General features: G+C 68.1%; 65 protein-coding genes (2 of these 65 only partly in view). 32 read left to right on the forward strand and 33 right to left on the reverse strand.

What is annotated here, in order from left to right:
- Positions 1-412, reverse strand: the beginning of a protein-coding gene (gene metC / locus ACFOMD_RS11415; RefSeq protein ID WP_380861427.1) for a cystathionine beta-lyase. It extends 830 nt beyond the left edge of the window; only the first 412 of its 1,242 coding nucleotides appear in the window; the start codon lies at positions 410-412; its stop codon lies off the left edge, out of view.
- Positions 367-1,209, reverse strand: a complete 843-nt coding sequence (sseA, locus tag ACFOMD_RS11420; RefSeq protein ID WP_380861429.1) for a 3-mercaptopyruvate sulfurtransferase — start codon at positions 1,207-1,209, stop codon at positions 367-369. The genes metC and sseA overlap by 46 nt, the downstream gene beginning before the upstream one ends.
- 104 nt (positions 1,210-1,313) lie before the next feature.
- Between sseA and queF the strand changes: the two genes are divergently transcribed.
- The gene (gene queF / locus ACFOMD_RS11425; protein WP_380861431.1) at positions 1,314-1,766 is read left to right on the forward strand and encodes a preQ(1) synthase; all 453 of its coding nucleotides are present in this window, start codon (positions 1,314-1,316) and stop codon (positions 1,764-1,766) included.
- Here queF and queE read toward each other — a convergent pair.
- Positions 1,763-2,395: a 7-carboxy-7-deazaguanine synthase gene (queE, locus tag ACFOMD_RS11430; RefSeq protein ID WP_380861433.1), complete on the reverse strand. Its 633-nt coding sequence runs from the start codon at positions 2,393-2,395 to the stop codon at positions 1,763-1,765. The genes queF and queE overlap by 4 nt on opposite strands.
- On the reverse strand, positions 2,392-3,069 hold the full coding sequence (queC, locus tag ACFOMD_RS11435; protein ID WP_380861435.1) for a 7-cyano-7-deazaguanine synthase QueC: 678 nt from the start codon (positions 3,067-3,069) through the stop codon (positions 2,392-2,394). The genes queE and queC overlap by 4 nt, the downstream gene beginning before the upstream one ends.
- Positions 3,070-3,281: 212 nt before the next feature.
- Here queC and ACFOMD_RS11440 point away from each other — a divergent pair, with 212 nt between their 5' ends.
- Entirely contained in the window at positions 3,282-4,142 is an 861-nt protein-coding gene (locus tag ACFOMD_RS11440; protein ID WP_380861437.1) for a LysR substrate-binding domain-containing protein, read from the forward strand.
- A gap of 63 nt (positions 4,143-4,205) precedes the next feature.
- Here ACFOMD_RS11440 and ACFOMD_RS11445 read toward each other — a convergent pair whose 3' ends face one another.
- From ACFOMD_RS11445 to ACFOMD_RS11460, 4 genes are all read right to left on the reverse strand, one after another.
- Entirely contained in the window at positions 4,206-7,340 is a 3,135-nt protein-coding gene (locus tag ACFOMD_RS11445) for a TonB-dependent receptor domain-containing protein (protein ID WP_380861439.1), read from the reverse strand.
- A gap of 213 nt (positions 7,341-7,553) precedes the next feature.
- Positions 7,554-8,126: a PadR family transcriptional regulator gene (locus tag ACFOMD_RS11450; RefSeq protein WP_380861441.1), complete on the reverse strand. Its 573-nt coding sequence runs from the start codon at positions 8,124-8,126 to the stop codon at positions 7,554-7,556.
- A 203-nt stretch (positions 8,127-8,329) separates the two neighbouring features.
- Complete coding sequence (locus ACFOMD_RS11455) at positions 8,330-8,983, reverse strand: SAM-dependent methyltransferase (protein WP_380861443.1); 654 nt, start codon at positions 8,981-8,983, stop codon at positions 8,330-8,332.
- A gap of 138 nt (positions 8,984-9,121) precedes the next feature.
- On the reverse strand, positions 9,122-10,021 hold the full coding sequence (locus ACFOMD_RS11460) for an MBL fold metallo-hydrolase (RefSeq protein ID WP_380861445.1): 900 nt from the start codon (positions 10,019-10,021) through the stop codon (positions 9,122-9,124).
- 61 nt (positions 10,022-10,082) lie between these two features.
- Between ACFOMD_RS11460 and ACFOMD_RS11465 the strand changes: the two genes are divergently transcribed.
- The 7 genes from ACFOMD_RS11465 to ACFOMD_RS11495 all read left to right on the forward strand — a co-directional run bounded on the left by ACFOMD_RS11465 (position 10,083) and on the right by ACFOMD_RS11495 (position 16,183).
- A complete protein-coding gene (locus tag ACFOMD_RS11465) occupies positions 10,083-11,237 on the forward strand; it encodes a sensor histidine kinase (RefSeq protein WP_380861447.1) in 1,155 nt (384 codons plus the stop codon).
- Positions 11,238-11,322: 85 nt separating this feature from the next.
- Positions 11,323-11,811 carry a 5-(carboxyamino)imidazole ribonucleotide mutase gene (gene purE, locus ACFOMD_RS11470; protein ID WP_380861449.1) on the forward strand — a complete coding sequence of 163 codons (489 nt, stop codon included), beginning with the start codon at positions 11,323-11,325 and terminating at the stop codon, positions 11,809-11,811.
- Complete coding sequence (locus ACFOMD_RS11475) at positions 11,808-12,869, forward strand: 5-(carboxyamino)imidazole ribonucleotide synthase (protein WP_380861451.1); 1,062 nt, start codon at positions 11,808-11,810, stop codon at positions 12,867-12,869. The genes purE and ACFOMD_RS11475 overlap by 4 nt, the downstream gene beginning before the upstream one ends.
- 390 nt (positions 12,870-13,259) lie before the next feature.
- Positions 13,260-15,104, forward strand: coding sequence for a hypothetical protein (locus ACFOMD_RS11480; protein ID WP_380861453.1), 1,845 nt, complete (start codon positions 13,260-13,262; stop codon positions 15,102-15,104).
- A gap of 119 nt (positions 15,105-15,223) precedes the next feature.
- Positions 15,224-15,346: a hypothetical protein gene (locus tag ACFOMD_RS11485; protein WP_380861455.1), complete on the forward strand. Its 123-nt coding sequence runs from the start codon at positions 15,224-15,226 to the stop codon at positions 15,344-15,346.
- Between the two features lie 257 nt (positions 15,347-15,603).
- On the forward strand, positions 15,604-15,753 hold the full coding sequence (locus ACFOMD_RS11490) for a hypothetical protein (protein WP_380861457.1): 150 nt from the start codon (positions 15,604-15,606) through the stop codon (positions 15,751-15,753).
- A gap of 148 nt (positions 15,754-15,901) precedes the next feature.
- Positions 15,902-16,183, forward strand: coding sequence for a UrcA family protein (locus tag ACFOMD_RS11495; RefSeq protein WP_380861459.1), 282 nt, complete (start codon positions 15,902-15,904; stop codon positions 16,181-16,183).
- Between the two features lie 52 nt (positions 16,184-16,235).
- Here ACFOMD_RS11495 and ACFOMD_RS11500 read toward each other — a convergent pair whose 3' ends face one another.
- Both ACFOMD_RS11500 and ACFOMD_RS11505 read right to left on the reverse strand, forming a co-directional pair.
- Complete coding sequence (locus ACFOMD_RS11500; RefSeq protein ID WP_380861461.1) at positions 16,236-16,799, reverse strand: DUF6624 domain-containing protein; 564 nt, start codon at positions 16,797-16,799, stop codon at positions 16,236-16,238.
- Positions 16,789-17,133 (reverse strand): hypothetical protein, encoded by a 345-nt coding sequence (locus ACFOMD_RS11505; protein WP_380861463.1) that lies wholly within the window; start codon positions 17,131-17,133, stop codon positions 16,789-16,791. The genes ACFOMD_RS11500 and ACFOMD_RS11505 overlap by 11 nt, the downstream gene beginning before the upstream one ends.
- Before the next feature lie 83 nt (positions 17,134-17,216).
- On the opposite strand from ACFOMD_RS11505, the gene ACFOMD_RS11510 reads away from it, so the two are divergent.
- Positions 17,217-17,696: a hypothetical protein gene (locus tag ACFOMD_RS11510; RefSeq protein ID WP_380861465.1), complete on the forward strand. Its 480-nt coding sequence runs from the start codon at positions 17,217-17,219 to the stop codon at positions 17,694-17,696.
- Between the two features lie 95 nt (positions 17,697-17,791).
- Here ACFOMD_RS11510 and ACFOMD_RS11515 read toward each other — a convergent pair whose 3' ends face one another.
- The 5 genes from ACFOMD_RS11515 to ACFOMD_RS11535 form a co-directional block, all read right to left on the reverse strand.
- The gene (locus ACFOMD_RS11515) at positions 17,792-17,998 is read right to left on the reverse strand and encodes a ribbon-helix-helix domain-containing protein (RefSeq protein ID WP_380861467.1); all 207 of its coding nucleotides are present in this window, start codon (positions 17,996-17,998) and stop codon (positions 17,792-17,794) included.
- A 23-nt stretch (positions 17,999-18,021) separates the two neighbouring features.
- Complete coding sequence (gene phbB, locus ACFOMD_RS11520; protein WP_380861469.1) at positions 18,022-18,744, reverse strand: acetoacetyl-CoA reductase; 723 nt, start codon at positions 18,742-18,744, stop codon at positions 18,022-18,024.
- A gap of 35 nt (positions 18,745-18,779) precedes the next feature.
- On the reverse strand, positions 18,780-19,796 hold the full coding sequence (hemH, locus tag ACFOMD_RS11525; RefSeq protein WP_380861471.1) for a ferrochelatase: 1,017 nt from the start codon (positions 19,794-19,796) through the stop codon (positions 18,780-18,782).
- 175 nt (positions 19,797-19,971) lie between these two features.
- On the reverse strand, positions 19,972-22,203 hold the full coding sequence (locus ACFOMD_RS11530; RefSeq protein ID WP_380861473.1) for a xanthine dehydrogenase family protein molybdopterin-binding subunit: 2,232 nt from the start codon (positions 22,201-22,203) through the stop codon (positions 19,972-19,974).
- Positions 22,204-22,272: 69 nt separating this feature from the next.
- On the reverse strand, positions 22,273-22,644 hold the full coding sequence (locus tag ACFOMD_RS11535; protein ID WP_380861475.1) for a hypothetical protein: 372 nt from the start codon (positions 22,642-22,644) through the stop codon (positions 22,273-22,275).
- 83 nt (positions 22,645-22,727) lie between these two features.
- On the opposite strand from ACFOMD_RS11535, the gene ACFOMD_RS11540 reads away from it, so the two are divergent.
- From ACFOMD_RS11540 to ACFOMD_RS11560, 5 genes are read left to right on the forward strand one after another with little or no spacing between them, the layout of a single operon-like run.
- Positions 22,728-24,578 carry a DUF262 domain-containing protein gene (locus ACFOMD_RS11540; RefSeq protein WP_380861477.1) on the forward strand — a complete coding sequence of 617 codons (1,851 nt, stop codon included), beginning with the start codon at positions 22,728-22,730 and terminating at the stop codon, positions 24,576-24,578.
- Between the two features lie 58 nt (positions 24,579-24,636).
- The gene (locus ACFOMD_RS11545; RefSeq protein WP_380861479.1) at positions 24,637-25,665 is read left to right on the forward strand and encodes a type 1 glutamine amidotransferase domain-containing protein; all 1,029 of its coding nucleotides are present in this window, start codon (positions 24,637-24,639) and stop codon (positions 25,663-25,665) included.
- Positions 25,658-26,368 carry a response regulator transcription factor gene (locus tag ACFOMD_RS11550; RefSeq protein WP_449329078.1) on the forward strand — a complete coding sequence of 237 codons (711 nt, stop codon included), beginning with the start codon at positions 25,658-25,660 and terminating at the stop codon, positions 26,366-26,368. Before ACFOMD_RS11545 ends, ACFOMD_RS11550 begins: the two co-directional genes overlap by 8 nt.
- A complete protein-coding gene (locus tag ACFOMD_RS11555) occupies positions 26,365-27,564 on the forward strand; it encodes a sensor histidine kinase (RefSeq protein WP_380861481.1) in 1,200 nt (399 codons plus the stop codon). Before ACFOMD_RS11550 ends, ACFOMD_RS11555 begins: the two co-directional genes overlap by 4 nt.
- A 53-nt stretch (positions 27,565-27,617) precedes the next feature.
- Entirely contained in the window at positions 27,618-28,352 is a 735-nt protein-coding gene (locus tag ACFOMD_RS11560; protein WP_380861483.1) for a metallophosphoesterase family protein, read from the forward strand.
- On the opposite strand, the gene ACFOMD_RS11565 is transcribed toward ACFOMD_RS11560, so the two are convergent.
- Complete coding sequence (locus tag ACFOMD_RS11565; protein WP_380861485.1) at positions 28,268-29,209, reverse strand: GGDEF domain-containing protein; 942 nt, start codon at positions 29,207-29,209, stop codon at positions 28,268-28,270. The genes ACFOMD_RS11560 and ACFOMD_RS11565 overlap by 85 nt on opposite strands.
- 188 nt (positions 29,210-29,397) lie before the next feature.
- Here ACFOMD_RS11565 and ACFOMD_RS11570 point away from each other — a divergent pair, with 188 nt between their 5' ends.
- The 3 genes from ACFOMD_RS11570 (at position 29,398) to ACFOMD_RS11580 (ending at position 32,138) form a co-directional block, all read left to right on the forward strand.
- Entirely contained in the window at positions 29,398-31,227 is a 1,830-nt protein-coding gene (locus ACFOMD_RS11570) for a DUF885 domain-containing protein (RefSeq protein WP_380861487.1), read from the forward strand.
- Positions 31,224-31,679, forward strand: coding sequence for a GNAT family N-acetyltransferase (locus ACFOMD_RS11575; RefSeq protein WP_380861489.1), 456 nt, complete (start codon positions 31,224-31,226; stop codon positions 31,677-31,679). The genes ACFOMD_RS11570 and ACFOMD_RS11575 overlap by 4 nt, the downstream gene beginning before the upstream one ends.
- A gap of 84 nt (positions 31,680-31,763) precedes the next feature.
- On the forward strand, positions 31,764-32,138 hold the full coding sequence (locus tag ACFOMD_RS11580; protein ID WP_380861491.1) for a VOC family protein: 375 nt from the start codon (positions 31,764-31,766) through the stop codon (positions 32,136-32,138).
- On the opposite strand, the gene ACFOMD_RS11585 is transcribed toward ACFOMD_RS11580, so the two are convergent.
- A complete protein-coding gene (locus ACFOMD_RS11585; protein ID WP_380861493.1) occupies positions 32,135-32,395 on the reverse strand; it encodes a hypothetical protein in 261 nt (86 codons plus the stop codon). The two genes, ACFOMD_RS11580 and ACFOMD_RS11585, sit on opposite strands and share 4 nt — an antisense overlap.
- Positions 32,392-32,739, reverse strand: a complete 348-nt coding sequence (locus ACFOMD_RS11590) for a gamma-glutamylcyclotransferase family protein (protein ID WP_380861495.1) — start codon at positions 32,737-32,739, stop codon at positions 32,392-32,394. Before ACFOMD_RS11590 ends, ACFOMD_RS11585 begins: the two co-directional genes overlap by 4 nt.
- 164 nt (positions 32,740-32,903) lie before the next feature.
- On the opposite strand from ACFOMD_RS11590, the gene ACFOMD_RS11595 reads away from it, so the two are divergent.
- Together ACFOMD_RS11595 and ACFOMD_RS11600 are read left to right on the forward strand one after the other, a co-directional pair.
- Positions 32,904-33,890: a helix-turn-helix domain-containing protein gene (locus tag ACFOMD_RS11595; RefSeq protein WP_380861497.1), complete on the forward strand. Its 987-nt coding sequence runs from the start codon at positions 32,904-32,906 to the stop codon at positions 33,888-33,890.
- Between the two features lie 78 nt (positions 33,891-33,968).
- Positions 33,969-34,244, forward strand: a complete 276-nt coding sequence (locus tag ACFOMD_RS11600; RefSeq protein ID WP_380861499.1) for a hypothetical protein — start codon at positions 33,969-33,971, stop codon at positions 34,242-34,244.
- On the opposite strand, the gene ACFOMD_RS11605 is transcribed toward ACFOMD_RS11600, so the two are convergent.
- The gene (locus tag ACFOMD_RS11605) at positions 34,230-35,054 is read right to left on the reverse strand and encodes a bifunctional transcriptional activator/DNA repair enzyme AdaA (RefSeq protein ID WP_380861501.1); all 825 of its coding nucleotides are present in this window, start codon (positions 35,052-35,054) and stop codon (positions 34,230-34,232) included. The two genes, ACFOMD_RS11600 and ACFOMD_RS11605, sit on opposite strands and share 15 nt — an antisense overlap.
- Before the next feature lie 144 nt (positions 35,055-35,198).
- Here ACFOMD_RS11605 and ACFOMD_RS11610 point away from each other — a divergent pair, with 144 nt between their 5' ends.
- Complete coding sequence (locus ACFOMD_RS11610) at positions 35,199-35,633, forward strand: nuclear transport factor 2 family protein (protein ID WP_380861503.1); 435 nt, start codon at positions 35,199-35,201, stop codon at positions 35,631-35,633.
- Positions 35,611-36,216, forward strand: a complete 606-nt coding sequence (locus ACFOMD_RS11615) for a methylated-DNA--[protein]-cysteine S-methyltransferase (protein WP_380861706.1) — start codon at positions 35,611-35,613, stop codon at positions 36,214-36,216. Before ACFOMD_RS11610 ends, ACFOMD_RS11615 begins: the two co-directional genes overlap by 23 nt.
- Here the strand turns inward: ACFOMD_RS11615 and ACFOMD_RS11620 are convergent.
- Entirely contained in the window at positions 36,213-36,935 is a 723-nt protein-coding gene (locus ACFOMD_RS11620; protein ID WP_380861505.1) for an HPP family protein, read from the reverse strand. The two genes, ACFOMD_RS11615 and ACFOMD_RS11620, sit on opposite strands and share 4 nt — an antisense overlap.
- 172 nt (positions 36,936-37,107) lie before the next feature.
- On the opposite strand from ACFOMD_RS11620, the gene ACFOMD_RS11625 reads away from it, so the two are divergent.
- A complete protein-coding gene (locus ACFOMD_RS11625) occupies positions 37,108-37,743 on the forward strand; it encodes a hypothetical protein (protein ID WP_380861507.1) in 636 nt (211 codons plus the stop codon).
- Between the two features lie 3 nt (positions 37,744-37,746).
- On the opposite strand, the gene bioB is transcribed toward ACFOMD_RS11625, so the two are convergent.
- Entirely contained in the window at positions 37,747-38,736 is a 990-nt protein-coding gene (bioB, locus tag ACFOMD_RS11630; RefSeq protein WP_380861508.1) for a biotin synthase BioB, read from the reverse strand.
- 106 nt (positions 38,737-38,842) lie between these two features.
- On the opposite strand from bioB, the gene ACFOMD_RS11635 reads away from it, so the two are divergent.
- Both ACFOMD_RS11635 and ACFOMD_RS11640 read left to right on the forward strand, forming a co-directional pair.
- Positions 38,843-39,661 (forward strand): SDR family NAD(P)-dependent oxidoreductase, encoded by an 819-nt coding sequence (locus tag ACFOMD_RS11635; RefSeq protein ID WP_380861510.1) that lies wholly within the window; start codon positions 38,843-38,845, stop codon positions 39,659-39,661.
- A 76-nt stretch (positions 39,662-39,737) separates the two neighbouring features.
- Complete coding sequence (locus tag ACFOMD_RS11640) at positions 39,738-39,983, forward strand: DUF2312 domain-containing protein (protein ID WP_380861512.1); 246 nt, start codon at positions 39,738-39,740, stop codon at positions 39,981-39,983.
- 3 nt (positions 39,984-39,986) lie between these two features.
- Here ACFOMD_RS11640 and ACFOMD_RS11645 read toward each other — a convergent pair whose 3' ends face one another.
- Complete coding sequence (locus ACFOMD_RS11645; RefSeq protein ID WP_380861514.1) at positions 39,987-40,946, reverse strand: hypothetical protein; 960 nt, start codon at positions 40,944-40,946, stop codon at positions 39,987-39,989.
- On the opposite strand from ACFOMD_RS11645, the gene ACFOMD_RS11650 reads away from it, so the two are divergent.
- The 4 genes from ACFOMD_RS11650 (at position 40,912) to ACFOMD_RS11665 (ending at position 43,738) form a co-directional block, all read left to right on the forward strand.
- Positions 40,912-42,000: a branched-chain amino acid aminotransferase gene (locus ACFOMD_RS11650; protein ID WP_380861516.1), complete on the forward strand. Its 1,089-nt coding sequence runs from the start codon at positions 40,912-40,914 to the stop codon at positions 41,998-42,000. The genes ACFOMD_RS11645 and ACFOMD_RS11650 overlap by 35 nt on opposite strands.
- Before the next feature lie 131 nt (positions 42,001-42,131).
- A complete protein-coding gene (locus ACFOMD_RS11655) occupies positions 42,132-42,602 on the forward strand; it encodes a (2Fe-2S)-binding protein (protein WP_380861518.1) in 471 nt (156 codons plus the stop codon).
- Positions 42,595-43,380, forward strand: a complete 786-nt coding sequence (locus tag ACFOMD_RS11660) for an FAD binding domain-containing protein (protein ID WP_380861520.1) — start codon at positions 42,595-42,597, stop codon at positions 43,378-43,380. The genes ACFOMD_RS11655 and ACFOMD_RS11660 overlap by 8 nt, the downstream gene beginning before the upstream one ends.
- A gap of 4 nt (positions 43,381-43,384) precedes the next feature.
- On the forward strand, positions 43,385-43,738 hold the full coding sequence (locus ACFOMD_RS11665; RefSeq protein WP_380861522.1) for a heavy metal-binding domain-containing protein: 354 nt from the start codon (positions 43,385-43,387) through the stop codon (positions 43,736-43,738).
- A gap of 306 nt (positions 43,739-44,044) precedes the next feature.
- On the opposite strand, the gene ACFOMD_RS11670 is transcribed toward ACFOMD_RS11665, so the two are convergent.
- The 6 genes from ACFOMD_RS11670 to ACFOMD_RS11695 form a co-directional block, all read right to left on the reverse strand.
- On the reverse strand, positions 44,045-44,590 hold the full coding sequence (locus ACFOMD_RS11670; RefSeq protein WP_380861524.1) for a DUF4199 domain-containing protein: 546 nt from the start codon (positions 44,588-44,590) through the stop codon (positions 44,045-44,047).
- Positions 44,591-44,733: 143 nt separating this feature from the next.
- A complete protein-coding gene (locus ACFOMD_RS11675) occupies positions 44,734-45,162 on the reverse strand; it encodes a response regulator transcription factor (RefSeq protein ID WP_380861526.1) in 429 nt (142 codons plus the stop codon).
- On the reverse strand, positions 45,159-45,530 hold the full coding sequence (locus ACFOMD_RS11680) for a hypothetical protein (RefSeq protein ID WP_380861528.1): 372 nt from the start codon (positions 45,528-45,530) through the stop codon (positions 45,159-45,161). Before ACFOMD_RS11680 ends, ACFOMD_RS11675 begins: the two co-directional genes overlap by 4 nt.
- Positions 45,531-45,549: 19 nt before the next feature.
- Positions 45,550-46,032, reverse strand: a complete 483-nt coding sequence (locus tag ACFOMD_RS11685) for a hypothetical protein (RefSeq protein WP_380861530.1) — start codon at positions 46,030-46,032, stop codon at positions 45,550-45,552.
- Positions 46,033-46,034: 2 nt separating this feature from the next.
- Complete coding sequence (locus tag ACFOMD_RS11690) at positions 46,035-46,727, reverse strand: hypothetical protein (RefSeq protein WP_380861532.1); 693 nt, start codon at positions 46,725-46,727, stop codon at positions 46,035-46,037.
- Complete coding sequence (locus ACFOMD_RS11695) at positions 46,724-47,740, reverse strand: L,D-transpeptidase (RefSeq protein ID WP_380861533.1); 1,017 nt, start codon at positions 47,738-47,740, stop codon at positions 46,724-46,726. Before ACFOMD_RS11695 ends, ACFOMD_RS11690 begins: the two co-directional genes overlap by 4 nt.
- A 93-nt stretch (positions 47,741-47,833) precedes the next feature.
- On the opposite strand from ACFOMD_RS11695, the gene ACFOMD_RS11700 reads away from it, so the two are divergent.
- From ACFOMD_RS11700 to ACFOMD_RS11710, 3 genes are all read left to right on the forward strand, one after another.
- Positions 47,834-48,235, forward strand: coding sequence for a hypothetical protein (locus ACFOMD_RS11700; RefSeq protein ID WP_380861535.1), 402 nt, complete (start codon positions 47,834-47,836; stop codon positions 48,233-48,235).
- A gap of 67 nt (positions 48,236-48,302) precedes the next feature.
- A complete protein-coding gene (locus tag ACFOMD_RS11705) occupies positions 48,303-48,758 on the forward strand; it encodes a copper chaperone PCu(A)C (RefSeq protein WP_380861537.1) in 456 nt (151 codons plus the stop codon).
- Positions 48,745-49,356: an SCO family protein gene (locus tag ACFOMD_RS11710; protein ID WP_380861539.1), complete on the forward strand. Its 612-nt coding sequence runs from the start codon at positions 48,745-48,747 to the stop codon at positions 49,354-49,356. Before ACFOMD_RS11705 ends, ACFOMD_RS11710 begins: the two co-directional genes overlap by 14 nt.
- On the opposite strand, the gene ACFOMD_RS11715 is transcribed toward ACFOMD_RS11710, so the two are convergent.
- The 5 genes from ACFOMD_RS11715 to lgt form a co-directional block, all read right to left on the reverse strand.
- A complete protein-coding gene (locus tag ACFOMD_RS11715) occupies positions 49,343-49,885 on the reverse strand; it encodes an acyloxyacyl hydrolase (RefSeq protein WP_380861541.1) in 543 nt (180 codons plus the stop codon). The two genes, ACFOMD_RS11710 and ACFOMD_RS11715, sit on opposite strands and share 14 nt — an antisense overlap.
- A 71-nt stretch (positions 49,886-49,956) precedes the next feature.
- A complete protein-coding gene (pgeF, locus tag ACFOMD_RS11720) occupies positions 49,957-50,718 on the reverse strand; it encodes a peptidoglycan editing factor PgeF (RefSeq protein ID WP_380861543.1) in 762 nt (253 codons plus the stop codon).
- On the reverse strand, positions 50,715-51,257 hold the full coding sequence (locus ACFOMD_RS11725; protein ID WP_380861545.1) for a GNAT family N-acetyltransferase: 543 nt from the start codon (positions 51,255-51,257) through the stop codon (positions 50,715-50,717). Before ACFOMD_RS11725 ends, pgeF begins: the two co-directional genes overlap by 4 nt.
- Positions 51,254-52,303, reverse strand: a complete 1,050-nt coding sequence (locus ACFOMD_RS11730) for a class I SAM-dependent methyltransferase (RefSeq protein WP_380861547.1) — start codon at positions 52,301-52,303, stop codon at positions 51,254-51,256. Before ACFOMD_RS11730 ends, ACFOMD_RS11725 begins: the two co-directional genes overlap by 4 nt.
- Before the next feature lie 159 nt (positions 52,304-52,462).
- Positions 52,463-52,546, reverse strand: partial view of a prolipoprotein diacylglyceryl transferase gene (gene lgt, locus ACFOMD_RS11735; RefSeq protein WP_380861549.1) — the end only. The gene runs 783 nt beyond the window's last position; 84 of the gene's 867 nt are visible here — the last part of the coding sequence; its start codon lies off the right edge, out of view; it ends in the stop codon at positions 52,463-52,465.

A 52,546-nucleotide genomic window follows, 5' to 3' on the forward strand; every position in this document is an offset into this window, starting at 1 on the left:
AGAACAGCCGGGTCGGCTCATAGACGCTGTCGACCATCAGCAGATGGTCGCCGGTCTTCAGCACCGACAGCAGCGCTGCCGAGATGGCGGCGACGCCCGAGGGGTAGAGCTTGGTGCCGGCGGCGCCGGGCTCGAGCTCGGTCAGCGCGGCTTCGAGCGCCCATTGCGTCGGGGTGCCGCGCCGGCCGTAATAGAGGCCGGCATCGGGGTCGGCGATGGCGCGGTCGAGGTCGGCGAGCGTCTCGAACAGGCAGGTGGAGGCGCGATAGACCGGCGGATTGACGATGCCGTGCGTCCATTCGGGCCGGCGGCCGGCCTGCGCGACGACCGTCGCCGGCCGCCGCTCGCTATCGCCTCCGCCAGCGCTCACGCCGCGCCGGTCACCACCGGCGTATTGGCATCGGCGCCCCATTCGGACCAGCTGCCGTCGTAGAGGCCGACGTCCTTCTTGCCGAGCAGGTGCATGCCGAAGGCGAGCACCGCGGCGGTGACGCCCGAGCCGCAGGTGGTGACCACCGGCTTGTCGAGATCGACGCCGGCGGCGGTGAAGGCAGCGCGCAATTCGTCGCCTTGCTTCCAGGTGCCGTCCTCGTTGAACAGCTCGCCATGCGGCAGGTTGCGCGCGCCCGGCATGTGGCCGCCGCGCAGGCCGGCGCGGGGCTCGGCCTCGGCGCCGGTGAAGCGGCCGGCGGGGCGGGCGTCGAGCACCTGCTCGGCCTTGGTCTTCAGATTGTCGACCATCTGGTCGAGCGTGCGGACCAGCGCGCTATCCTTCCACACGGTGAAGTGGCGGTGGCGGACGACGGGCTTGCCGGATTCGATCTGGCGCCCTTCGGCCTGCCATTTGGCGAAACCGCCGTCGAGGATGGCGACTTCATGCGCGCCATAGAGGTTGAGCATCCACCAGGCGCGCGCCGCGCTCTTCAGCGGCGAGTTGTCGTAGACGACGATGCGGCTGCCGTCGCCGAGGCCCAGCGCCTGCATGCGGCTGGCGAACTTTTCGGCGGGCGGCAGCATGTGCGGCAGCGCCGAGGAGGTATCGACGATCTCGTCGAGGTCCATGAACACCGCGCCGGGGATGTGCGCCGCTTCGAACTCGGCACGGGCGTTGCGGCCGTGGGCGGGCAGAAACAGCGAGGCGTCGATGACACGGATGTCATTCTTGCCCAGCTCCGCCGCCAGCCATTCGGTGCTCACCAACGCGTCCATGCAGTCGCTCCTAAGTTCGATTCAGTTCTGGAATAGTCATGCTTCCCCCGTAACGCCAGAGGCCGGGATTTGACGCATGGCGAAGGCGATATTAGCTGCGCGGCATGACCAGTGATCTGACGCAGCTCGGCCAGCATGCCGTCGCCGCCGCCTCGCCCGACGAGGCGCGCCTCGAATATGTGCCGAACCCGCGGCCCGGCGCCGACTATCTGATCCGCTTCACCGCGCCCGAGTTCACCTCGCTGTGCCCGGTGACCGGCCAGCCCGACTTCGCGCATATCGTCATCGACTATATGCCCGGCGAGACGATCGTCGAGAGCAAGTCGCTGAAGCTGTTCCTGCAATCCTTTCGCAACCACGGCGCCTTCCACGAGGATTGCACCGTCGGCATCGCGCAGCGGCTGGTCGCGGAGATGGCGCCCAAGTGGCTGCGCATCGGCGGCTATTGGTATCCGCGCGGCGGCATCCCGATCGACGTGTTCTGGCAGACCGGCGTCGCGCCGGCGGGCGTGTGGGTGCCCGATCAGGGCGTGCCCGGCTACCGCGGGCGGGGTTAGGGAATTCCGATCAGCTTGTGCGTCTGCAGTGACAGGCGCCAGCGCGGGTTCGCGAGGCAATAGGCGGTCGCGGCGGCGATATTCTCGGCCTGCGTGGGGCCATCCATCGGCTGCAGGAAAAAATGGTCGAAGGCGAGACCCTCGAAGCGCTCGGGCATGGCGAGCGGCTGCGGATAGACCAGCTTCAGCTCATTGCCCTGCCGGAGCGCCAATTCGGCATCGGCCTTGGGGCTGACGCAGATCCAGTCGAGGCCCGGCACCGCCGCCTGCGTGCCGTTGGTCTCGACGCCGACCTCGAAGCCGCGCGCGTGCAACGCCTCGATCAGCGCCGTGTCGAGCTGGAGCAGCGGCTCGCCGCCGGTGCAGACGACGTAGCGATGATCGCGCGTGTGTCCCCACTCGCGCTCGACCGCCGCGGCCAAGCCTTCCGCATCGGCGAAGCGCCCGCCGCCGGGGCCATCCATCCCGACGAAATCAGTGTCGCAGAAGGTGCAAACCGCCTCCGTCCGGTCCTGCTCGCGGCCGGTCCAGAGGTTGCAGCCCGCAAAGCGCAGGAATACCGCGCGACGCCCGGTATGCGCGCCTTCGCCCTGCAACGTCGTGTAGAGTTCCTTGACCGCGTAGCTCATGCGTAGACGGTCGGATCGGGTAGCCCGGCCTCCTCGAAGCCCTTGTGGCGCAGGCGGCAACTGTCGCATTCGCCGCAGTGGCGGTTATCGGGCGTCGGGTCGTAGCAGCTCCACGTCGTGCCGAGGTCGACGCCGAGGCGGGCCGCCTCCTGCACGATCTCCGCCTTGCTCATGTCGATCAGGGGGGTGTGGACGGTAAAGCGGCTGCCCTCGACACCGGCCTTGGTCGCCTGCGCGGCCATGTCCTCGAAGGCGCGGATGAAGTCGGGGCGGCAGTCGGGGTAGCCCGAATAGTCGAGCGCGTTGACGCCGATGAACAGGTCGGTGGCGCCGGCCGCCTCCGCCCAGGCGAGCGCGAGGCTCAGGAACACGGTGTTGCGCGCCGGCACGTAGGTGACCGGGATGCCCGGCTGCACGCCGTCCTTCGGCACGTCGATGTCGTCGGTCAGCGCCGAGCCGCCGAAGGCGCGCAGGTCGAGCGGCAGGGTGACATGGCGCTCGGCGCCCATGTCGGCGGCGACGCGCGCGGCATGCGCCAGCTCGATGCGGTGGCGCTGGTTATAGTCGACGGTCAGCGCGAGCAGCCGATAGCCCCGGTCGCGCGCGATGGCAGCGACGGTGGTCGAATCGAGGCCGCCGGACAGCAGCACGACCGCAAGGGGAGAGGTGGTCATCGCGGCGCGATAGTCGCCGGAGGGCGAGGGCGCAAGTTGCCCGCAAAAGGAGGCCGCCCAGATGAGCGGCCTCAAGGAGTCAGGATCTGGGCTCCTCCCAAAGGGAAAAGGGGAGCGCAGGCTGCTTCCCTGCAACAGTCGAGGTGAAGCGAGGGTGAACCGGCCCCCCTCGCATTGCGCCGGGGGCGAGCGGCGGTTAAGCCTTCGCCGCGATGAAGCGCACGCATCTCCCCCTGAACGCGCTCCGGGTGTTCGACGCCGCGGCGCGGCACCTGTCGTTCACCAAGGCGGCGGACGAGCTGGCGGTGACTCCGGCGGCGGTCGGCCAGCAGATCCGTGCGCTGGAGGATGTGCTCGGCGTCGTGCTGTTCAAGCGCATGACCCGCAATCTCGAACTCACGCCCGAGGCGGAACGCGGCCTGCCCGCGCTGCGCGCCGGCTTCCTGCAGTTCGAGGAAGCGGTGCGGCTGATGCAGGAGGGACAGGGGTCGAACACCCTGACCGTGGCGGCGCCGCGCGACTTCACCGCGAAATGGCTGGCGGCGCGACTGGCGGGGTATGGCGCCGACAAGCCCGACCTGCGCTTCGTGCTGGTGTCGGCGGACGGCGCGGTCGATTTCACGCAGGCCAATCTTGATCTCGCGGTGATCTTCGGCGCGATGCCCGCCGAGGAGGAACTGAGCGGCACCCGCCTCACCACCGAGGCAATGGTGGTGGTCGCCGCGCCGGCGCTCGCCGAACGGTTGAAGAGTGCGTCGGACCTCGCCGCAGCGGCGCTGGTGCATCATCCGGGCAGCGACTGGGCCGGCTGGTTCGCCGAACGGCAGGCCAGCCATCCACAGGCCGATGCGGGATTGAGCGTCGGCGACGCCGGCTTGGCGATCGACGCGGCAGCGGCCGGATACGGCGTGGCGCGCGTGCCGATGACCTTGGCGGCGTCGGATATGGCCTCGGGCCGGGTGGCGCGGGTGTTCGACATCGAGCCTGCTGATGAGGCCTATTGGCTCGTCGCCCCGCCGCCGCAATGGCGGCAGAAGAAGGTGCGGGCGCTGGTCGAGTTTTTGACCGCCTGATCTGCCCACATGAAAAAGGCGGACCCGAAGGCCCGCCTTTCCCAGTTGCGTTGACCGACCGCTCTAGAAGCGGATGCGGGCGCTCGCGGCGAACTTGCGGCCCAGCGCGTCGTAGGTCGACGGGTAGGTGTTGCCGCTGTTGCCCGCCGAGGTGCCGACCAGCGCGCCGACGAGCGGCGGCTTCTTGTCGAACAAATTCTCGACCGAGAAGGTCAGGCTGATGTTCTCGGTGATCCCCCAGCGCGTCGACAGATCGAAGTAGTGGTAGGCATCGATCTCGCGGAACTCGGGGTTGACGACGCAGCCGCCGGTGTCGGCGCCCGCCGGATCCGGGCAACCCGTCGGGTTGGCGCGGGCCGCCGCGAGGTCGTCGGCATGCTGGCGCGGCTCGTACTTCACCGCGTCGAGGAAGCGCCAGAGCAGCGACACGTCGACGTCCCCGAACCCGAGCGTGGTGCGCTGCGAGAACTGGTACTTCGGCTGGATCTGGCCGCTCGAGACGCCGCAGTTCGGCGAATAATAGCCGACGCATTCGCGGTTGAGCGACGTCGGGATCGCCTGGAACTGCGAGTCCTTGGTGTAGGTCCCGACGAAGCCGAGCGCGAGGCGTGCGAAGCTCAGGTCACGCGTGTAGTTCGCCGACAGGTCGATGCCGCGGCTGACGAAGGTGCCGAGGTTCGACCGGGCCAGGAACAGGCCCGGGGTGTTCGCCGGGTTACCGTTCAAATTGCCGGTGTTCGGATCGCGGCCGATGCTGGTGCAGGCGGCGCTGGTCGAGGCGCCGGCCGGCGGCGAGGCCGGGTTGGTGCCGAAGCAGGCGGCGATCGCGTCGCCCGGCGTCGGCACCGAGACGGCCTCGTTCACCTTGATGTCGAACCAGTCGATGGCGAGATTGAGGCCCGGCACGAACTCCGGCTGGTAGACCATGCCGATCGTATAGGTGTCGGCCTTTTCCGGCTTCAGGTTCAAATTGCCGCCGGTGGTGCGGTTGGCCTGGCTGGAGGTCGGCGGCGTGATCGAGCCGATGGTGAACGCCGGCGCACCCTGCGCCAGACAGATCGCACGAAGCTCGGCATTGGTCGTCGGCGCCGAGCCGGCGCACGGATCGGTGGTGAGCGCCGTGAGGCCCGTCGACACCGGCGTGAACAGCTCGCCGATGTTCGGGGCACGAACCGCGCGCGAATACTGGCCACGGAACTTAACGCCCGCGCCCGGCTCCCACTGCACGCCCGCCTTGTAGGTTGTCGCGTCGTAGGACGGGTTACCCGCCGCCTGCACTTCATACTTCGAGTGGCGGATGCCGGCCTCGAGGCTGAGGCTCTCGAAGAAGGGCTTGCCCTCGACCAGTGGCGCGATCAGCTCGCCGAATACTTCCTTGACGTTGTAGCCGCCGTCGATGTTCGGCGCGGCGCCACCGGCGCCGCCGAGCTCGCCCGGCGTCTGCGATAGCGTATCGGCCTTCTGCTGCGCGGTGTAGTTGCGGTACTCGGCGCCGACCGCGAAGCCGACATTCTCATCCGCCCACGGCAGCGAGACGCCGAAGTCGCCCGACACGGTGCCGCGGACCTGCGCCAGCGAGGTGCGGTTGAGCGTGGTGGCCTCGGCGTTGAGGAAGCCGATCGCCGCCGGCGACAGCGAGCCTTCGGGGCCGAAGAAGTTGGCCGGAACGCAGCCGTTCGCCGTATTGAGGCAGGCGGTGGTGCTGGTCGCCAGCAGCGCCTGCCGCGTGCGCGAGGTCATGATGTAGCCCTGCAAGGTCTGCAGGTTCTCGCTCTCGCCATAGGCGCCCGAAACTTCGAAGCCCATGCTCTCGCTGAGGTCACCGCGAACGCCGACCTGATAGTCGAACACCGTGGTGCGATAGTCGGAGACGCGCGGACCCGCCTCGGTGGTGCGGCGGCTGAGGTTCGTCGTGAAGGTCCGGTAGTTCGGATCGGTCGGCGAAGTGGCGAGGGCCGCCGCGGCGCACTCGGCCGGGGTCAGCGTCTGGACGCCCGCTGTGGCGAGGTTGCCGACCGTACCCGCGAACGAGCCCGAGCCGTTGGCGCCGCCATGCTGGAAATCGTTGCTGGCGCAGAACTGCGCGCGCAGCGCCGGCGACAGGAACGGGTTCGAAACCGGGATCGTCACCGAGCTGTTGAACACGCCCGACGCGGCGATGATGGTGTTGACGGTGTTCTTCGAGAACAGGCCGCGGGTGAAGATCTCGATGCCGTCGGCGATCTCATAGTTCGCCTGGCCGAACATGTTGAACCGCTCGAACGGCGTCTGAAAGATGTTCGCCGGGTTGAAGTTGAACGGCGCATAGACGCTGTTGGCGCCGTCGGTGCGCACCGCGCCGCCAAGGGCCGGGTCGACCTGACGCGTGCCGCCGAGGACGCCGGCCGGGGCCGCGGTGCCGGCAGCGATACCCGCGCGGGCGAAGGAAAAGGCCGACGGTACGGCGGTCGTCGAGCCGCCGCCGACCTGGCCGTTCTTCGAATCGACGTTGAGGAACGAGATCGAGCGCTGGCCCTGATAGACCGGGTCGGTCTCCTGGTAGCCGACCGAGAACACCGCGTTGCCGCGACCGTCGTCGAAGTTGGCGCCCAGGGTGAGGTCGGCGCGGAAGCGGTTGCCGTCACCTTCCTCGGTGATCTGCTCCGACACGTTGAGTTCGGCGCCCGCGAAGTCCTTGCGGGTGATGAAGTTGACGACACCCGAGATGGCGTCGGCGCCGTAGGTGGTCGAGGCACCACCGGTCAGAACCTCGGTGCGCTGGATGAGGGCGAGCGGGATGTTGTTCAGGTCGACGCGGCCGACGAAGTTCGACGGCGCGATGCGCTGACCGTCGAGCAGCACGACGTTGCGGTTGGTGCCGAGGCCGCGAAGGTCGACGTAGGAGGCGCCGTTGTTGCCGTTGTTGACGGCCGAACCGATCGACGGAACCGCACCCGGCAGTTCGCGCAGCAGCTCTTCGGCGACGTTCGCCTGCTGCAGTTCGATCTCGTCCTGGCCGATCACCGACACCGGGCTCGACGCTTCGAGGTTCGGGTTGCGGATCAGCGAACCGGTGACGACGATTTCTTCTTCGGCAGCCGTCGTGTCGGCCTCGGCGGTGGCGGTCTGCGCCAGCGCCTGGCCGGCGAAGCTGAAGGCGAGAGCGGCGGTGGCGGTGGTCGTCGCCAGCGCGCGCTTCAATCCTGGATTGCTCGACATATGTCCTCCCTGTCTGAGCGGTTGACGGGGCGGCCGGGCGGAATGCCGGGCCGATCCGATAGGGAGGGTTTCGTAGTTCTTCAAGAACTATAATCAAAGCCTTTCGACGAGCTTCGTTACAGGCGCGTGACCGGTCGTTGCATCCGTGCAACAGCCAATTTTCAGCGTGATGCGATCATCACACTGTATTTCTTCAAGAACTAAGAAAAGACGCTAGCCAGCGCGATTTTTGACCGCGTGGAGCAGCAGCTTGTCGAGCCACTGCAGCCGGGCGCGCAACTGAGCGACGGCATGCTCGCGGACCAGCCTGGCGACCGCGCCGTCGCCGTCCGACTCATCGGCTTCGATCGCTTCCAGCCGCGCCGTCACCTGCGCCTTGGTGTCGACCACCCAGTCGAGCTGCGCGTCGGGCGGCAGCAGCTCGAACGACAGCGCCTTGGTGCGCAACGGGTCGAACTGCAGGATGTGGCTGTCGCGAAGGTCCTGCACCCAGCGCCGGATCGCGGCCTCACCATCGGACGTGCAGCGCCATTGCTCATGCCCGCGCCGCCCGCCGGGAATCGGCTCGGCGATAATGAAGCCCCAATCGCGCAGCCGCCCGATCGCCGGATAGATGCTGCCCTTGCTGGTGTTGAAGCCGCCCATCGGCGATTGCTCGTAGTGGCGAACCACCTGATAGCCGGTCACCGGCTGTTGCCGCAGGATCAGCGCGAGCAGGCTGCCCTCATGCTCGGTCAGCTCCGAAGGGTCGGGCGAAAGCGAGGTACGGGTCGACCGCGGCGGCATCCGCCCGATAGTAGCGGTCCTTGTCGCACTAACATAGGGTCTGAACTCACCAAGAATGGCGTTCGCGCGAAGCGTGGCAGCGAGAGGCTGACTGGCGTCGTCGACGCCGCTTGCCGGGGGCCTTTAGGCCCGCCTGCGCGACCTCTCCTCGCCAGTCAGCCTCTCGCTGCCATCCCGAATGCCATGCTTGGTGAGTTCAGACCCTAATAGGCGCGCTCGGCTGTCAGCAGCAGGCGTTGTGCACCGGGGGCGAACGGGGTGCTGTTGGCATCGGCGAACAGGCCGGTCGCGCGCAGCCCCGCCGACCACAGCATTCGCACCAGCTCGCCGCTCGTCGTCACGCGCCGCGTTTCGATGCGCGAGTGGGTGGCGATCTTCAGCATCGAGCTGCGCGGGTCGTAGAGCGCGCCCGCCGGCAGCGGGAACAGCGATTCTGCGCAATGCCGGCTGTCGATCACCAGCCGCCCGCCGGGCTTCAGCGCGGCGGCGACGAGGTTGAGGAACAGCTGCGCCTCGCGCGGCTCCATCGCCGACAGCGTATCGCCGAGGCAGAGCAGCGCGTCATAGGGCCGGGTGGTCGCGAGATCGCGCAGTTCGCCGACCGCAAAGCGCGCGGCCACGCCCAGGCGGCGCGCGGTGAGCCGGGCGGCGTCCACCGCTTCGCGCACAGGGTCGATGCCGTTGACGTCATGGCCGCGCCACGCCAGCTCGACGGCGTGCAGCCCGCCGCCACACGGGATGGCGAGCAGCCGCGATCCCGGCGCCAGCGCCAGCTTGCGCTCGACGAAATCGACCTCGCGGCTGACCTCCTGCGGTGTCACCGGCGCCCGGTCGTCGATCTTGAAGGCCGTGGCCATGAAACAGCTCCCGCGGAATGAGTCGCGCGAACAAGCGCCGCGCCGGCAAATGGGGGCAACGCGCTCGCGACGGGCGGGCGTGGCGGAAAAGCGAAGGGGTTCATGGTGCGACGAAGCGGCGATTGAGCCGACGAAGCGTCAGCGGGCGCGCATGTCCTTCGGCGGCACCAGGCTGTCGTAGACGAATCCGACAAAGGCGTCGGCGTCGCCCTCCAGCCGGTAGGCGGCGGTGGGCTTCGCCGCGCGGATGTCGGCGAACGACTTCCCGGCGCGAACGCCCGCCTGCACCTTCGCCGTCACGTCGCGCAGCATGTCGCGATAGCGGATGAGCCCGGCGCGGTCGGAGACGGCGCCATGCGCGGGCACGATGCGCGTGCCGTCGTCGGCCAGCGCGATCACCCGCTCGACCGCGGCGATCATCCCCTGCACGCGACCGCCCGCCGCGATGTCGATGAACGGGAACATGCCCTCGAAGAAGATGTCGCCCATGTGGATGACGTTCGCGGTGCGGAAGCGCACGACCGTGTCGCCGTCGGTGTGCGCGTTGGCGAGGTGGATCGCCTCGATCGTCTCGCCGTTGAGGTTGAAGGTCAACCGGTCGCTGAAGGTCAGCGTCGGGCGATAGTGCGGCGGCGCGGGCGGGACGACGCTGTCGTAGCCGCGCATATACTGCTCGGCCGAAAGGCGTTTCGCGACATTGTCATGCGCGACGATCGCGGCCCCGGCGCGCGACAGCCGGCCGTTCCCGCCGATATGATCGCCGTGCCAATGCGTGTCGATCACGAAGCGGATCGGCTTGTCGGAGAGCTTCGCGACGATCGCCTGAAGCTCCGGCCCGGTTGGCGGAATCTGCCCATCGACCAGCAGCACGCCCTCCGGCCCGTGCGCCACCGCGACATTGCCGATGTCGCCGACGATCAGCGACAGCCCCGGCGCCAGCTCGCGCATGGTCCCCGCGCTCGGCGGCGGCGTCGGTTGCGCGGCGAGCGGGGCGGACAGGAAAGCGGCCAGGCCGAGGGTTCGAGAGAAGGCGTGCATGCCCGAGTCGCTAGGGCTGGCAGGGCGCTTTTCTCAATCGCGATCCGACCAATGGGCCATAATGGCGATCAACCGCCTGGATTTGGCGGCGGCGACCGGGCCGCCCTATGATCGCGCGATGGGGCGACCGAACGTGATCGAAACGCGGCAGGATCGCGACGCGGCGTGGAGCCGCGTCGATCATCGCACCGCCGTCATCCTGATGCTGGCGACCTGGGCGGTGCTGCACGTCGCACTGAACGCGCACGGATGGCTGAGCGGCTTCGGCCCGCGCGTCGAGGACACGCTTGCAGAAGTGCTGGTCTACATCGCCGGCGCGATCGTCGGGTATGGCCAATTGCTGTGGCTGCGCCGCACGCGCAACCGTTCGCTGCGCTACCGGATCGGCGCGATGCTGTGGACCACGCTGGCCTGCTCGGCGGTGTTCACCGTCGTCGCCCGCGTCATCTGGGAGGCGCTTCCCCCTGAGTTTCCCATGAGCCCGGTCAATCCCGCGTGGGTCGGCCGCAGCCTGCTGTTCTGGTCGACGGTGTTCGCCGCCTGCGGCGCGGTGATCGTCGCGCACAGCTACAGCGTTGACATGCGCGATCGCGAGCGGCGGCTGTCCGAAGTCGAGGCGCTGGCCCGCGACGCCGAGATGCGGGCGCTGCGCTATCAGGTGAACCCGCATTTTCTCTACAACACGCTCAGCTCGATCTCGACCCTGATCCTCGACGACCGGCCGCAGCAGGCCGACGCGATGGTGATGCGCCTGTCGTATTTCCTGCGCGCCAGCCTCGCCACCAGCGCGCATGACGACATCCCGCTCGAAGAGGAGATGGCGCTGCAGATGCTCTATCTCGATATCGAACGGCTGCGCTTCGAGGAACGGCTGGAGATTGCCGTCGACGTACCCGAGGAACTGGGCCGTGCACTGGTGCCGAGCCTGATCCTGCAGCCGCTGGTCGAAAACGTCATCAAGCACGGGCTCGGCCCGGTGGGCACCGTCACCCGCCTAACGATCCGTGCGGCAAAGCTCGCCGGGCGGCTGGTGATCGAGGTGGCGAACGAAGGCGAGGGGACGATCCGCGGTACCGCCGGCACCAGTGTCGGCCTCTCCAATGTGCGCAACCGCCTCGCCGCGCGCTTCGGCGATGCGCAATCCTTCGACATCCGCCCCGCGCCGCACAGCTTCACCGTCCGCCTGAGCCTGCCGCTGCGCCTCGCTGCCGCCTGATGCAGACGCGCACTTTCGCCCTGTACGCGGCCCCCTCGCATCAATAAGTTGCGCGCTTTCTTTTTGGGGGCATCGGACGGGGACAATGGCAGGCGAGGCACCGACGGTCGGCGTGATCATGGGCAGCCGCTCCGACTGGGAGACGATGCAGCATACCGCCGAGACGCTGACCAAGCTCGGCGTCCCGCACGAGGTGAAAGTGGTGTCGGCGCACCGCACGCCGCAGCGCATGTATGATTATGCGCAAGCCGCGGCGGGGCGGGGCCTCAAGGTCATCATCGCCGCCGCCGGTGGCGCGGCGCATTTGCCGGGCATGACTGCCTCGCTCACCCGCCTGCCGGTACTCGGCGTGCCGATCGAATCCAAGACCTTGAAGGGCGTCGATAGCCTGTTGTCGATCGTCCAGATGCCGGCCGGCATTCCGGTCGGCACGCTCGCGATCGGCCGGCCCGGCGCGGTCAACGCCGCGCTGTTCGCCGCCGCGATGCTGGCGACCAACGATCCGGCGCTCGCCGAGCGGGTCGAGGCGTTCCGCCAGGCGCAGACCGACGCGGTCGACGAAACGCCCGAATGATGACCCCGCCCGGCTCGACCATCGGCATCCTCGGCGGCGGCCAGCTCGGCCGTATGCTGGCGATCGCCGCGGCGAACATGGGCTATCGCGTCCACAGCTATGCGCCCGACGAGGAAATCCCCGGCGGCGACGTGTCGGCGGCGGTGACGCGCGCCGGCTATGACGATCTTGCCGCGCTCGACGCCTTTGCCGCCTCGGTCGATGTCGTCACCTACGAGTTCGAGAATATCGATGTCGCCGCGGTCGAGCATGTCGCGAAGATCGTGCCGGTGCGTCCCGGCGCCGCGGCGCTGCGCGTGTCGCAGGACCGGGTGACCGAGAAGGAGTTCGTCGCGGACCTCGGTGGCCGTCCAGCGCCATTTCGCGCGGTCGACAGCCTGTCCGACCTCGCCGTCGCGCTGTCGGAGCTCGGCGCACCCGCGCTGCTGAAGACGCGCCGCTTCGGCTATGACGGCAAGGGGCAGGCGCGGATCGACAACGCCGACGACGCGGCCGCCGCCTGGGCGGCGATCGGCGAGCGGCCGGCGGTGCTCGAGGGGCTGGTGCGCTTCGACGCCGAATTCTCGGTGCTGCTGGCGCGCGGGGCCGATGGCGCCAGCGTCGTCTATGACTGCCCGAAGAACGAGCATGCGAGCGGTGTGCTGGCACTGTCGACGGTGCCCGGCGGTGCACCGATCGCGGGGCAGGTCGCCGAGGCGACCGCGCTCGCCCGCAAGGTCGCGGACAAGCTCGATTATGTCGGCCTGCTAACGCTCGAATTCTTCGCGACCGACGACGGCCCGGTGTTCAACGAGATGGCGCCGCGCGTCCACAACTCGGGCCACTGGACCATCGAGGGCGCGCGGGTCAGCCAGTTCGAAAACCATATCCGCGCCGTCTGCGGCCTGCCGCTCGGCGATACCTCGCTCACCGCGCCGTCGGTGCGGATGGAGAACCTCCTCGGCGACGCCGTCCACGACTGGCGCTCGATCCTCGCCGACCCGCGCGCCCATCTTCATCTCTACGGCAAGAGCCAGGTGAAGCCCGGCCGCAAGATGGGCCACGTCACCCGCCTGTAAGGTCGTGACGCACGCCGCCGTGCCGCGGCGGGATTAACCACATCGTCGCACAGATCGCCGGTTCGTCGATCGCTCCCTGCCCGCGCAACAGCCTGATCGGTAAGAAGAAGCCGTGGCCTCCATTGATCCATTATGGATGTATTCAGCGCGTCCCCTCGATCCTGCTCCTTAACCATAGAAGACACATAGTTGCGGTATGAATACGGGGGTTGGATCATAAGCAACTCTTAAGGAGTCTCCACGTATCATTATTGCGTCGTGACGATGTTTGGTGCGGCAATTGCGTGGAGTGGCTTCAAGATGTCTGTTTCGGCGTCATTCGGCGGTGCGTCTGCCTGCCTTCGCGGGCGTCAGCTTGTTCTTGCGGGCACGCTGGCGGCGTTGGTCGCGATGGCAGCTTTGGCAATGGACGCCGAGGGCGACGTCCCCGCAGGTGATGCCGTCGCCGAGGCCACGACCGGCCCGGAAGCACCGCCCGCTGCTACCGAAACGGTGGCTGCTGCCCCGCCGGCCACCGCGCAACTGATCGACGAATTCGCGACCCGCTCGGGCCGCTGGCAGCTGTTCGCCTTGCCGGGGCAGGGCGACGCGGCGGTCTACAAGATGACGCTCGACGCCAATCCGGCATTCGTTCGCGAATTCGCCTGCCGCCCGCTCGCGCTGAAGGATACCGGCGCCGCCACCGATCTCGATCTGCAGCCGGTGCGACTGCTCGATATCGACGCCACGGTGGCGCAGGGCGCCTGCCGCGTCGTACAGAACATGTCGCCGGTCGCGCCGAACCTGGTGTGGATACGCGAGGCGGCGGCGGCGCGGATCATCCCGTCTTATCGCCGGGAGCGCGCCTGGGTCGCCGGGCTGAAGCCGCTGGCGCGCGACCCGAAGCGCGGCGCCTACGACCCGAAAAGCCTTGGGCCAGCGATCGACAAGGCGCCGCTCAACGCCGGCAGCAACTTCGTCGGCGTCACCTCGGCGCAGGGTGGCGAGTATGTGTCGTCGCGCGGCTTTCTCCATGATGCCGATGCGCGGGTCGTCGATGCGGCGCTGCACGGCGAGGAATCGGCCGTCGCCGCCTATTGGCCCGAGTTCGAGCAGTACAGCCTCTACAGCCTCGCGCAGCCGCAGGGCGCCGCCTGGTCGACGACACGCCATGTGACGATCGACCCGCAATTCCCGCAGGAGGGCGAGCGCGGCTGGGAGAATGTTTTCTACAACAACCCGCACCCCGATTTCGATACCGCGCAGGCGGTGACGGGCTGGGGCCGCGATGTCGCGCATCTCGAGAATACCGGCTTCATCCATTGGCTGGCGACCGAGGACCCGATCGCCGGGCTGCTGGTGCAGCGGCAGGCGGCCTATGCGCTGGCCGGTCGCTGGGAATATCAGCGCGGCGGCTACAAGACGACGGCGGCACCCGCCGACACCCGATATGAAGGCTATGCCGATCAAGAGCGGGGCGTTTTCAATACGTTGTCGGCGCTGTGGAAATCGCGCGACGTTTCGCGCCGCGTCCAGAGCGCCGAGGGGCGCATGTTCTGGTCGATCGCCCGCACCGAAGCGCAGGCGGAGCAGGTCATCGACTTCTATGACCAGACCGCGGCACGCGTCGCGGCCGCCCCATCCACGTCGGCTGCCGACTTCACGCGCCAGCTCGCGGGCACGCCTTTTTCAACCGGGGCAATCGGATCGTTTATCGAGGCCCATGGCGCACCGATGAAGCTTCATCAGATGTCGGCCTTCGAGGCGGTTCAATATGGGAAGGAGTCTTTATGGCTCTGGACGAGGGACGGCAGCCCCGCCGTGCGCCGCTGGTTCACCGCGTATGCGAATGGCCTGTCTGCGCGAATGGCGATCGTCGGCGGCGCGATGGGTGTCGACGGCCGGACGAGCACCAGCGGCTCCGGCTATCCGATCGGGCCGAGCCAGATGGTTGGCGGCTACCCGGCCGCGGCGCGACCGGCCTTCAACAGCACTGAGGGTTGGGCCGAATGGGTCGCGTCACTACCGCTTCAGCAGGAAGATTCGCGAGATAGCTTCAATGGCGCGTCGGTTCATACCGCGATGCAGATGGAGGGCGCGCTGCTGCTGGCACGCGACGCCGGGCTCGCGATTCCGACGCTCGACGCGGCGCTGACACGGATTCGGGCGGCGCGCGGGGCAACCACAACGATCCGCTACGCATCGTTGCAGATGCACAAACATCTGGCCTCGCCACCGGCGGGTTCAATTGATTGATACGGCGAGGTGAAATCGAATTTACAGTTGTTTACTCGGGCGTTGTGACCGGCCGGGTTACATGACGATCAACGCCGAAGGCACATCACCGCGGCGACGCAGACGACAAGGTTGTTCCCATGGTCGCCGGTACGCTTCCCATCATCATCGGTTGGAACCTGATCGCCATTCCGCTCGCGATCTGGCTGCTCAGCAAGCGCACCCCGGGCCGCAACATCCGCACCTTCCGCCGCTCCTACTGAACGCCTCGGCAGACGGTTCGGCCGCTGGTCGGGCCGAACTGACCGTTGGTCGATTTGGCCCTCGCGGCTTTTGCCTCTCCCCCTAGGTTGACGGGGCAGGCCGGACAGCATCCCGGCCCGCACCCAACCGACTACGTCGCTGCAACCCTGAAGCGACGTGTGGGAGAGGCGGTCGCCCCTCACGCCGTCTCTCCCACATTTTCGTCGGACCCTGCCGCGCGCGGGGGCGTTCTTCCTTCGAGAGAAGGAGGCCCCCGATGAACCGCAAGCGCGACGCCGCCACCCCGGCGATGCAGAGCCACGACAAGCCCGTCGACGACACCGACATGCAGGCGTCGATGACCGAAGCGCCCGAGACGGAGAACATCGTCGAGGAGGGCGATCCGTTGGGCGACAATTTCGCCTGATCCGCCAAATATTGGCGTGTATTACCAAGATAATACGGTAGTGATTTTACGCTTTTCCTTTCGGATCAGCGGCATAGGTGTTTGGCACGGCTAATGCACTGATGATTGTGTGCTCACCCCTCGGGCACCGAACACAGGGAAGATCGCCATGACCAAGACCCTCACCACCTTCGCCGCCGCCGTGCTGAGCCTCGCCGGCGTCACCGCCACCGCCCGTGCCGCGCCGGCGCCGACCCAATCGGTCAGCTATGCCGACCTCGACCTGTCGTCGGCAGCGGGAGTCGACAGTCTCAACCGCCGCGTTCGCGCCGCCGCCAAGGCGGTGTGCGGCGACGCCCCGGCGCGCCGTGGCCTTGCCGAGACGATCAAGATCGAACGCTGCGTCGACGGCGCGGTCGAGAGCCACAAGCGCGGCACCACGACCGCCTGATCCGACGATCTCGAAAGCGGCCCGGCGCTCCCCTCGCCGGGCCGTTGCCATTTCAGCGCCAGCCGACCTTTTTCAGCCACGCCGTATAGTCGCGCTGTCGTTGCGCGAGATCGGGCGGTCGGTGATCGCTCGTCGCGCGGTGGCGCGCGATGGTCTCGCTGAGGGGTGGCAGGCCGACCGCAGCGCGACGGGCATCGACATCGTCCGGCTGCTCAATCGGCTGCGGGCTCATCTGGCCGTCCTCGTCCCAGTCGAAGGCGGTGCCGTAGCGTTGCTCGTGCCCTTCGAGGATGCGGATGCGGTCCTCCAGCATCGCCGCCTGCCACGCCGGCGCGTCCGACGCCGCGATCAACGCGAGGCAGCGGCGCTGGAAATCGGGGAGGCCGATGGCGTGCTGCGCGACCAGCCAGGCGGCATCGGCCGCCTCGGCGCCGACCGCCTCGCGCGACGGCCAGCCGCCTGCGTCGAGGATGGCGGCCAGTTCGGCGGCGTTCGCCTCGTGCACCGCCTGCATCTCGGAATTGTAGCCGTCGAACAGGCTGCCGTCGGCGGCGAGGCGGGTGCGCGTGTCGAGATCGCGCTTCGCCATCGCGATGAGCTGCTCGCTAATCTTCATTGAGCTTCTTCTTGAGCGCGTCGGCCCAGACCTGTCCCTCATCGCCGCCCCACAGCAGCCAGGCGACATAGCCGGCCGACGGGTTCTTCTCGTCGCCCCACACCCGCGAGGTCGCCTTCTTGTCGACGGCGTGGCGCGCGAAATAGCTGGAGATGCGGCGGATATCGTGCGGCGTTACCGGTTCGCGCGCCGAAAGCCCGCGCGCCCGCTCGACGCCGATATGCGTGCCGCCGCGGCCGAACTGCGCGCGCAGCTTCAGGCCCTTGGCGGCATTGCGCGCGACGGCGGCGGGCGGGGTCAGGTCGATCTTGATCGGCTTGCGGTCGGTCGACACAAATGACTCCTTCGTCCAAATCCGCTCGTCAACGCGCCGGCCGTGGATAGGCTCACCTTCATGCCATAGTGGGAAGGGAGCCCATGCCGCAATCATCGCTGCTGAAGCCCATCGTCATCGCCACGCTCATCGCGGGGACGCTCGATATTCTTGCCGCCTTCTTTTTTGCGGGCCGGGCAGGGGTGAGCCCTGTGGGCGTCCTGCACTTCGTCGCCAGCGGGCCGTTCGGCGACCGTCCCGATGCCGGCGCCGGCTTCGCGGCGGCGGGCCTCGCCGTCCACTATGCGATCATGACCTGCATGGTCACTGCTTACATGATTGCGGCCCAACGCCTGCCGCTGCTCAACCGCCACTGGGTTGTCGCCGGTCTCGCTTACGGTCTGCTGCTCTGGCTGATCATGTACGGCGTCGTGCGCCCGGCGCGCTGGCCGCAGATGAGCCTGACCACCGACCCCTGGAAGATCGCCGACCAGTGGTTCTGCCACCTGATCCTCGTCGGCCTGCCGATCGCCTGGGTGGCGCGGCGGTATCTCGGTGCGCGGTTCTGGCCGGTGCGGCCGTAGATCACACCCAAGCCGTCATACCGGCGAAAGCCGGTATCCAGTGGGAGGTCGGTCTGGATACCGGCTTTCGCCGGTATGACGGATAGAGGGTGGGTCTACCCTCGCGCCCGCTCGAACAGCCAGACGCGGATCGCGCTCGACAAATTGGTCGTCCGCGCTTCGTCGATCTCGGCGACGAGGGCATTCAACGCCTTGCCCTCGTCGACCGCCGCCTGCTGCAACGCCTCCCAAAACACCGGCTCAAGGCTGAGCGAGGTCCGGTGCCCCTGAATGGTCACCGACCTTTTGACCAAATCCTGCATCAAAGTACCACTTTGATGCACGCCTAATACATGTGCTGGCCGCCGTTGATCGACAGCGTCGAGCCGGTGACGAAGCCGCCGTCCTCCGAGCAGAGGAAGGCGACGCCGCGCGCGATCTCGTTCGCCTGGCCGAGGCGCCCGACCGGGATTTTGGCGACGATCTTCTGCAGCACGTCGGGCGGCACCGCCGCGACCATGTCGGTGTCGATGTAGCCCGGCGCGATGGCGTTGACGGTGATGCCCGATTTCGCCGCCTCCTGCGCCAATGCCTTGGTGAAGCCGTGGATGCCCGATTTCGCGGCGGCATAGTTCACCTGGCCGTACTGGCCGGCCTGGCCGTTGATCGAGCCGATGTTGACGATGCGGCCCCAGCCGCGGGTGCGCATGCCGGGGAAGGCCGCCTTCGCCATGTTGAAGCAGCCGCCGAGGTTGGTGTCCATCACCTCGCGCCACATCTCATAGGTCATCTTGAGGAGGGTACCGTCGCGGGTGATGCCGGCGTTGTTGACGACGATGTCGACGTCGCCGAGGTCGCCCTCGACCGCCTTCACGCCATCAAGGCAGGCCTGATGGTCGGCGACGTCCCATTTATAGGCGGCGATGCCGGTGCGCGCGCTGAACTCCCGTGCCCGCTCGTCATTTCCGGCGTAATTGGCCGCGACGATGCAGCCCATGTCCTTCAGCGCGACCGAGATCGCCTCGCCGATACCGCGTGTTCCGCCCGTAACGATTGCAACGCGCGCCATGCCGATTCTCCCAAAGATTATTATTGGGAGCGAGCCTAGGCGGGCGCGATCCAGCCTTCAAGCTCGCGGGCGACGAGCGTGCGCAGCATCGCGACGCCGCGTGTCGAGGCGTTGAGGCAGGGGAGGTAGGCGAAGCGCTCGCCCCCGGCGTGCTCGAAGCTCTCGCGGCCCTGGATGGCGATCTCCTCGAGCGTTTCGAGGCAGTCGGCGGCGAAGCCCGGCGCCACCACCGCGACGCGCCTGATGCCCTCGCCGGGCAGCGCGCGCAGGGTGGGGTCGGTATAGGGCTTCAGCCATTCGGCGCGGCCAAAGCGCGACTGGAAGGTGAGGCGTAGCTTCCCCTCCGGCCAGCCCAGCTTTTCGCGCAGCAATCGCGCCGTCTTCTGGCAGTGGCAATGGTAGGGATCGCCAAGCTTCAACGTGCGGGCCGGCATGCCGTGAAAGGATGCCAGCACCACCTCGGGCTCGAAGTCGAGCGTCGCGAGGCCTGCCTCGACAGAGGCAGCCAGTGCATCGATGTAAGCCGCGTCGTCATGATAGGGCGGCAGCGTGCGCAGCGCCGGCTGCCAGCGCCAGCCGTTCAAGGTCGCGAAGACCTTGTCCATCACCGTCGCCGTCGTCGCCGCTGAATATTGCGGATAGAGCGGCGCGATCAGGATGCGCGTGCACCCCGCTTCCTTCAGCGCCGCCAGCCGCGCTGGGATCGACGGGCTGCCGTAGCGCATCGCCCAGTCGACCAGCGCGCCCGGCACGATCGGCTGCAGTGCGGCGGCCTGCGCACGGGTAATGACGCGCAGCGGCGAATCCCCGGCGTCGTGGTCCCAGACCTTGGCGTAGTTGGCCGCCGACTTCTTCGGCCGGGTGTTGAGGATGATGCCGCGCAGGATCGGCTGCCACAGCAGCGCGGGGATTTCGACCACGCGCCGATCCGACAGGAACTCGCGCAGATAGCGCTTCACCGCGGCGGGCGAGGCGTCGTCGGGGGTGCCGAGATTGACGAGCAGCACGCCGACCTGGGGCGCGGGGATCGTCGGATGGTCGGACACCCTCACCCTCCCACCGCTTCGCGGCGGGCCCCTCCCTCTCCCGCAAGCGGGCGAGGGGAGTTGGCCGTAGGGTCGCCAACACGTCTTTCATGGGCAAGGCGACGCGGAGATTTCGACGTGGCCTGCCGACCGCGTCCCTCGCCCGCCTGCGGGAGAGGTAAAGTGAGGGTGTTCTTCTTCCTCACCCCAGCTTCTTCCCCGCAAACGGCAAATCCCGCACCCGCAGCCCCGTCGCCGCGAACACGGCATTGGCCAGCGCCGGCGCCACCGGCGGCACGCCCGGTTCGCCGACGCCGCCCGGCGTTTCGCTCGACGGCACGATATGCACGTCGATCTCTGGGCTCTCCGCCATCGACAGCAGCGGGTAGGCGTCGAAGTTCGATTGCTCGGCCACGCCGTTGGCAAAAGTGATCGCGCCGTGAAGCGCCGCCGAGAGCCCGAAGATGATGCCGCCTTCCATCTGCTGGCGCACGATGTCGGGGTTCACCACCCGGCCGCAATCGACGGCGCAGGTGACGCGGACGACCTGAACCTGGCCTTCCTTCACCGCGACCTCGACGACCTGCGCGACGATCGAGCCGAAGCTTTCGTGGAGCGCGATGCCCTGCGCGCTGCCGTCCTCGCCCGCGCCCATAAACCCCGCTTCGGCGGCGGCGGTGCGCAGCACCTCGGCGTGGCGCGGCGACTTGGCCAACAGGCGCAGGCGGAAGGTCAGCGGGTCGACGCCGGCGGCCTGCGCCAGCTCGTCGATGAAGCTTTCGACGAAGAAGGCGGTGTAGCTGTGGCCGACCGAGCGCCAGAAGCCCAAGGGCACCGGCGTTTCGATCGCCGCATGCTCCACCCGCACCGCGCCGAAGTCGTAGGGCATGTGCAGCGCGCCCTCGAGCGCCATCGCATCCGGCCCGCTGCCGCCCGCCATCGACGGCAGGTTGCGCGCCATGAAGCTGGGGCCGACGTTAGGAACGGCGATGCGCGAGGTCCACGCGGCGACGCGTTTGTCGCCGCCGATCTTGGCGCGCATCCGCGCCTTCGCCGCCGGGCGGAACTTGTCGTGCCGCGTATCCTCCTCGCGCGTCCAGATCAGCTGGACCGGGCGCTCGACCTCTTGCGCGATCAGCGCCGCTTGCACGCAGGCATCGACCTCCGCCTTCCGCCCGAAGCCGCCGCCGAGCAGGGTGGGGAACACCGTCACGTCGCTCTCGGCAAAGCCCGTCGCCTTCGCCACCGCCCAGTTCACGAGCGACGCCGATTGCGTCGGCGCCCAGAGCTCGCAGCGCCCGTCGACGATGCGCGCCGTCGCGGTCATCGGCTCAAGGCAGGCGTGGGCAAGGAAGGGCACCGCGTAGGTGGCCTGCACGATGCCCTGGCCGGTCAGCTTGTCGGCAGCGTCATTCTCGTCGCGGAACGCCTCGGCATCGTCGCCGGCCAGCGCGTCGTCGAGCGCTTTCCCGATCGCGACGCTCGACGCCAGCGTGTCCGGCGTCTCGAAGGTCGCCTTGATCTTGTCGAGCCCGGTGCGCGCGCCCCACCAGGTGTCGGCGACCACTGCGACGAAGTCCGGCCCCTCGACCACGCCGACGATCCCCGGCTGGCCGCGCACCTCGGTACTGTCGACCTCGTTCAGTTCGGGCCCGTCAACATGGCCGGCGCGCACCGCGGCATAGGCCATGTTCGGCAGCCGCACGTCGGTGCCGAAGCGCGCCGAGCCGTCGACCTTCGACGGCACGTCGAGGCGCGGCAGGGATCGGCCGATCAGCCGGGGCGTTTTGCGCAGCGGCGGGTTCGACGGCGCCTCGGCGGGGTCGATCTCGTCGACCAGCTCGGCGAAGCGCAGCTTCTTGCCCTGATGCTCGACGAAGCCGTTGGCGGTGTCGCAGGCGGTCCAGTCCACCCCCCACTGCTTCGCCGCGGCCATGCACAGGAGCACCCGCGCCGACGCGCCGGCGATGCGTAGCGTATCGAAATAGGAGGTGACCGAATTGCTGCCGCCGGTCAGCTGCAGCGAATAGCGCTCGGCGATCTCGGTCAGCGCCCAGCGCCCCATGCCCTGCAGCATCGACGGCAGCCCGGCAGCCATGCCGGTGGCGATATAGGTGTTGGCGTAGATCGGGTGCAGCGGCGCCGGCTCGACGCCGACGGTACGCCAGTCGGCGCCCAGCTCGTCGGCGAGGATCTGCGGCAGCCCGGTATAGACCCCCTGGCCCATTTCCGCCTGCGGCACCGCGATGATGACCCGTCCCGAACTGTCGATCTTCACCCAGCCGTTGACCAGCGTCTCACCCTCGCGCGCGGTCCAGTTGAGCGCGCGATCCCGCGGCCACACCGCATAACCGATGACCAACCCGGCCCCGACGCCCGCCCCGATCAGGAACTTGCGACGGTTGACGGTGGGGAGGTTGAGCTTCGACGCCATGGCGGAGGGTTAGCGTGGGGCGGGGAGGGGCGCTAGGGGGTGCGGCGGTCGATACAGGCAGCAGCGCGGCTAGGCATGAAGAGGAAGCTCGCTTGCCAGCCAGTCGCGTAAGCGACGCGCGTCAGCTTCCGTTTCAATGCGCGCTTTGATCTCACCGCCCCGATTCGTGGTGAGCGAAAGTGACAAATGCTCGATCGAACGCGCGAGATGTGGTGTGGCTTTGAGCGCCGGCTTGCGGACGTAGAACGTCAGGTGAGCTTTTGCCGGTACCCAAGAGAACAGATATCGATTGTGGTCGTCGTGTAACCGGACAGCACTGACGAAGCCGGAATTATGGGATGGGGTGAGCCCTAGCTGCGGCATCGCATTCAGCAAGAAGCGGTGGGCCGCCCGCGTTGCTTCGCTGGCGATCTTCGCTTCGACATCCCGATCCTTGCGCATCACGTTTCTTCTTTCTTGGCAGATAGGCCGCTCGGCTTGCGCCGCTCGCTCGTTTGTCGATTATGGCCCCGTGGGGGGATATTATGCAGCCAAGCTACAGTTCGATCGGTCAAATCTTTAGCGCGCAGACGCGCTACACCGTCCCTCTTTTCCAGCGACCCTATGTGTGGAGCAAGGAAGAACAATGGCAACCGTTGTGGGATGACGTTCGAGAACTGGCTGATCGCGTACTAAGTCCACGGCCACACAAGCCTGTCGCCGGCCATTTTCTCGGTACGGTGGTCTTAGAGCAGATCAACACGAGTTCGATTGCGATGCCACAGCGGCGGGTCATCGACGGTCAACAGCGGTTGACGACACTTCAGCTGTTGTTGAAGGCCGCCGAACATGCGCTTCACGAGGTGTCGTTGACCGCCTCGCCCGATAGCGCGAAGTCGATTGAGTTGGCGGCGGGCCAAACATCTCAGCTCTCACGCAATCATTACGCCCAGCAGCCCGAAGAGGCGTACAAGGTCTGGCCGACAAATGACGATCGCACTGCCTTCAAAGCGGTCATGGACAGCGAACCCGCAGCTGGTGTTGGTAGCGAACAATCGAGGATGGCAGACGCCTACCGGTTTTTCCGGGACGCGATCCTTGGCTGGCTGGGGCAGCAGGACGTAGCCCAGCGCGCGCTGGCCTTCGCAGCAGCTCTCAAGGATCATCTACGGCTAATCGTTCTCGACCTTGACGAGAGTGACGAGCCGCAAGCGATCTTCGAAACACTAAACGCGCATGGCACGCCGCTGCTGCCTGCCGACTTGATCAAAAATTGGCTGCTCTGGCAGGCGGGCAAACAGGAGCTCGACGCCGATCCATTGTATCAGACTTGTTGGTCTCAGTTTGATCGCGAACACCTCTATTGGCGCAAGACGATCGGTACCGGGCATGCCGCGCGTCCGAGGGTGGACACGTTTCTCCAGAACTGGTTGACCGTGATGACCGGCGAGCAGATCCCGGTGAAGCATCTCTATGATCGGTTCTTGGCCTACGCGAATGCACTGGCCGACAAGAATGAGGATCAGCGACTGGATGTGGCAGCGCTGATGGGCAGCGTTCATGAGCATGCCGCCTACTACCGAATCGTTGATGCTCCGGACGGAGATGCGGCGCTCGCCGCCACGCTTCGCCGTCTCAATCGGCTCGACTTCGTGGTGTTCCGTCCGGTGCTTATGGCGCTTTTCGCGCGCGTGGATGACGTGGCGACCGGTGCAAAGGCAATCGAGAGTTTTCTGGTGCGGCGCATGGTTTGTGAACGGCAGACCCGCGGCTACGGTGCGCTGGCGCTCGAACTCGTTCGGGCCGTGAACGATGTGCCGGGTGATGTTTCGGCTGTTCCGCAGTTAATAACAGTGCTGGGTGATGCAGCTGGCGGTTGGCCAGACGATGATGCCTTCCAGCGCGATTGGCGCTCACGCCGCTTTTACGGTTTGTTCAGGCGTGACCGTGTTGCCATGATTCTTCAGGCGCTCGAAGAACATTATCAACAAGATGTCAGTAAGACCGAACCGCTGTTGACGTTCGATTTCGCCAAGCTTCAAATAGAGCATATCATGCCACAAAGCTGGGCGGCTCATTGGCCGCTGGCCGAGGCAGGCGATCCTCTCCTCCGCGACGATCGCGTGCAGAACATCGGCAATCTGACTCTGGTCAGCGAGAAGCTGAATCCAAGTCTTTCGAACGGTCCCTGGCACGTTGAAGGCTCTGTCAATTGCAAGAGCGCGCAGCTCGCAAAGCATAGTGCGCTGCGACTGAACAAGCTGTTGCTCGACGGTCAATCCGGCGGCTGGACTGAGCAGGATATCGAAGGGCGTGCGGACAGCTTGTTCGCTGGCGCGAGAAGCGTGTGGCCTCAAGCGTCAACGCTGAAACCGGCCGCTCTCCCGGAGATTTGACGGTCGTTTGACACTGCCTCCGCTACCGGGTGCGCCTGACATCCCAACGGAGATGAACATGCGCACTCTCTACCTCTTTCTGCTGATCATCTGCACGGCACTCCCGGCGCAACTCGACGCCGCCTCCAACACTGTCCTCCTCGTCGTCTCCGGCTACGGCGTTGCCGGCGATAAAGCCCGCCCAGGCTTCGAGATGGATGAGCTCTCGCAAGCGTGGCTCATCCTTCGCGCCAATGGGCTCGACGTCGAGATTGCCAGCCCGGCGGGCGGGGCGGCGAAGGCGGACAGGTTCGACAAGGCGAAGCCGTACAACGCCTGCTTCCTTGCCGATCCGGCGGCCGTGAAGGCGCTGGCGGCGACGGTGTCGTTCGCGGACGGCGCAAAGCGCGACTATGCCGGCGTCTATGTGATGGGCGGCAAGGGGGCGATGTTTGACCTCCATGACGACAAGCGTCTGCAGGCGCTGATCGCGCGGACCTACGGCGCCGGTGGCGTGATCGGCGCGGTGTGTCATGGGCCGGCGGCGCTGGTGCGGGTGCGGCTGGCGGATGGGTCGCTGCTGCTCGCCGGCAAGGCCGCGACGGGCTTTTCGGGCGAGGAGGAGGACGCGTTCACCAAGGAGAAGGCCAAGGCGTTCGCCTTCCAGCTCGAGGACGAGATGCGGCGGGTCGGCGTGCGCTTCAGCGAGGCGCCGATGATGTTGTCGCATGCCGTCGCCGATGGCCGGCTGGTGACCGGGCAGAACCCCTATTCGACGCCCGACACCACCGAGGCGCTGCTGCGCGCGATGGGCAAGACACCGAAGGCGCGCACCGCTTGGGCCGACGAGCGCAGCATCGCGCTGGTCGCGGTGCTGAAGCCCGGTGGCGAAGCGGCGGCGCGGGCGGCGATCAAGGCCGCGCCCGCCGCCTATGATCCGCCGCTGATCGCCGCCTGGGGTCACTATCGCGCGCTGACCGCGACCGACGCGGCAGGCTTGCGGCACGGGCTGTCGGCGATGGAGGTGGCGAAGCCCTTCTATCCCGAGCCGCAGCTCGACGAGGCGATGACCAAGGCGCGGGCCCGGCTTGCTTCGCTGGGTGGCTGAGCCGCATAGTCGCGCGATGAGCGCCGGCCTCGATATATTGCTCGTCGAGGACAATCAGGCGCTCGCCGCCAACATCATCGACTATCTGGAATCGCGGGGCCATCGGCTGCACTTTGCCGCCGATGGCCCCGCCGGTCTGCGCGCCGCGCTTGAGACGCCGGTTGACGTGGTGGTGCTCGATATCGCGCTGCCGCGGATGGATGGGCTGGCGCTCTGCGAGCAGTTGCGGGCGCAGGCCGACCGGCGGGTGCCGGTGCTGATGCTCACCGCGCGCGACACGCTCGACGACAAGCTCGCCGGCTTTGCCAGCGGCGCCGACGATTATCTGACCAAGCCGTTCGCGCTCGCCGAGCTGGCGGCGCGGGTCGAGGTGCTGTCGGGGCGGGGGAGCCTTGGCGCCGACTACACACTGGCGATCGGCGATCTGGTGATTGACCGCCGCGCCCGCACCGCCACCCGCGCCGGCACGCCGCTGCGCCTCACCCCGATCCCTTGGCAGATGCTGCTGCTGCTCGCCGAGGCCTATCCGGCCGCCTTGCCGCGCAGCGAGCTGTCGCGGCGCATCTGGGGCGAGGAGCCGCCGTCGTCGGACAGCTTGCGCAGCAACATGCACCTGCTCCGCCAGGTGCTCGACAGGCCGTTCGCGGCGCCGATGCTGGAGACGGTGCACGGCGTCGGCTACCGGCTGGTGGTAGCGGCATGAGGGGGCGGCTCGGCACCCGCATCGTCGCGGCGATGGTGGCGACGGCGGTGCTGACCGCCGCGCTGTTCGCCATTGCCAGCTTCGCGGTCGCCTATACCGTCGAGGACCGGATCTTCGCCGACCGGCTGACGGCGGAAGTCGAGCGCCAGCAAGCGGCGCGGCGCCGGGTCGCGCCGCTCAGCGCCGACATGGCCGTCTACGAACCCGGCGACGCCCTGCCGCGCGACCTTGCCGGGCAGTTCGACTGGCGCGCGCAGCAAGTCGAATATTATGGCGCCGAGGGGCGGCATTATCATGTGAAGCGGTTCGCCTATCCCGGCGGGCAGCGCGCCGTGCTCGTGTCCGAAGTCAGCCAACAACTGCTGGTCCGCCCGCGCCGCGAGGGCATCGTCACCTTCCTCGGCCTGCTGACGATCGGCGTGATGGGCGTCGCGGCGCTGATCGGTTGGCAGCTCGGGCGGCGCGCCTCGGCGCCGCTGGTGCGGCTGGCGGGCGAGGTCGAGGCGGCGGGTGGGGCGGTGCCGCGCATCGACCCGGCGTGCTATCCGGCGAACGAGATCGGTGTGCTCGCCGAGGCCCTCGCCGCTTCCTACCGCGAGATCGAGGCGTTCGTGGCGCGCGAGCAGGCCTTCACCCGCGACGCCAGCCATGAACTGCGCACGCCGCTCGCCGTCATCCGCACCGGCGCCGAGCTGGCGGCGGCGGGCGGCGCGACCGCCGGACCCGCTCTCGCGCGCATCGGCGCGGCGGCGCAGGAGATGGAGCAGGCGCTCGATCTGCTGCTGGCGCTGGCGCGTGGCCATGCCGCCGCGACGCCCGCCGACCCGGTCGCGGTGCTGCCCTTGCTCGAAAAGGCGGTGATCGACGCAGCGGCGCGTTATCCCGACCGGCGGATCGAGGTCGTCATCGAGGCTACGCCCGACCAGCGGGCCGCCGCGCCGCCTGCCGTGCTGGCGCTGATCCTCGGCAACCTCATAGGCAATGTCTTCCAGCACGCCGACGGTAGCCGGCTGACGCTGGCCGCCACTGATGGGGAGATCGTTATCGCCGATGACGGTCCCGGCCTTTCTGGCGCCGACGCCGCGACGCGCGGCTCGGGCCTCGGCCTGACCATCGTCCGCCGGCTGTGCGACCAGCATGGCATCGCGTTGGCGGCCGGGGAGGGGCCGGGCGCGCGCTTCGTGCTCCGCTTCTGACGGTGGCGACAGGGGGGTTACGGACAGCGGTCGTCTTTCGTAGAAGCTCGCGGATGAAGATCGCTGTTCTCTCCGACATTCACGGCAACCTCCTCGCGCTCGACGCGGTCATCGCCGATGCCGAGGCGCGCGGTGTCGACCTGATGGTCAACCTCGGCGACATCTGCTCGGGGCCGCTGTTTCCGAGCGAGACGGCCGACCGGCTGATCGCGCTCGACCTGCCGACCATCGCCGGCAACCATGAGCGGCAGGTGCTCACCTTGCCACCCGATCGCATGGGGCCGTCGGATCGATTCACCGCCGAAGCGTTGCGCCTCGATCAGCGCGACTGGCTGGCGAGCCTGCCGGCTACGCTGCGGCTGAACGACGACGTGCTGCTCGTCCACGGCACGCCCGACAGCGACCTTATCTATTTCATGGAGACGGTCACGTCCGACGGCCTGCGCGCCGCGACGCCCGAGGAGATCGAATCGCGCGCGGGCGGCGCCGACGCGGCGGTCATTCTTTGCGGGCATACGCATATCCCGCGCGTCGCGAACCTGGCCGATGGGCGGCTGGTGGTGAACCCCGGCAGTGTCGGGCTGCCGGCCTATGACGATGTGCATCCCTATCCGCATGTCGTCGAGACCGGCTCGCCGCATGCGCGCTACGCGATCGTCAGTGATACCGACGGCGGCTGGGCGGCCGAACTGCTGACCGTCGATTACGACTGGGGCCGCGCGGCCGACGTGGCGACGGCGAACGGACGCGACGACTGGGCCAGGGCGCTGCGAACCGGGTCGGTCTGAGGCGCCGTCGCAGCCTGCCAGAATATTGGGCGGGCCGCCGCTGCGACACGGTTCCGGCCCGCCGCCTTGGCGCGATAGAGCGCCTCGTCGGCGGCGCGCAGCGCGGGCGCATGATGGCTGGTGAGTCCGGTCGACGCGACGCCGATGCTGATCGTCGCGCGCAGGTCATGGCCATCGAACGCCACGACCGCCTGGTCGACCGCCAACCGCAGCCGTTCGGCGGTGGCGAGGGCCACCTCGATCGAGGCGGTGGGCAGGACGATTGCCAGTTCTTCACCGCCGATGCGGCCGACGACGTCTCCCGGCCGAACATGATGCCGGATCAGGGCGCCGATATGACGAAGGACCGCGTCACCCGCCGCGTGGCCGCGGGTGTCGTTGAGCTGTTTGAAATGGTCGATGTCGATGACCAGCACCGCGCTCGCCGGCCCGTCGTAATGAGCGCGGGCAATGGTGCGATCGGCCTGCTCCTCGAACCCGCGCCGGTTGAGCAGCCCGGTCAGCATGTCGCCATAAGCCATCGCGCGCAGCCGCCGCTCGCGCCGCAGCCAGCGCGCGCACGCCGCGAGCGAGCGCCGCAGCGCGGCCAAGTCCGCCGGCCAGTCGACGGTGCCGACGATGTAGGGATTGGCCTCAAGCGCCGCGAGTTCGTCGGCGGTTCCGAACAGGATAAGCTGCGCGTCGGCGGCCGGTCGCGTGCCGATCCACGCCGTATGCGCCAGCAGGGCATCCGGGGTCTCGGTGCCGACGGATGCGATCGCGAAATCAGGGTGATCGATGGTGAGAAGCTGTTGCCGAAGCTCGGGGGGAAGACGGTCTTCGGACAGGGCGAGCACGATCTTGTCGGGCTCAAACATAAGCTACTCCAAACGCAAACTACTGCAGTACACAACGCCGAATCCTCCAAAATGGAAGCATCGGTTCGCCGCTTTCCCACGTGTTTCTAGCGTATGCTGCGCCCAAAATGGGCGGCGTTTCGATCAACGACATTGCCCACGCAGCGCCAGCCGCTAGCATCACGCAAACTTCAAAAGCGGGGATGGGCATGAACAACGGAATCGCGATGCATCGGCGTGAACTGCTGGCCTCGATCGGGGCGGGCGCGGCGATGATCGCCGTACCGGGCTGGGCGCAAGGCGCGGGCGGCACTGCAAAGGACAGCGCGCTCGACAAGCTGCTGATGGCGCAGTTCGAGGAAGGGCTGCGCGAGGAGCCGACCGGCGCCACCTCGCTCGGCCTCGACACCGGCGCGCGCGCCGCGTTGCGCGCCCAATTCCCCGATTGGTCGCCCGCCGGCCGCGCTGAGAGCAAGGCGCGCACCGAGCGCAACCTTGCCGCCCTGCGCAAGCTCGGCCGCGACGGCCTCAGCGACACCGGCCAGATCAGCTATGACAGCGCCGAATTCGGCCTCAATTCGGCGAAGCAGCTCGCCGGCTTCAGCTATCATGTCGGCGGCTTCGGCCATCGCCCCGGCCCGTACGGCGTCACCCAGCTCGGCGGCTTCTACACCGCCGTCGCCAACTTCCTCGACACCCAGCATCCGGTGAAGTCGAAGGCCGATGCCGACGCGTACATGTCGCGCATGGAAGCGATCCCGGCGTTGTTCAACGCCGATACCGACATCGTGCAGGCGAACGCCGCCGCCGGGGTGGTGGCGCCACGCTTCATCCTCGAACAGGCGATCAGGCAGCTCGGCCAGCTCCGCGACGGCGAGGCGAAGTCGAAGACCTTGGTGAAATCGATCGCGACGCGCGCCGGCGCGCTCGGGCTGACCGGCTATGAGGATCGCGCCGCCGCGCTGTTCGACGGCCCGATCCGCGCCTCGCTGACCCGCCAGATCGAGACGCTGACCGCGCTGCTGCCGCGAGCAAAGGATGCGGCGGGCGTCTCCAACCTGCCGCGCGGCGCCGACTATTATGCGGCGACCTTGCACCAGCACACCACCACCAACATGACGGCGGCCGAGATCCACCAGATGGGCCTCGACCAGGTGCGCGATCTCAATTCGCGGATCGACGCGCTGCTGAAAGGGCAGGGCTACACCAAGGGCAGCATCCGCGACCGGCTCAACGAGCTTCAGCATGCGCAGGGGCAGGTGTTCGCCAACACCGACGCCGGCCGCGCCGAGCTGCTCGCCTATCTGAACGAGCGGCTGGTCGCGATCCGCGCGAAGCTGCCCCAGGTGTTCAGCCGCATGCCGAAGGCCCCCTACGAGATCCGCCGCGTGCCGGTGGAAATTCAGGCGGGCGCGCCGGGCGGGTCGGCGCAGCGCGGGTCATTAGACGGCAGCCGGCCGGGTATCTTCTTCATCAATTTGCGCGATACCGAGGAGTGGCCGCGCTTCACTTTACCGACGCTCGCTTATCACGAAGGCGCGCCGGGGCATCTGTTCGAGGGCGCCTTGAGCCTTGAGAACGGCGAGCTGCCGATTTACCGGCAGGTGGCGTCGGCGACGGCGTACGGCGAAGGCTGGGGTCTCTATTCGGAGCAGGTCGCCGACGAGCTCGGCATGTATGACGACGATCCGCTCGGGAAGATCGGCTACCTCGGCTCCTACGCCTTCCGCGCCTCGCGCCTCGTCGTCGACACCGGCCTCCACTCGAAGGGCTGGAACCGCGAGCAGGCGATCGACTTCATGGTGCAGAATTCGTCCGAGCGGCCCTCGTCGGCGCGCACCGAGATCGACCGCTATATCGTCTATCCGGGGCAGGCCTGCGCCTACAAGGTCGGCCAGGTGGCGATCAGCCGCCTGCGCGACGAGGCGTCGAAGCTGCCCGGCTATGACATCAAGCGCTTCCACGACCTCGTGCTCGATGGCGGCCGCATGCCGCTCACCGTACTCGAGCGGCGCGTGAAGGCGGGCTTCAAGGCGTGATCGCCGTTCGCTCGCTTGCCGCCGGCGACTATGACCAGTGGCGCCCGCTGTGGGACGGCTACAACGCCTTCTACGGGCGCGACGGTGCGACGGCGCTGGCCGAGGAGATCACGGCGTCGACGTGGGGCCGTTTCCTCGACGCCGCCGAGCCGGTGCATGCGCTTGTCGCCGAGCGTGACGGGCAGATCATCGGCATCTGCCATTATCTCTTCCACCGCAGCACCACGCGGCTGACGCAGACCTGCTATCTGCAGGATTTGTTCACCGACGCCGAGGCACGCGGCGGCGGGGTGGGGCGGGCGCTCATCGAGGCAGTATCGCAGCGCGCGGCGGACGCGGGCAGCCGCGACGTCTATTGGCTGACGCATGAGACCAACACGCCGGGCCGCACGCTCTATGACAAGGTCGCCGTCCACGCCGGCTTCATCGTCTACAGCCGCCGATCCGGCTGAGCCCGAATGCGCTGTTCGCCCGTTGAACACCTGCCTTCCGGGTAATCGACGCGCCGCCCACGCTCGCTGATAGCCCGACGGGCGATGGGTAGCGGAGAGGTGGCGATGCTGGTGCTTCAGGGATTGTTCGCGGTGGCCTGCGTGTCCGACATGGCGGCAAGCGAGGCTTGGTACGAGAAGCTGCTCGGCCGCCCCGCCGACGATCACCCGATGCCGACGCTCACCCAGTGGCGCTGGGGCCCCGCAGGTATCCAGCTGGTCCATGACGCCGACAGGGCCGGAAAGTCGCTGATGACCATCGTCGTGCCCGAGATGTCGGCGACGCGGCGCGCGCTCGCCTCGCGCGGGATCGCGTTCGGCGACGACATGCAGGGCGATTTCGGCATCATCGCGCAGATCGACGACCCTGACGGCAACCGCATCACCCTCGCCGAACCGCCGCGCGGCTTCGCCAGTTAGAGGAACAACAGCGCGATCCCGAGCGCGAGCAGGATGATGCCCCACAGACGATAAGGCCCGGCATGACCGGGGCCATAGGCTTCGAGCGACCGGCGTTCTTCGAGAAAGCGCTCGGGTGCGCCGCTCGCCAGTTCAGCGAGGCGGGCCTGCCGCTCCGCTTCCACCTCGAGCCGCTTCGGCGGCGGCCAAAAGATCAGGATCAGCCCCATGACGAGGCTGATCGCGGCGGGATATTCGTTGAACAGCGCGCTCATCATGGCAACCGCCCCTCCGCACTGACGTAGATCCACGCATTGACATCGCCGTCCGCCGTCTCGACGCGGGCGATCACCCGGCGGTAGCCGTCGCCCTCGAACGCATCGAGCCGTTGCCAGTGGGCAGGCAGGCCAAGGGATTCGAACAGCCATACATCGACCGGTGCGCCGTCCTCGCCGAGGACCAGCGCCGGATAGCCGAAGGTCGCGCCCCAGCCGTCGGGCACGAGCGTGCCGCGCACCACGCCCTCCCGCCAGGCGCCGGTCAGGCCGTCGAGCTGATGATGGTTCACCCGACCGGGCGCGAGCGTGCCGTAGGACGCGAGGCGGGTGTCGGGGTCAGGCATCTTCGGCAAGGCTAACCTTAGCCTGCGAATCTCACCATAGCGCCCGGCGCCGCAACGAACTTTCATCACCGTCTCAAAATGATGGCGGCATTTGCGGGCGGTCAAAACACGCGGCACAACAGCGGCCGAGGGGTTGGGAGTTACAGGTCGCGCACATGGTGCCGATGGCGAGTTTCGAAGGGTCGACGCTGCCGCCGGTGGAGCGGTTGAAGGCGTTTGCCCAGTTGACGCCCGGCTATGATCCGGTTCTGCCCGAAGGGGCGGCGGTCGAGGAGTTTCAGGTGCGTTGCCGCGCCTGGCTGCTTGAGGATCTAGTGCTCACCGCGAACAACGTCACCGCGGTCGAGCTCCACCGCACCGAGGCGCATGTCCAGAACTACAACCGCGACACCTACACGATCATCCTGCTGCAGCGGGGAAGCTGGTCGGCGGAGCTCGACTACGGCACCATCCGCGTCGGCAGCGGCCAGCTCTGCATCATGGACTTCAACTCGCCGTGGCTGGTAAAGGGCACCGCGCAAGACAATATCATGCTGGTGGTGCCGCGGTCGGTGGTCCACGCCGCCGTTCCCGACGCGCCCCGCCTGCACGGTCGTACCTTGGATGGCGCCGCGGGGCGCCTGTTCGCCGAGCATCTGCTGGCGGTCACCCGCCATCTGCCCGAGATGAGCGAGCGCGACGTCAGCCTGGTGCGCAACGCCACGATGGCGCTGCTGACCAGCGCGATCGCCGCGCTACCGTCCGAACGGCCGCAGGTGGTGACGACCAGCGTGCGCGCCGCGCCGATCACCGCGATCCGCGCCTTCATCGACCAGAATCTCACCCTGCCGACGCTCGACGCCAGCCTCATCTGCGAGCGTTTCGCCGTCACCCGGCCGACACTCTACCGCGCCTTCAAGGAGGCGGGCGGCGTTGGCGCCTATATCCAGAGCCGGCGGCTGGAGGCAGTGCACGCCCAGCTCGCCGACAGCGACGACAAGCGGCCACTCGCCGAGATCGCCGACGAATATTGCTTCAGCAGCCCGGCGCATTTCAGCACCGCCTTCCGCCGCCGCTATGGCTATGCCCCGCGCGACATGCGCACCGGCGGCGTCCACATCGATGCGGGCGCGCTGTTTCACTTCTATCAGAAGACGCTGGGAAGCGATTGATCTGCCGCTGAAAGTCGCCCCCCTGCTTTGATACCGGGGTGGAACCGCTGATCCGGCGGCCGGTGCTACCCAGGCGCCATGTTGATTTTCACCGATCGCCTGCCGCTGCCGCACACCGCAGCGCCTCTCCTTCAGACCGCGCCCCTCAGTCCCCAATCGGGGGTGCGCGGTCTGGAACAGGTGCGTCCGGGTCCGGCGGTGGCGGGTGAACCGGCGATGATGATGCTGGTCGGTATGGCACTGGTCGCCGTGACGATGATGCGCCGCTGGCAGCGGGCATCCCCGCGGCTCGACGCGGTCACCCGCCGGGCGCGAGCCGAGGTCATCCGCAACCGCGCGCTAGTGCAGCGGTAGCCGGCCGATCAGCAGCCGCTTGGCATAGGCGATGGCGCGACCGAGGTCGCGCGTGTCCACCGCGCCGAGATCGAGCGACAGCGAATTGGCGCGGCTGGCCCGCCGCGCCACGATCGGCGCACCGGTCGGCAGATCGAACCGCAAGCTCTCCGCATCGGCGCTGCCGCCGGCCTCGATCACTCGACCGCACAGCCCCGCCCAGTCGAGCGGCGGGCGGTAGGCGAGCGTCACCGACAGCCCCTCGACCGGCCGGGCCTGCCGCCGGCGCAGCGCCGAGGGCGGCTGGCCGAAGCGGGTGGCGAAGGACTCGTTGAACCGGCGGATGCTGCCATAGCCGGCGGCAAAGGCGATCTCGGTCAGCGGCAGTTGCGTCTCGTGGATCAGCTTCTTCGCCAGATGCACCCGCCGCGTTTGTTCGATGGCGATCGGCGACACGCCGAGATGGCGGTCGAACAGGCGCCGCAGATGGCGCGCGGTGACCCCCAGCCGATCGGCAAGCGCATCGATATCGCCCTCGACCAGCGCCCCTTCATCGATCAGCCGCAGCGCGCGATTGATCGTCGCCATCGACCCCAGCCAGGCCGGGCTTTCAGGCGCCGATTCCGGGCGGCAGCGCAGGCACGGACGCAGGCCCGCCTCCTGCGCGGCAGCGGCGGAGGCGAAGAAGCTGATGTTGCGGCGCAAGGGCGTGCGCGCCGGGCAGATCGGGCGGCAGTAGATGCCGGTGGTGTGCACGCCGATGAAGAACAGCCCGTCGGCCGCCGGGTCGCGGCGGCGGATGGCGTCATAATAGGCGGTGTCGTCGAGCATGGCGCCCATTCTCCGTCGCTCGGCCGGGGCTGGCTAGCGATTTTCGGACCTTCATGGCCTGCCGCCAATCGCGTCCGAAAGCGGCGAGCGGGGGTGCTGCCGATCGGGCACTCCAACCGCCGCGGACGTAAATGGAGACCAACGATGAGCGATGCGAAACAAGCAGCAATGGCGGTGTGGGCGGCGTTCGGGTCGCGCGATGCAGATCAGGTGCGGGCGGTGCTGACCGAGGATGCCTGCTGGCTGGCACCGCGTGGCAACGCGACCCAGCTTGCGCTCGGCATGGCGCCCGATGCGCTGGAGACACGCGAGGGGATCATCGACTTTCTGGTGAGCCGCTTCCGCGAGGCGTTTCCGGACGGCGCGTCCTTCGACTTTACAAACGTGATCGCCGACGGATCGACCGTGGTGTTCGAGGAGCGGATGCGCGGCCGCACCTCGACGGGCCGTGACTATGACAATCTCTATTGCTGGGTATTCGAGATGAAGGGCGAGCGGGTACGGCGCATCCGCGAATATATGGACACGCTGGCCGGCTACAGGATGTTCTTCGGTGATGACGCCATCCCCGCCCGCTGAGTCGATGTCCGACGCCGACCTTCGCGCCTTTGTCGCCGGCCTGCTTGGCCAAGCGCCGACAAAGGCGGCAAGTCTGTTCGGCCTGCAAGCGCGCTGGATCGAAACGCCGATCGGGCCGATGTTGGCGGTGGCCGGCGACGATGGCCTGCACCTCCTCGAATTCGCCGAGCGGCGTGGCCTGCCGCGAGAGCTGGAGCGGTTGCAGGCGCGGCGGGGGGCAATCAGCTTCGGCGACAATGACGTGCTGGCGCAGACGGCGCGCGAGATCGACGGCTATTTCGCCGGAACGCTCATGGCGTTCAGCGTGAGTTCTGCCCAGGCGGGCAGCGCGTTCGAACGCTCGGTATGGGCGGCGTTACAGGCGGTCCCGAGCGGCGAAATCCACACCTATAAGTCGCTGGCGCACAGCCTCGGCCGGCCCGAGGCGATCCGCGCGGTGGCGCGGGCGAACGGCACCAACCAGCTGGCGATTATCGTCCCCTGCCACCGCATCATCGGCAGCGACGGCGCGATGGTCGGCTATGGCGGCAAGATCTGGCGCAAGCAGTGGCTGCTCGACCATGAGCGGCGTCACGCCGATTAGGCGGGGCGCTTCAGCGCAGGGCGCGCGGCGCGACGTTCGGCGGCGTGGTGCTCGGCGCGGGCGACCAGCATCGCCAGATCCTCGGTGCCGATATCGAACGTCTCGCCGAGGTCGGCGACGGCGCGCTCAATATCGACGGGCAGGAGGCCTTCCTCGGCCAGCTGACGCTCGGCGACCGCCGCGTTCGGGCGATGCGGATAGGCGTGACGCGACAAGCGGTGGAACAGCCACGCCGCGCCGACCAGCGCGGCCGAGCTGACCGCCACCGGCGCGAAGGCGAAGCCGAAACCGAGCGCGGTAACCGCCGGCCCGCCGAGTGCGGCGAGCAGCGCGACGGCGCCGCCCGGCGGATGCAGGCAGTGCGCCAGCGACATCACGAGGATCGCGGCCGCGACAGCGAGCCCGGCGGCAAGCGGCGGGGCGGGGACGAGCATCGCCACCGCGACGCCGACCAGCGCCGACAGCGTGTTGCCGCCGATGATCGACCAGGGCTGGGCGAGCGGGCTGGCGGGTACCGCGAAGGCGAGCACAGCCGACGCGCCGATCGGTGCAACGAGCAGCGGCAGCCCGGGCGTCGCGAGCCCGGCCAGCATCGTCGCCCCTGCCACCGCGGCGATGCCAACCAGCGCGCCGACGCACGCGAGCAGGCGGTCGCCAAGCGTGGCGCCGGCGAGCAGCGGGGTGAACCAGGGGCGATCGAATGGCAGGGCAGGCTCCACAGGTCAGTCAGGCGCTGCGCCTCTTGCCGCGGATGGCGGAATGGGGCGAGCGAGAGTTTTTAGAGGAGCGGAAAGCGCGGCTTGCCTATTGACTACATTTGTAGCTCAGCATAGCCTGCTACAAGTGTAGCATCACATGCGACAGACGCAGTGACGGAAAGTGGAGTCGGACATGCGCAATCTTCATCAGGCCCTCGACAATTGCCGCCCCTGGCTTGCCCCCGCGGTCGCGGCGGCCCTCGCCATTCTCGGCGCCGCGCCGCAGGCGGTGGTGGCGCCGGTCGCCGCGCACGAACGCGACGGCGATTCCTACATCCTGCTCGGGTCGGAGCGCGGCGCGACGATGATGTCGGGCAACACCGACGATCTGAAGCGCGCGAGGGCACTCCGCCGGGGCGACGAGCCGCTCCTCTACCTCACGCGCGACGGCAAAGCCTATGTCGTGCGCGACGCGGCCACGCTGGCCAAGGCAAGCGCGCTCTTCAAGCCGCAGGCGGAACTCGGCAAGCGTGAGGCGGCGCTCGGCGCCCGTCAGGCCGAACTCGGCAAACGTCAGGCCGAACTGGGCCGGCGGCAGGCGGAGCTGTCGCTGAAGCAGGTGAGCAGCCAGGGCCGCTCGGATGCCTTCAACCGCGAACAGGAAGAGCTCGGCCGCCAACAGGGCGCGCTGGGCGAGCAGCAGGGCAAGCTCGGCGATCAGCAAGGGCGCCTCGGCGACGAGCAGGGGCGGCTCGGGCGCGAGGCGCATACCAAGTTCCGTGCGCTGGTCGATGATGCGGTGCGTCGCGGCCTCGCGACGCCCGTCTAGCGCTTACTCCGCCGCTTCGAGCCGAGGCGCCACGCGCGGCGCCTCGGTGACGAAACCCATCGCGCGCAGCAGTGCGCTGTCCTCGTCCTCGCCGGCGTTGGGCGTGGTCAATAGCTTGCCGCCGACGAAGAAGCTGTTGGCGCCGGCGAGCAGGCACAGCGCCTGCATCTCGCGGCTCATCGCCTCGCGGCCCGCCGACAGGCGGACGTAGGATGACGGCAGCATCAGCCGGGCGACCGCGATCAGGCGCACCGTGTCGATGTCGTCGACCGGCGCGGAGCCGGCGAGCGGGGTGCCGGCGATCGGCACCAGCCGGTTGATCGGCACCGATTCCGGATGCGGCGACAGCGCCGCCAGCTCGACGAACAGCCCGAGCTGATCGTCGAGGCTCTCGCCCATGCCGACGATACCGCCGCAGCAGAGCTTCAGTCCGGCGTCGCGCGCCTTTGCCAGCGTATCGAGCCGGTCCTCATAGGTGCGGGTAGTGACGACCTTGGCGTAATAGTCGCGCCCGGTGTCGAGGTTGTGGTTGTAATAGTCGAGGCCGGCGGCGCGCAGCTTCTCGGCCTGCCCATCCTCAAGCATGCCGGCGGTGACGCAGGTCTCCAGCCCCATCGCCTTCACCTCGGCGACCATGCCGCACAGCCGCTCGACGTCGCGGTCCTTCAGGCTGCGCCAGGCGGCGCCCATGCAGAAGCGCGAGGCGCCATTGGCCTTGGCGTCGCGGGCGGCGGTGATCACTTCGTCCATCGGCGACAGCTTGGTCGCCTTCACGCCGGTGTTGAAATGCGCCGATTGCGAGCAATAGCCGCAATTCTCCGCGCAGCCGCCGGTCTTGATCGACAGGAGTTGCGAGGTCTGGACGGTATGCGGGTCGAAATGCGCGCGCAACGCCGCCTGCGCCTCGAACACCAGATCGTTCAGCGGGCGGGCGAACAGCGCGCGGGCCTCGTCGAGCGTCCAGTCGTGGCGGGGGGCATGGGCGCTCGTCATCGATTTGGACCTCGTCGCTGATAAAGACGGCGGCCCGCCTAGCATGCGTGAATCCGCCTCGCCAAGCCGAACCCGCCGCCCTAGCGTTTATTGCAAGGAGACACAGATGGACGAACTCGCGGGCTATCGCGGACGCTGGGCAGTGGTGACGGGCGCGGGCGAAGGCATCGGCCTGGCGCTCGCCGAAGGCTTGGCGAGGATCGGCATGAACCTCGTCGTGGTCGATATCCGCACCGAGGCGGCGGACGCTGCGGCAGAGGCCCTGAAGGCGTTCGGCGGCGAGACGCTGTCGATCGTATGCGATGTCAGCGACCGCGATTCCGTGGCCGGGCTGGCCGACCGGCTGGTCGGGCAGGACATCCTGCCGTCAATCCTGTGGATCAACGCCGGGGTCGCGGTCGGCGCCAGCGTGCTCGATGTGAGCCCGCGCACCGCCGAATGGGTTTACGGGGTCAACGTGCTCGGCGCGATCTGGACGGCGCAGGCGGTGGTGCCGCTGCTGCTGAAGGCGGAAGGGCCGCGCCATGTCGGCATCACCGCCTCGGTCGCGTCGGTCGTGCCCGTGCGCGGCCCTTTCACCATCTATTCAGCCTCGAAGCAGGCGACCGCCGCTGTGGGCGAGGCGCTGGCCGCCGAGCTGGCGCCGGAGAATGTCGGCGTCACCATCCTCTGCCCCGGTCTCGTCAACACCGGCATCTGGGACGCGGCGCGGGCGCGGCCCGAACGCTTCGGCGGCGCGCGCCGGCTGCCCGATGCGGTCGGCGAGCGCTGGCGCCAGGCCCAGGGGCCGGAGGTCGTCGTGCGCCCGGCGCTGGAGAGCATCGCGCGCGGTGGCGGCTGGTGCGTGGTGCCGACCGAAGCCGACAGCGAGCCCGGCTTCGAGGCACGGCATGCGGCAATCCGCGACGGCTTTCCGAAACCCTGATTCCCGGCCTTGCGCGGTCGCGGTCGCGTCTCTAGCGTCCGCCGCTTTCACGAATCCAGCGTCCAAGGAGACTTCCATGTCGGGGGGTAATGTTTCGGCCGAGCAGCTGCGGCTTTTCATCGAGCGCATCGAGCGGCTGAACGAGGAAAAGCAGGGCATCGCAGACGATATCAAGGACGTCTTCGCCGAGTCCAAGGGCCAGGGCTACGACGTCAAGACGATGCGCTCGATCATCAAGCTCCGGAAGATGGAGCGCGATGCGCGCATGGAGCAGGAAGCACTGCTCGAAACCTACAAGACCGCGCTCGGCCTCGCCGACTGATGCTTACCGCGCGGCGGTCGGATGATATTCCGGCCGCCCGCGGAACCAGTGATGCCGGTTGCCGGCGTCATTGAGGCGCGCGCCCGCGCTCAGCAGCACCAGCAGCGCCGACAGGCCGGTGGCGGCCGCTACCAAACTGCTTTCTTGCCCGCCGGCCGCATAGATCGCCGCCAGCGCCCACAGAAACACCAGCGCGTACCACGGGTTGCCGCGGCCGCGCCAGATCGCGGTGGCGGCGATGATCCCGCCGACCGCGATCACGGCGGCGGCGACCGGCGGCACATTGTTCATTTCGACACCGTAGAACTTCAGCGACGCCGCGATATTCACGATCGCGGCGGCGGACAGCCACGCCGACAGCGCGCTCAGCGGCAGCACCGCGCACCAGCGTTCGCCGGTGGTGAAGCCGGGCGCGGCGGCAAAGGCGCGGTAGATGAACAGGACGCACGCCAATCCGAACAGGATGATCGCGACGGACGCGGCGCCGAGCCCGTAGACCTGCGTATAGGCCACCCAGGCAGCGTTGGCCGCGAACGCGCCCGCACTTGGCCATGCGATCCGGGCGAGAAGCGCATTTGCGCGCTGCGCCGGCAATGCCTGCCAGATCGCATAGACGATCGCGCCAAGGTACAGGGCACCCCAGATCGAGAAGGCCCACCCGGCCGGCGTGATGAGCGTTCGCGTCATGTCGGACTGCTCGCCCACCGGCTGGCCGATGCCGAAGCGTGGCAACAAGGGTGTCGCGATCTGCGCCAGCGCGAAAAGAATGATCGCAAGGCGCTGTGCCAGCGGGCGGTGGGCGGTGTCTGGGGTCATACCGCGCTCAAAGTCCGCGTAGAGGTGAAAGTTCCGCATGGTGCCGCTCCGCCCTTGGACATCGGCGTACAAAGCCGCCATTAAGCCGGCAACGAACCCGATGGAGCGACAGATGACCGACGGCGCGACGTTCGCGATCCAGCCCAACGCCAACCCGATTCCGGCCTCGGAACGGGCGGTACGGCTCGAGAATCCGGGCTTCGGCACCGTCTTCACCGATCATATGGCGATGATCCGCTATCAGGCGGAGAAGGGCTGGCATGACGCGCAGGTCACGGCGCGCGGGCCGCTGTCGCTCGATCCGGCCTCGGCGGTGCTGCATTACGCGCAGGAAATCTTCGAGGGGATGAAGGCCTACCGCACGCCCGCGGGCGACGCGGTGCTGTTCCGCCCCGACGCCAACGCCGCGCGCTTCCGCGAATCCGCGCGCCGCATGGCGATGCCCGAGCTGCCCGACGAGCTGTTCGTCGGCGCGGTCGAGGCGCTGGTCAACATCGACCGCGACTGGATCCCGGCGGTCGAGGGCGGCAGCCTCTACCTCCGCCCCTTCATGTTCGCGAGCGAGGTGTTCCTCGGCGTGAAGCCGTCGTCCGAATATCTGTTCCTCGTCATCGCGTCGTCGGTCGGCGCCTATTTCAAGGGCGGCAAGGACGCCGTCACCGTCTGGGTGTCGAGCGACTATACCCGCGCCGCGCCGGGCGGCACCGGCGCCGCCAAGTGCGGCGGCAACTATGCCGCCGGCCTGATCGCGCAGGCGCAGGCCAGCGAGAATGGCTGCGACCAGGTGGTGTTCCTCGATGCGGTCGAGCGCCGCTATGTCGAGGAGCTGGGCGGCATGAACATATTCTTCGTGTTTGACGACGGCTCGATGCTGACGCCGCCGCTCGGCACCGTGCTGCCGGGCATCACCCGCGCCTCGGTCATGACCATGGCGCGCGACAAGGGCGTCGAGGTGCGCGAGCAGCTCTATTCGATGGAGGACTGGCGCACCGATGCCGCCAGCGGCCGCCTGAAGGAAGTGTTCGCCTGCGGCACCGCCGCCGTCATCACCGCGATCGGCGAGGTGCGCGGCACCGAGCATGGTTTCACCATCGGCAATGGCGGCACCGGCCCGGTCACCCGCGCGCTTCGCGACGAGCTGACCGGCATCCAGCGCGGCACGCGGCCCGATCCCTACGGCTGGGTGAAGAAGGTCGGCTGATCGCCGTTCCCACCGCCGTCATACCGGCGAAAGCCGGTATTCAGACCGACCGTTCGACTGGATACCGGCTTTCGCCGAACTGACGGAAGAGTTTGTTTGCGCGCCGGGCGTCCCCGGCTAGGATCGCCGATATGCGGACACAGCTGACCATCAACGGCACGGGCCACGACCTCGACGTCGAGCCCGCCACCCTGCTCGTCGACCTGCTGCGCGACGACCTCGGGCTCACCGGCACCCACATCGGCTGCGACACCAGCCAGTGCGGCGCGTGCAACATCCTCATCGACGGGCAGGCGGTGAAGTCCTGCACGCTGCTCGCGGTGCAGGCCGACGGCGCGAAGATCACCACCATCGAGGGGCTGGCGACGAACGGTGCGCTTCACCCGATGCAGGCGGCGTTCAAGGAGCATCACGGGCTGCAGTGCGGCTTCTGCACGCCGGGCATGGTGATCGCCGGATTAGACATCGCCCGCCGCCACGGCGGCAGCGTCAGCCGCGAAACCATCGCGCACGAGCTGGAGGGCAATCTCTGCCGTTGCACCGGCTACCAGAATATCGTTAGCGCCATCGAAGCCGGCGCAAAGGCCATGCAGGATGCGTAGCTTCGATTATTCGCGCCCGGCGACGCTCGACGAGGCGTCCGCGCTGCTCGGCAGCGGCGGTGAAGTCGCGCTGATCGCCGGCGGCCACACGCTGCTCCCCGCGATCAAGTCGCGGCTGCGCGCGCCCGACCGGCTGGTCGACCTCGGCGGCATCGCCGGGCTCGATCGCATCGAGCGCGATGGCGATATTCTGTGGATCGGCGCGACCGCGCGGCACGGCGTCGTCGCGGACAGCGATGTGGTAAAGGCGGCGATCCCGTCGCTGGCGAAGCTGGCGCTGCTGATCGGCGACCCGCAGGTGCGCAACCGCGGCACGATCGGCGGCTCGGTCGCCAACAACGATCCCGCCGCCGACTATCCGGCCGCCTGCCTCGCGCTCGACGCGGTGATCGAGACGACCGCCGGCCGCCACGACGCCGGCGACTTCTTCCAGGGCATGTTCGCGACCTCGCTCGCCGAGGATGAGATCGTCACCCGTGTGGGTTTTCGCGTGGCCGAAGCCGGCGCCTACGCCAAGTTCCGCCACCCGGCGTCGCGCTATGCGATGGCCGCCGTCTATGTCGCGCGCTTTGCCGATGGCTGGCGCGTCGCGGTGACCGGCGCCGGGCCGGGCGCGTTCCGCTGGAGCGAGGCCGAGGCGGCCTTGGCCTCCGGCGCTTCGACCGACGGGCTGATCCCCGACGCGGACAACCTCAACAGCGACATTCATGCCTCCGCCGAGTACCGCGCGCACCTCTGCGCCGTGATGCTCGGCCGGGCGCTCAGCAAGATGGAGTAAGGCGATGGCGGGACCGAAAACTGACGGCAAGGCGCGGCTGATCCTCAGCACCACGCCATCGATCGAAGGCCGCGCCATCACCGCGCACCTCGGCATCGCGACCGGCGAGGTCATCGTCGGCGCCAACATCTTCCGCGACCTGTTCGCCGGCATCCGCGACATCGTCGGCGGTCGCGCCGGTTCCTACGAAAGCGCGCTACGCGACGCCCGGCAACAGGCGCTGTGGGAGCTCGAGCAGGAAGCCCGCGAACTCGGCGCCGACGCCGTGGTCGGCATCGACCTCGACTATGAGGTACTCGGGCAGGGCGGCACCATGCTGATGGTCAGCGCCACCGGCACGGCCGTAAAGCTGGGTTAGGGTCCGTACTCAGTAAGAATGACGTTCGAGACGGCGTCAGGAAGTCCATGGCAAGTAAGGTCGCGCAGACCAGCTAGCAAATGCTAGCTGGCAAGCGGCCGGCGCGTAGCCATGGCCTTCCTCACGCCGCGCGAAGCGTGGCAGTGGGAAGCCCAAGGGTGTCGTCGACGCCGCTCGCCGGGGCCGACAGGCCCGCCTGCGCGACCTGTCCTCGCCCTTGAGTTTCCCACTGCCATCTCGAAAGCCATTCTTACTGAGTACGGACCCTAAGCCGCCACCCCGGCAAGCGCCGGGATGGCGGAGGTCCTAGGCCGTGACCTGCGCGGGCATGAACCGGCTGTTGCGCAGCAGCGCCGCCGAGATCAGCGAGACGAGCAGGCCCACCGGGAAGAATTCCATGAAGAAGGTCATCGCTATCCGCATCGCCGGGTTGGCGTACATCGTCACGAAGTCGTTCATCTGCGCCTCGAGCCTCGCCATCTCGGCGGCGCTCGCCCCATCGGCGCGCGCGGCATCGAGGGTGGCCTGCGCATAGGTGGCGGCAAAGCTGCTATCCATGAACAGCATCGCCGCTTCCCACGACAGCACATAGATCAGCCCGGCGACGGTGCTGATCGCGAGGCCATAGCCGAACGCCGGCCAGAAGCGGATGACACCGCCCAGCTCGACATCGCGGCGGCGCTTCACGGCAACGAACACGGTGGTCAGCGCGACGAGCATGATCGTGTAGCCGATGACCATGCCCCACGCGCCGCCGACATGGCCGTGGTCGAGCGTGACGCCCATCGCGAACAGCGGAATGCCGACGATGAGCCCGGCGATGACGCCGTAGGTCAGAATGTTGCGAAGCATAATGTGTCCCTCCCCCTGATGCAGGATGAGCCCGCATTGGAGGCGCGGCAAGCGGCGCGGAGCAATCGGCCGAAAGGGTGATTTCGCCGGACGGGCGCGGATTCGACCCCTCTCCCCTCCAGGGAGAGGGGCTCAGGAAACGCTCAGCGCAATATCCCCAGCGCCCGTGCCCGCGCGATGGCGTCGGTGCGCCGCTTCGCCTCCAGCTTTTCGAGCAGCCGGGCGACATGCGTCTTCACCGTGTGCGGCGACACGCCGAGCCGGTCGGCGATCTCCTTGTTGGCGTGGCCGGCGGCGAGGAGTTCCAGCACCTCCCGTTCCCTCGCGCTGATGCCGAGCGACGCGACTGCCTGCGGATTGCCGTCGAAATCGGCGCGCGGCTTGGCGGCCAGCACCTTCATGCCGACCACCAGCCCGACGATCAGGAAGGCGGCGGCGACGACGAACAGATAGAGGTCCGACGCATGCGCGCGCACCAGCCGCTGGTAGCCGACCCAATCGAGCGCCAGCGCGCCCGCGGCGAGCAGCGCGCCCCAGGCGAGGATCGGCAGGGCCGACCGACGCCAACTCATCGCGTCGGCAGCACCCACGCCCGCAGTCGATAATCGGCGCTGTCGCCGCGGCGCGCGGCGCTGCGCATCAGGTAGACGCGCAGGCGATAGTCGCCGGTCACCGGCAGCTTGCCGCTGAACTTGCCGCCGTCGATCGAGCCGATGAACAGCGCGGTGTCGCTGCCCGGCGCGGTCAGGTTGAAATAGGCGGAGCGGTTGGTGGTAGTCATCGCCACGCTGAGCGTGTGACCCTCGGTGCCGGCCAGCACATAGTCGACGAACTGGTCGCCCTTCAGGCTGCCCTTGGCGGTCACCGGCGTTTGCGAGGTCACCGACAGGCGTTTGGGAACGACCGCGGGCGCGGCGGCGACGAGCGCCACCGCGGCCATCGCCGCAAAAAGGCCGCGCCTAGAAACGGCGTTCACCGGAATCGACCTTGTCGCAGCGGCCGTCGAACGACTGGCCGGTGCCCTTGATGCTGATCGTGCCGGTGGTGCGGTCGATCCTGATCTTCGGCTTGTTGAGACCGTTGAGGCGATATTCGGCGCGGATTTCATTCTCGCCGACGATCACGTCGCGAAGCTCCCACCAATGCTGGTGATCGCCGCCCGAATTGATCGGCGGGACCAGATTGTCGGGGAGGCGGATACGGCCCTCCTGACCTTGAATCTGGATGGTCACCGCCGTCTCGAAGCCGCGCGATGCCATCTCATAGCCGGTCTTCGTGCGGTACTTGTGATCGAACTTGTCCCATTCGAGCGAGGTCGTCGGCGCGGTGGTGAGCTTGTTGCCGCCGCCCATGCAGATCAGGTTGATCGCGTCGGGCGCCTGCGCGGCGGCGGGTGTGGCGGCGATGACGGCGAGGGCGGTGAGGCGAAGCGGCATCTTCATCTTCAGTGACTCCCCAGGGCCGGCAGGCCGATGATCAGCAACCCGACGGCAACGAACAGAAAGGCGCTGAGCCCGAAGGAGATCAGCGCCTGTAGGAAACCGCGACCGAAGCCGCTGCGCAGCATGCTCGCGTACCACCGCGACTGCACGATGACGAACCAGAGGATCGCCACAGTGGCGATGATCGCGGCGGCAGGCGCGGTGCTGTCGTGATGATAGGTGTGCAGTGTCGCCGCGAGACCGACGGCCAGTGCGAAGGGCGCCGCCGCATAGCATTGGCTGTAGAAGGGCAGCTTCAGCGACTTGCGGGTGAGCGGCCGCTTTCGCCGCCCGAGCAGCCGCGTGGCGAAGATCAGCGGGAACAGGCTGAACAGCAGCAGCCGCATGATGAGCAGCGCAGTATCGTCCGTTACCAGCATCGCGAGGCCGGTCTTCTGGTCGATCAGGCCGCTGTCGCCGACCAGCGCCAGCGCGATGCCGTGGGAAATCAGCAGCGAGATCAGCAGGAACAGCGGTGGGCTCAGCGTGTCGGTATATTGCTCCTCCTCGCGCTCGCCGAGCTCGTCGTCGGCATATTCCATCGTGGTCAGCGGCCGAGTGAGCACCCGCCACAGCGTGATCGGATAGAAGACCAGCCAGCTCATCACCTCGTACAGCAGCTCGTCGATCGAGTTGAGCAACTGCGAGAAGTTCATGGCTGGCCGCCGGTGAGGAGCGTCAACGGCTTGCCGGTGCCGCCGCTGCCGAGGCTCGCCTGCGTGACCAGCACGGTGGCGCCGGGACGGAGGGTGGCGACCAGCGCGTCGTGGAAGGGCTTCGGCATATCGACGCGGTTGAGCGCGGCCTCGTCGACGTCCTTGCCCGCCTCGGTCGCATGGCCGGGCAAGCCGACGTAGATCCAGCGGGGCTGGCCGTTGGGGCCGGGCGCCAGAGTCACGACATGGGTTTCGGGATCGCTATCGGCGAAGCGCGCGCTGCTTCGGCCGATCTCGATGCCGTTGCGCAGCACCACCAGCATCTGGTCGCTCTTCGACGCGATGACCGTGACGGGGCCGAACGGCGAAGCCTCGGGGGTCCAGCGATAGCTCTGCCCCGGCGCGAGCGGCGCGGCGCCTTCCGCCTTGCCCTTGGCATCGACCGGCTGAAGCACGCTCGACCCGCCGGTGCGGATATGGTCGGCGGCGGCGCCCGACACCACCACCGTCGCGCCGAGCTCGGTGATGCCGAACAGCAGTTTGGCGAAGCCGAGCGGCAGGTGAACGCAGCCGTGGCTCTCCGGATAGCCGGGCAGGCCGCCGGCGTGCAGCGCGATGCCGTCCCAAGTCAGCCGCTCGGCGAACGGCATCGGCGCATTGTTGTAGGTGCGCGAATGATGGTCCGCATCCTTCTGCAGGATGGTGAAGACGCCGGTCGGCGTCTCGTGGCCGGGCTTGCCCGACGACACCGTCGACACCGCAATTCGCACGCCGTTGCGATAGACGGTGGCCTGCTGGCGCGACAGGTCGACGTAGATCAGCAGCGGGCCCGTCGGCGCGATGGCGGCCGCCCACACCCATTGGCCGGGTTTCAGCTGATCAGCTCTGCGCGCGAGTTCGACCGGCGAACTGGTGGCGGCGCCCTGTGCGGCAAGTTCGTTCGCCGGCAGCAGCAGAAGCAGCGCGACAAACGGCCGCGTGATACGCCGACGAACAGAATTCCCAAGGGACATGGCGGCAATCCTAGGGCCGGGACAGGCGCTTCGGCAATCCCGCGGGTTGCGGTTACAAAGGCGCACTGGCATGGCCGCCGCGTGACCAGCCCGATGCACTTCATCGATCGGACGACGCGCGCCTTCGCGCTCGGCGGCCTCGCGCTGATGCTGCTGCTCCGCATCCTTGTGCCGGCGGGGTGGATGCCCGCGCAGGCCGGCGGTTTCGCCGTCACGCTCTGCATCGACGGCGGGCCGGTCGCCGCGTGGATTGATGCCGATGGCCGCCTGACCCGTACCGCCAAGGGGGATGCCGGGCAGGAGATGCCGGGCAAGGACACACCCTGCGCCTTCGCCGCCGCCGGCCTGCCACCACTGCCGGTGCTTGCCGTTGCCATTGCCGAGCCTCTCGCCGTGACGCTGGAGCTCGCGCAGCCGCTGGCGCTGCCCGCTGCGATCGGTCGCGGTCTCGCCGCGCCGCCGCCCCCGGCAACCGGACCACCCGCCACCTTCTGAACCACTTCGTTGCGCGCGTGGGGAAAGCCGCGCGCCCGGACATCTGTTTCAGCAAGGACATTCACTTATGAAATCCCAGTTCATTTTCGCTGCCGCGGCGCTCGGTGCCGCGGTCCCCGCTGCCGCACAAGTCAGCGTCGACAGCCCCTGGCTGCGCGAAACCCCGCCGGGCGCGAAAGCCGGCGCCGGCTACGGCCTCGTCATCAACGGCGGCAAGGCGGCCGATCGGCTGCTCGGCGGCAGCACGCCGGTCGCGGCGCGGGTCGAGGTGCACAGCATGACGATGGCGAACGGCATCATGCGCATGCGCCCGGTCGCCGGCGGGCTCGCCGTTCCGGCGGGCGGCAGCGTCGCGCTGAAGCCCGGCGGCTATCATCTGATGCTGACCGGGCTGAAACAGCCGTTGCGGCGTGGGGCGATCGTACCGGTGACGCTCAGCTTCGCCAACGCGGGCGCCGTGCGCGTCACCTTTCGCGTCGAGGGCATCGAGCATGGTCAGGAGGATCCCCATGCCGGCCACTGATCTGCGCCGCGTGCGCCGCTGGCTGTGGGCCGCCGTCGCGCTGGTCGCGGTGGCGGCGAGCGTCGCCCTATGGCGGCCCGCGCCGAAGAACCAGGTCGCCGAAGACTATGCCTCGGCATTCGGCGGGCCGTTCAGCCTCACCGATACGCAAGGGCGGACGGTCACCGACGCGACCTTGCGCGGCAAGCCGTTCGCGATCTTCTTCGGCTTCACCCACTGCCCCGATGTCTGCCCGACGACCCTGCAGATGATGGTGCGGCTGCGGCAGAATCTCGGGGCGGACGGCGACCGGCTGAACATCGTCTTCGTCTCGGTCGACCCGGAGCGCGATACGCCCGCGGAGATCGGCCACTATCTGACGATGTTCGACACGCCGATCATCGGGCTGACCGGCAATCCGGCGCAGTTGAAGGCGATCGTCGACGCCTATCATGTGTTCTACGAGAAGGTGCCGATCGAGGGCGGCGACTATGTCGTCGACCACACCGCCTCGGTGTTCCTGATGGACGCCGACGGGCGCTTCTTCAGCACGCTCGACCACAAGGAGGGCGAAGCGCCGAAGCTCGCCAAGCTGAAGCGGTTGCTCAGGGAAGGGTGAACAGCAGCCGCACGCCCAAGGAATCGATCCCGCGGTTCTGCTTCGAAAACAGCGTCGCGTGGCTGAGGTGGACCCAGCTGGCTTCCACCGCCACGCGGTCGCTCACCCGCCAGCCGACGGCGGCCTCGGGCTCGAAGGTCACCTTCGACCCGAGGTCGACGCGGTTGCCGTTGCTGAAGGCGCGATCGGGGCCGTTGTTGACCGACAGGCCGATGCCGGGGCGGAAATAGAGCGTGCCGCCGAACTTCCAGTTGAGCCCGACCGCCGCATAATCGGTGCCACCGTCGAGCGCCGCCGACAGCAGCACGTGCGGCGCCGGGCGGCCGATCGCGGAAAGCGCCTCGATCGGCTCGCCGATCCAGCCGGCCTTGATGTCCTGCCCGCTCTCGAACTTCTCGTCGGCGAAGGTCGCGTCGTGATCGTAGAAGCCGAGCCAGAGCTGGTCGGCGTGGGCGGGCGTGGCGGCTCCCGCCACCATCGTCATCCCCGCGAAGGCGGGAACCCAGCCCCACTGAAAAAGCGCCCGCATGGCGGGCAAGTTATCTGCTGCGGACTGGGTCCCCGCCCGCGCGTGGATGACGGGAAGGGGCGCGTCGACCGTCAAGGCAGCGCGATCAGCGAGATTTGCCGCCCATAGTCAGGCTCGCCCGCATGCGTCGTGCGGCGGTAGCTGAAATAGCGCCCGCCCTGCGAATAGGTGTCCTCGCCGAGCATCTCGACCGTCGCGATGCCGGTCTCCGCCAGCCGCCGCGCGACGAAGCCTTCGAGGTCGAACTGGTGATGCCCCTCGCGGCCCGGGGTGAAGAAGCTGTCGTTCTCCGGGTCGGCCTCGGTGAAGCGGCGGCGGAAGGCGTCGTCGACTTCATAGGATTTGCGCGCGATGCAAGGGCCGATCGCGGCGGCGATGCGCTTGCGGTCGGCGCCGAGCGCTTCCATCGCGCTGACGGTGTTGGCGAGCACACCGGTGAAGGCGCCCTTCCAGCCGGCATGCGCCGCGCCGATCACGCCCGCTTCAAGATCGGCGAACAGCACCGGCGCGCAGTCGGCGGTGAGGATGCCGAGCGCGAGGCCGCGCTTGTTCGTCACTACGCCGTCTGCCTCGGGCCGCGCGTCGTCGGACCACGCCGCGTCGGCGGTGACCACCGTCGGGCTGTGGACCTGATGCAGGGTGGTGAGCGTCAGCCCGTCGCCGATGGCCGTCACCGCCCGCGCGCGATTCTCGGCGACCGCCGCGCGATCGTCCGACGAGCCGAGGCCGACGTTGAGGCTGTCGAAGATGCCGCCCGACACGCCGCCGGTGCGCCCGAGAAACACGTGCGGCACGCCGGCGAGCGCGCGCGCCTTGGAAACGTCGAGGGTCACGCGGCCACCGCCGGCTCGGTCAGCGACAGCTTCCAGATGCGGTCGTCGTCGGGCTGGTCGCCGACCCAGAAGATATTCTTGCCGACCTCGACGAAGCCGTAGCGGCCATAGAATTTCTGGGCGCGGTGGTTCTCGCTGTAGACGGTCAGGAACACGTCCTCGGCGCCGCGGCGGCGCAGTTCCTCGAGGCCCCAGTCCATCAGTTTCTGTGCGACGCCGCGGCCATGGTGGCTGCTGCGCACATAGAGCTGGCGCAGCTCGAGCGCGCGCCGGTTCGGGTCCGCCTCGACCTCGGTGTGCAGCGCGCCGACCTTGCAATAGCCGACCAGCTGGCCGTCATCCTCGGCGACGAGGAGCGCCAGTTCGGGGTCCTTCATTTCCAGCGGCATGCCTTCGGGGCCGAAAACGGTGACGAGGAAATGGTTGAGGTCCTTCTCCGAATAGAGCGTGCCGAACGTCTCGACGAAGGTATCGCGGCCCAACTGGCACAGCGCCTCGGTATCGGCGTCGGTGGGCGGACGGTAGGTGATCTCGGTCATTCGAAACCTGCGGGTTGCGGCCAGTCCCTGCCGGTTAGCGCCAATGCCTTGAACAGGGAACCCATCGCATCGGGCAGGACCAGCCGGTCGGTGCCGGATCGCAGCAGCGCCGCCTGCTCGGGCGAGGCGCGGGCGGCGAGCGCTTCGGTGCGCGCGGCGATGCCGAGCGCGGCGAGGAGGTTGCCTTGCGTGGTCAGTTTCCAGGCCCGTGCGGGTGCCGCGGCGGCGGCGAGGGCGGTGAAATCGACATGGGCGGTCAGGTCGGCCTCGCCAGGGTCGGCGAACGGGTCGGTGAAGGCGTGGTCCTTCACCGCCTGAAGGGTGTCGCCGGTGGACGGCCCGGCATAGCCATAGTCGACGATCAGCGCCGCGCCGCCCTGCGCCGCCAGCCGTGCGCCGATTTCGGCGGCGATGGCGGTGGCCATGGGCATCAGCTCGACGGTCGCGCCCTCCGGCGCGCCGGCGAGAGCGGCGGGGACGAGTGCGTCGAGCGGTGTGGGACCGGCCGCCTCGAAGAAGCCGCCGTCGCCGTGCGCCACCATCCGCTCGCGCCAGCCGGCGGGCGTGCGGATGAGCTGGCGGATAGGGAGGGCGTCGAAGAATTCATTGGCGACGAGCAGGAGCGGGGCGTCGTCGGGCAACTCGTCGATCCGGTGATGCCAGATCGCATCGGGCATTCGCGCGGCCTGTTCGGCGCGCAGGCTGGGACTGGTTTCGACGAGGTGGACCTTCGTTGCCGCGTGGAAACCGGGTACGCGGGCGGTCGCGCGGCGGATATCGGCCATCAGCGTGCCGCGCCCCGGCCCGAGTTCGACCAGCCGCACCTTCGGCGGTGACCCGGCGCGCAGCCACAGGTCGGCGAGCCACAGGCCGATCAGCTCGCCGAATATCTGGCTGATCTCCGGCGCGGTCGTGAAGTCGCCGCCGCGGCCCAGCGGATCGCGCGTGCCGTAATAATGCGCGAGGCATTCCGCCATGTAGCGCGCGACCGGCATCGGCCCGGTCGCCTCGATCTCGCGGGCAAGGCGCTGTCCGAGCGGGGTCATGGTCGCTGTTTGCCAGCGCAGCAGTTCAGAAGAAAGCGCGTTCCCTCGCCTTCGCACCCACCATCGTCATACCGGCGAAAGCCGGTATCCAGTCGTCGGCCGATCTGGATACCGGCTTTCGCCGGTATGACGGATTGGGGGTTGGGGGCGGGTGCCGAGCTACTGCTGCGCCGCCGGCCCCGCGATCGGCTCGACGCGGACCCGGCGCCCCTTGGCGGTGGCGATGAAGTACAAGCCGCCGAT

It is taken from the genome of Sphingoaurantiacus capsulatus (assembly GCF_042648405.1).
Classification (GTDB): Bacteria; Pseudomonadota; Alphaproteobacteria; order Sphingomonadales; family Sphingomonadaceae; genus Sphingoaurantiacus; species Sphingoaurantiacus capsulatus.

Bases quoted from the DNA above. Each gene is read 5' to 3' on its own strand.
- ACFOMD_RS11600 (WP_380861499.1), top strand. From the start codon at position 33,969: ATGTTGATTTTCACCGATCGCCTGCCGCTGCCGCACACCGCAGCGCCT.
- ACFOMD_RS11650 (WP_380861516.1), top strand. From the start codon at position 40,912: ATGACCGACGGCGCGACGTTCGCGATCCAGCCCAACGCCAACCCGATT.
- ACFOMD_RS11560 (WP_380861483.1), top strand. From the start codon at position 27,618: ATGAAGATCGCTGTTCTCTCCGACATTCACGGCAACCTCCTCGCGCTC.
- ACFOMD_RS11495 (WP_380861459.1), top strand. From the start codon at position 15,902: ATGACCAAGACCCTCACCACCTTCGCCGCCGCCGTGCTGAGCCTCGCC.
- ACFOMD_RS11590 (WP_380861495.1), bottom strand. From the start codon at position 32,739: ATGCCTGACCCCGACACCCGCCTCGCGTCCTACGGCACGCTCGCGCCC.
- ACFOMD_RS11605 (WP_380861501.1), bottom strand. From the start codon at position 35,054: ATGCTCGACGACACCGCCTATTATGACGCCATCCGCCGCCGCGACCCG.
- ACFOMD_RS11680 (WP_380861528.1), bottom strand. From the start codon at position 45,530: ATGGCCGCGGTGGCGCTCGTCGCCGCCGCGCCCGCGGTCGTTCCCAAA.
- ACFOMD_RS11485 (WP_380861455.1), top strand. From the start codon at position 15,224: ATGGTCGCCGGTACGCTTCCCATCATCATCGGTTGGAACCTGATCGCC.
- queF (WP_380861431.1), top strand. From the start codon at position 1,314: ATGACCAGTGATCTGACGCAGCTCGGCCAGCATGCCGTCGCCGCCGCC.
- ACFOMD_RS11725 (WP_380861545.1), bottom strand. From the start codon at position 51,257: ATGACCGAGATCACCTACCGTCCGCCCACCGACGCCGATACCGAGGCG.
- bioB (WP_380861508.1), bottom strand. From the start codon at position 38,736: ATGACGAGCGCCCATGCCCCCCGCCACGACTGGACGCTCGACGAGGCC.
- ACFOMD_RS11535 (WP_380861475.1), bottom strand. From the start codon at position 22,644: ATGCGCAAGGATCGGGATGTCGAAGCGAAGATCGCCAGCGAAGCAACG.
- queE (WP_380861433.1), bottom strand. From the start codon at position 2,395: ATGAGCTACGCGGTCAAGGAACTCTACACGACGTTGCAGGGCGAAGGC.
- ACFOMD_RS11480 (WP_380861453.1), top strand. From the start codon at position 13,260: ATGGCAGCTTTGGCAATGGACGCCGAGGGCGACGTCCCCGCAGGTGAT.
- ACFOMD_RS11675 (WP_380861526.1), bottom strand. From the start codon at position 45,162: ATGAGTTGGCGTCGGTCGGCCCTGCCGATCCTCGCCTGGGGCGCGCTG.
- sseA (WP_380861429.1), bottom strand. From the start codon at position 1,209: ATGGACGCGTTGGTGAGCACCGAATGGCTGGCGGCGGAGCTGGGCAAG.
- ACFOMD_RS11565 (WP_380861485.1), bottom strand. From the start codon at position 29,209: ATGTTTGAGCCCGACAAGATCGTGCTCGCCCTGTCCGAAGACCGTCTT.
- ACFOMD_RS11460 (WP_380861445.1), bottom strand. From the start codon at position 10,021: ATGCACGCCTTCTCTCGAACCCTCGGCCTGGCCGCTTTCCTGTCCGCC.
- ACFOMD_RS11465 (WP_380861447.1), top strand. From the start codon at position 10,083: ATGGCGATCAACCGCCTGGATTTGGCGGCGGCGACCGGGCCGCCCTAT.
- ACFOMD_RS11615 (WP_380861706.1), top strand. From the start codon at position 35,611: ATGACGCCATCCCCGCCCGCTGAGTCGATGTCCGACGCCGACCTTCGC.
- ACFOMD_RS11580 (WP_380861491.1), top strand. From the start codon at position 31,764: ATGGGTAGCGGAGAGGTGGCGATGCTGGTGCTTCAGGGATTGTTCGCG.
- ACFOMD_RS11610 (WP_380861503.1), top strand. From the start codon at position 35,199: ATGAGCGATGCGAAACAAGCAGCAATGGCGGTGTGGGCGGCGTTCGGG.
- ACFOMD_RS11635 (WP_380861510.1), top strand. From the start codon at position 38,843: ATGGACGAACTCGCGGGCTATCGCGGACGCTGGGCAGTGGTGACGGGC.
- ACFOMD_RS11570 (WP_380861487.1), top strand. From the start codon at position 29,398: ATGAACAACGGAATCGCGATGCATCGGCGTGAACTGCTGGCCTCGATC.
- ACFOMD_RS11445 (WP_380861439.1), bottom strand. From the start codon at position 7,340: ATGTCGAGCAATCCAGGATTGAAGCGCGCGCTGGCGACGACCACCGCC.
- ACFOMD_RS11690 (WP_380861532.1), bottom strand. From the start codon at position 46,727: ATGAACTTCTCGCAGTTGCTCAACTCGATCGACGAGCTGCTGTACGAG.
- ACFOMD_RS11595 (WP_380861497.1), top strand. From the start codon at position 32,904: ATGGCGAGTTTCGAAGGGTCGACGCTGCCGCCGGTGGAGCGGTTGAAG.
- ACFOMD_RS11510 (WP_380861465.1), top strand. From the start codon at position 17,217: ATGCCGCAATCATCGCTGCTGAAGCCCATCGTCATCGCCACGCTCATC.
- ACFOMD_RS11705 (WP_380861537.1), top strand. From the start codon at position 48,303: ATGAAATCCCAGTTCATTTTCGCTGCCGCGGCGCTCGGTGCCGCGGTC.
- ACFOMD_RS11455 (WP_380861443.1), bottom strand. From the start codon at position 8,983: ATGGCCACGGCCTTCAAGATCGACGACCGGGCGCCGGTGACACCGCAG.
- ACFOMD_RS11670 (WP_380861524.1), bottom strand. From the start codon at position 44,590: ATGCTTCGCAACATTCTGACCTACGGCGTCATCGCCGGGCTCATCGTC.
- ACFOMD_RS11685 (WP_380861530.1), bottom strand. From the start codon at position 46,032: ATGAAGATGCCGCTTCGCCTCACCGCCCTCGCCGTCATCGCCGCCACA.
- ACFOMD_RS11625 (WP_380861507.1), top strand. From the start codon at position 37,108: ATGCGCAATCTTCATCAGGCCCTCGACAATTGCCGCCCCTGGCTTGCC.
- ACFOMD_RS11665 (WP_380861522.1), top strand. From the start codon at position 43,385: ATGGCGGGACCGAAAACTGACGGCAAGGCGCGGCTGATCCTCAGCACC.
- ACFOMD_RS11655 (WP_380861518.1), top strand. From the start codon at position 42,132: ATGCGGACACAGCTGACCATCAACGGCACGGGCCACGACCTCGACGTC.
- ACFOMD_RS11545 (WP_380861479.1), top strand. From the start codon at position 24,637: ATGCGCACTCTCTACCTCTTTCTGCTGATCATCTGCACGGCACTCCCG.
- ACFOMD_RS11695 (WP_380861533.1), bottom strand. From the start codon at position 47,740: ATGTCCCTTGGGAATTCTGTTCGTCGGCGTATCACGCGGCCGTTTGTC.
- ACFOMD_RS11585 (WP_380861493.1), bottom strand. From the start codon at position 32,395: ATGATGAGCGCGCTGTTCAACGAATATCCCGCCGCGATCAGCCTCGTC.
- ACFOMD_RS11640 (WP_380861512.1), top strand. From the start codon at position 39,738: ATGTCGGGGGGTAATGTTTCGGCCGAGCAGCTGCGGCTTTTCATCGAG.
- ACFOMD_RS11475 (WP_380861451.1), top strand. From the start codon at position 11,808: ATGATGACCCCGCCCGGCTCGACCATCGGCATCCTCGGCGGCGGCCAG.
- ACFOMD_RS11730 (WP_380861547.1), bottom strand. From the start codon at position 52,303: ATGACCCCGCTCGGACAGCGCCTTGCCCGCGAGATCGAGGCGACCGGG.
- ACFOMD_RS11710 (WP_380861539.1), top strand. From the start codon at position 48,745: ATGCCGGCCACTGATCTGCGCCGCGTGCGCCGCTGGCTGTGGGCCGCC.
- ACFOMD_RS11515 (WP_380861467.1), bottom strand. From the start codon at position 17,998: ATGCAGGATTTGGTCAAAAGGTCGGTGACCATTCAGGGGCACCGGACC.
- phbB (WP_380861469.1), bottom strand. From the start codon at position 18,744: ATGGCGCGCGTTGCAATCGTTACGGGCGGAACACGCGGTATCGGCGAG.
- ACFOMD_RS11440 (WP_380861437.1), top strand. From the start codon at position 3,282: ATGAAGCGCACGCATCTCCCCCTGAACGCGCTCCGGGTGTTCGACGCC.
- ACFOMD_RS11700 (WP_380861535.1), top strand. From the start codon at position 47,834: ATGCACTTCATCGATCGGACGACGCGCGCCTTCGCGCTCGGCGGCCTC.
- ACFOMD_RS11530 (WP_380861473.1), bottom strand. From the start codon at position 22,203: ATGGCGTCGAAGCTCAACCTCCCCACCGTCAACCGTCGCAAGTTCCTG.
- ACFOMD_RS11540 (WP_380861477.1), top strand. From the start codon at position 22,728: ATGCAGCCAAGCTACAGTTCGATCGGTCAAATCTTTAGCGCGCAGACG.
- purE (WP_380861449.1), top strand. From the start codon at position 11,323: ATGGCAGGCGAGGCACCGACGGTCGGCGTGATCATGGGCAGCCGCTCC.
- ACFOMD_RS11660 (WP_380861520.1), top strand. From the start codon at position 42,595: ATGCGTAGCTTCGATTATTCGCGCCCGGCGACGCTCGACGAGGCGTCC.
- queC (WP_380861435.1), bottom strand. From the start codon at position 3,069: ATGACCACCTCTCCCCTTGCGGTCGTGCTGCTGTCCGGCGGCCTCGAT.
- ACFOMD_RS11500 (WP_380861461.1), bottom strand. From the start codon at position 16,799: ATGAAGATTAGCGAGCAGCTCATCGCGATGGCGAAGCGCGATCTCGAC.
- ACFOMD_RS11450 (WP_380861441.1), bottom strand. From the start codon at position 8,126: ATGCCGCCGCGGTCGACCCGTACCTCGCTTTCGCCCGACCCTTCGGAG.
- ACFOMD_RS11555 (WP_380861481.1), top strand. From the start codon at position 26,365: ATGAGGGGGCGGCTCGGCACCCGCATCGTCGCGGCGATGGTGGCGACG.
- ACFOMD_RS11715 (WP_380861541.1), bottom strand. From the start codon at position 49,885: ATGCGGGCGCTTTTTCAGTGGGGCTGGGTTCCCGCCTTCGCGGGGATG.
- ACFOMD_RS11490 (WP_380861457.1), top strand. From the start codon at position 15,604: ATGAACCGCAAGCGCGACGCCGCCACCCCGGCGATGCAGAGCCACGAC.